This window comes from Microvirga sp. 2MCAF38 (assembly GCF_052115485.1).
Taxonomy (GTDB): domain Bacteria; phylum Pseudomonadota; class Alphaproteobacteria; order Rhizobiales; family Beijerinckiaceae; genus Microvirga.
The window spans coordinates 286,422-344,092 of record NZ_JBFRGU010000003.1 but is presented as its reverse complement, the minus strand read 5'-3'; the positions used below and the strand labels follow the sequence as shown (position 1 = coordinate 344,092).

The window sequence follows — 57,671 nt, the reverse complement described above, 5'->3', positions numbered from 1 at the left end:
GCCGACCATATACAAATGGGATCCGCAGACAGGGGAGTGTTTCGTCAACGGAGTCGGCCAGGGGAAACCGGGCGCAAATCGTGTGTTCATGACCGTTTGGGATGGCGGGGGGGCCGACACCTACGACTTTTCATCTTATGGCGATAATCTAACCATTGATCTTGCTCCAGGGAGCTGGTGTGTCCTGCCTCTTGCGCAAACGGCTTATCTTGGAAATGGCACCTATGCTCGTGGCAGCGTGTTCAATGCTCTTCAATATCACGGGCTTTCTCTCTCCCTGATTGAGAACGCAATAGGAGGTTCCGGCAACGATTTAATTGAGGGCAACTCCGGTTTTAATATTCTATCTGGCGGAGCCGGGGACGACACACTCTTCGGCGGTGGTGGCGTCGATACTCTCGATGGTGGAAGCGGGATCAACACTGCTCTCTTCTCCGGCGCGAAGAGCGATTATAAAATTTTCGAGAACTATGACGGCACGTTTACCGTAACCGATCAACGCTTCGATGGTGACGGCGCAGTCACCGTAAAAAATATAAAATTTGGGCAATTCAGGGATCAGACCTTTACTTTTGAGAGAAACAAAGCGCCTACATCCGTTTCTTTATCAAATAATACAATTTACAAAGATGCTCCCCCAGGCACAATTATAGGGACTATTGCTGGTATTGATCCAAACGGTGACGCGCTAACCTATAGCCTTATCGGAGACGCCCAAGGGCTCTTTCGAGTCGACGGTGATAAACTGGTTCTCGCAAAGTCGCTTGCCAACGAAATTGTGGCGTCTCATTTCATCGCGCTATGGGCGACCGATCCGTCGGGAGCTTGGACCTATAATTACGTCGCGATCCAGACTATTGCTGCGCCACCCCTTCCACCTACCCCCTCTCTGGTCCTGAGAGGAGGATCCGGTAGTGATCAACTGACCGGTGATGCCGGAGATGATACGATCTACGGCTATGGCGGGAACGATGTCCTTTACGGCGGCCCCGGTCATGACAAGCTCTATGGCGGCTCTGGAAAGGACACACTCGCAGGCGGGACCGAGCAAGACACTTTCGTTTTCAATACCAAGCTCGGTTCGAAGACGAATGTGGACAGGATTATCGATTTTTCCGTAAGGGATGATTCGATTTGGCTCGAAAATGCGATTTTCAGGGCGGTGGGGAAAGGCTCTTCGTCAAAACCCCTAGTGTTATCTAAGAGCGCTTTCTGTGTCGGAACAAAGGCTCATGACGACACGGACCGTATTATATACAATAATAAGAAAGGTTATTTGTACTATGATGCGGACGGTTCAGGGGAAGGCGCGGCAGTATTATTCGCAATACTACCAAAAAACTTGAAGCTGACGTATAAAGATTTTTACGTAATATAAGTTTATTCTTATAGTTGGGCGACAATCCGAGCCATGGCCCTATCACCACCCCGCTGATAGCCCTTTCGCGGACCTTGGGATGTTTCCTCAAGGATCTGAAGGCCACGGGTTTCATCAAGGCGTAAAAGCTTCCAACCGGCCCGTTCTCCGCTGACGCTACCGCCCCGGACCTGCCATACCCTCATTATGGCATTTCCATCGGCGGTGTATCCGCATGCGTGAACCTCGACGACGCGAAGATAACCATCATATCGGATTTCCAGGCAGCGCTTCGAGCTGAGCGCATCCACCGCAATTTGAATGTGCATCCGTGGTCCCCATATCGAGGCACAATCGAACCATCGCGGCGCCTAAAAGTCGAGCTTAGGCTTAGAGAAAACGGCAAGTACGGACGCCAAAGCCGAACCACGGTCAGAAATGGCTCACATCAACCACTTTCGCTATACCCCTTTTCGTTCTCACAACACTATTATATTTTATGGCCTTTACAAGGTTCGGTGGATCAACCACTCGGCCAATTCCCGGCCTATTTTGCGGACGTCGTCGAACAGGGTGACGATCTGGTACGAGAGTACGAAACTGGCGGCGTAGAAAAGTCCGGACTGGGCTTTCTCGAAGCGTAGTGCAGGCCCAGTCAGGAATCTCGCCACGACACCGCTCCGGCTGACGAAATAGGCCATCGCGATGCCGACCAGCGCCCCACCGACGGCATCGCTCGTGTAGTGCCAACCCGCGAAAACACGCGGCAGGCAGACGACGAGAACCGCCCATAGGAAGGCCACGACAGCCCAGCGCCGCGAAATAAAGAAAATCGCCGTCGCTATGGCAAAGGCTTGGGCAGCGTGATCACTCGGGAAAGAGCTCCAGTTTTCCATGATGTCGTGGTTGATTCCCAACGGCCAAACGAAGTCCAGCCCCGGAGAGTGGACCGGTCGCGGACGCGTCGGCACCACGTCCTGGATCAGGCGGGAAAAAGCGACAGCAGCCAGCATCGCAATGAAGGCCCCAATGACGCCGCCTCGGTCCTTTTCGTTGGCACCCTCTCTGAACCAGAGAAACCAGAGCAGTGTGATAAGGGGGAGAAATTTGACGGTGTTGAGATTGAGAAATCCGATGACGAACTTGTTCATGAAAGGGGAGATCTGCCCGGCGTCGCTGAAAAAGCGGACAACCGTCACGTCGAGCTGGCCGACATAGCCCAAGATCGTCTCGCCCATGGCGCGATTTCCCCAACCCAAACGGAAGAACTCGCACCGGACCGAGCGTCGCCACGACGATACCAGCCCTGATGGAAGATCTGTCCCCACTAAGTGTCTAATGCGAAACATGACGTTTCGTAAGATCACCTTGCGCCGATAGCGCAGTCTTCCCGCATGTTTCAGTCGACGAAGCTAACTTTTCTCAGCGCTCTACCACCTGTTTCACGAGTTCGACCAATTGGCGGAGGCTGAAAGGCTTGGGCAGGAAGTTGAACTCCTCGCCTTCGGGGAGATTCTTCTTGAAGGCGTCCTCCGCGTAGCCGGAGACGAAGATGACCTTCAGATCGGGATAGCGCTTCCGCAATTCGCCGAGCAGCGTCGGGCCGTCCATTTCCGGCATGACTACGTCGGACACGACGAGATCGACCGGGACACCACGCTCGTCCATAATCTGCAATGCCTCGACGCCAGAGGCGGCCTCCAGCACCGTGTAGCCTCGCGCGGACAGTGCCCGCGCATTCACGGCGCGCACGGGATCTTCGTCCTCCACGAGAAGGATGATGCCTTGGCCGGTCATGTCGGCCGCCGGCTTTTTCACGCTTTCCGGTTTTACCTCTTCGGCTGGCGCTTGAGCTTCGGGGATATGCCGCGGGAGGTAGATGCGGAACGTCGTGCCCTGCCCGATCTTGGAATCGACATCGATGAAGCCGCCCGATTGCTTGATGATGCCGAAGACGGTGGAGAGGCCGAGGCCGGTTCCCTTGCCGATTTCCTTGGTGGTGAAGAAGGGCTCGAAAACCTTCTCCAGAATGTCCGGCGTCATGCCCGTACCGCTGTCCGAGACTTCGACCAGCACGTAATCGGCCGGCGTCATGCCGCTGACCTTGAGGCGGGCCGCTTCATGCGCGGACACATTCGCCGTGCGGATCGCGAGTTTGCCGCCACCCGGCATGGCGTCGCGTGCATTGACCGCCATATTGACGATCACCTGCTCGAACTGGTTCACGTCAGCCTTCACGAACCACAATTCGCGACCGTGGTTGAGATCGAGCTGAACCCGCTCGCCGAGCAGGCGCTTCAGGAGCATGGACAGATCGTAGAGGCGGTCATTGAGGTTCAGCACCTCGGGCCGCAATGTCTGCCGACGGGAGAAGGCCAGCAGTTGACGCACCAGGCTCGCGGCCCGGTTCGCATTCTGCTTGATCTGCATGATGTCCTGGAAGGATGGATCGGTCGGCCTGTGGTTGCTCAGGAGGAGATCGCTGTAGCCGATGATGGCCTGAAGCACGTTGTTGAAATCGTGGGCCACGCCGCCGGCAAGCTGACCGACGGCGTTCATTTTCTGAGACTGCGCCAGTTGCTCCTCGACCCGGCGGAAATCGGTCGTGTCGAGAGCGTAGAGAACCGCGTTCTCGTCATCTGAATCCGCATCGCTGACGGGCGTAATCCAGATCCGCACCGATTTGTCGCCCTCGCCCGCCGCATGCAGTTCGAGCGGCTGGATCTCCCCCTGCCCCTCCGCAGCCGCTTTGAGCGCAGCAGCAACTTGGGCACCCTCGCCTTCGCGGAAGGCCGAGGCGATCAGCGGCCCATCCACGACCTCGCCTGTGCGAGGGAGCGTTCCGAAGAGTTTCGTGAACGGCACATTCGCCTGAACCAGGCGGCCTGACCGGTTCACGGTCGCGATGGCAATCGGCGTGTTGTTGAAGAAGCGGGCGAACCTTACCTCAGCCGCCCGTTGCCCCTCGTCCACATGCAGGCTGGGCGAGCGGTTGAGAACGAGCGTGCGCGACGCACCCATGCGCCCATCATGACCGAAGGCAATGCGGTGATAGAGGCGCACGGGCAGGAATTGACCGTTGCGGCGGCGCAAATCGAAATCGAAAGTCTCCGTCCGTACGCTACCGGGCTCGCCGGTAAACGAGGTCATCATGGCGACCACGTTACGCGGCACGATGTCGGACAGGTTCAGTCCTCCCGAGCCGACCTGCGCGAGATCATAATCGAGCCACGAGGCCAAAGTGGCGTTGAGATAGATGATCGCCCCATTCGGATCGATGGAGAGGAAACCAGCCGGAGCGTGATCGAGATAGTCGATGGCGTGCTGGAGCTCCTGAAAGACATTCTCCTGCCGTTCACGCTCGTGCGTGACATCGGCCACGGTCCACAGAGTCGCGGGTCGTCCATTGGGCCGCTCGAGCCGGCGAACGCGAATGCGATACCAGCCGAATTCGTGTGCCCGATCGAGAGAGGGCGAAAGTCTGACCTCCTCGCTCGCAGTGCGCTTCTCGCGTGCCGCGAGGGCCAAGCGATAGATTGCCTCGGAAACCTCCGGAGCGCCGGTGAAAAGCCGCTCCACCGGGCGTACTTCATCCGCGTCGGCACTTGCCGACAAGGCGAGATAGGCGTCGTTGACGTAGGTAATGCGGCCGTCGCTTTCCACCACGACCAGCCCCTCGCCCGATGTGTCGGCGATGACCTTGGTGATGTCCGGGCGAGCGGATCTGCCCGAGAACTGGATGACGCCGATAGCAACGGCGAACAGAAAAAACACTCCGGCCATGGCGAAGAAGGCGAGGAGCGCGAGGATAAGCGGCTGCGCCTGATCGTTGCCCAGGAAGCGTAGACCCAGGATCGCGGCCACCAGAAGAGCGGCAAGCAACAGAACCAGCCCGGTATGGCCGGGACGATCAGACCGATCGATCGGTGCGCCGGGTGACGTATCGCCGTCTTGTGCCATGAAGTTCCCACGTCCTTGACAGTTGAATGGTTATGCCGAACGACACCTTGGGCTGCAAGCGCGTGCGACTTCCCGCCCGGTCTATTGGCCCAACAGCGACAGGCTGATCACCCAGTCTCCGGGCATAATGCCGAAGCTTTAACATCTTCCTTCGCGATGTCCCTGGGGCGTGGAAGGCAACAAAGTTGTCAACATCCCGAGGCTCCGCCGAAGATCGGCTCAAAAAAGCCAAGAATTGCCTGTTCCAAGCCATATTCTTTCATATGGGTAACATCGAACCCAGTGTGTCAGGAAATAGCGTTAACCATTCATTTACCTCTTTTGCCCGTTTCGACAGGCAATGTGCTAAAAACCTCCGAACGGTCCTCTTTGGACCTCCACAACGCTTGAGAGTTCATCGTGTTGTCTCAGTTTGGCATTGAAGGATCACGGGCTGCCCAGTACGTCATCGCCTTTGCGATCATTCTGGCCCTGGTCCTGCTTTTTGCTTGGGTTTTACGCCGGTTGACCGGCGGTCGGCTTCTGTTGCCCGGCCAGGATCGTGGCCGCTCGCGCCAGCCGCGGCTCGGCGTCGTCGATGTCTACGATCTCGACCGCCAGCGCCAACTCATCCTTTTGCGCCGCGACAATGTCGAGCACTTGCTGCTCGTGGGCGGCCTCAACGACGTCGTGATCGAGACCAATATCGTCCGCGTCGCTGGTGCTCGTCCGAACGTCCCGAGCGAGCCCGTCATCGAGCGGCCCGAGCCGGTTCTGGAGCCCGCGCAACGTCCACAGATCGATCAGACGTCCCGTCCGAACATCGAGGCGCAGCTTGCAGCCCAACTCGGCGCCTTCATCCGCCGTCCATCGGAGGAATCTGATGCCGAGCAGGAATTGGCACCTGTCGCTTCCGTAAGCGCGCCTGTTACGTCGCAACCGATGCCCACCCATGTGGAGCCTGTCCTCAAGCCGACGCACGTGGAGCCGATATTGACCGCGAGCCGCGCCGAGTCGCTTTCGCGCCCCGTTCATCCGAGCTTCGAACCCAAGCTACCCGAACCTCCGGCGCCTCGACCTGAGCCGCGCGTCGTCGCACCGCCGCCTCCTCCTGCTCCACCGGTGTTTCGTGCGCCCCAACCGACCCCGCCGGTTCCTCCTGAGCCCGTTGCACTCGGTGGTCAGCGCGTCCCCGACGCCTTGATTCTGTCGGACATGGCAAAACAGCTTGAGGAAGCCCTGAAGCGTCCGGCGGCTCCTGTTTCTTCTGCTCCTCAACCTGCTCCCGTTTACGAGCCTGCGATCGAGGAAGTGGAGGAGGAGACCGTCGAAATCGAAATTGATCGAACGGAGATTTCCGAGACGCATGTGATCCCACGCCAGGAATGGCCGCTCGAAGAGCCTGCGATCGAGGAAGAAGTCGAACCTCAGATGCGTGAGGAAGAAGAAGCCCATCCTTCCCCGGCGCCAGTCGAGCAGCCCCGCGCTGCGGAGCAGCAGCCTGCACCCAAGGCGCCGACTGAAGCTCAACCAGCCCCCGCCCCCGCCGCGCCGCGGACGTCGGTCGACCCCTTCTCGGTCGAAGAAATCGAAGCTGAGTTCGCGCGCCTCCTCGGCCGCTCGACGGATACAGGCAGTAAGGGCTGATCCGGTATCGAAACATGCAAATAAAAAGGGCTCCGGTGACGGAGCCCTTTTCGTTTTTAAGATAGAGCATGATCAGAACAAAGTGAAAACCGGTTGTTCGCCCGGATCATACGGCATCATAAAGAATCGAGAGTTTGATCCTGTTTCAATCTGAACCGATCAAACTCTAGTACCGACTTTAATCGTCCCGGTGGACTCGCTCGTTGCGCTCGTGGCGCTCTTGAGCCTCCAAGGACAAAGTGGCAATCGGCCGGGCTTCCAGGCGTTTGAGGGAGATCGGTTCGCCCGTCTCCTCGCAATACCCGTAGGAACCATCGTCGATTCGGGCCATGGCCGCGTCGATCTTGGCGATCAGCTTGCGCTGGCGGTCCCGGGCGCGAAGTTCGATGGCGCGATCCGTCTCGGATGAAGCCCTGTCGGCTAGATCTGGATGGTTCTCGCTTTCGCTCTGAAGGGCAGCAAGGGTTTCCTGCGCTTCCCGCAGGATATCCCCTTTCCACCGGATCAACTTGCGCCGGAAATATTCCCGTTGCCGCTCATTCATGAAGGGCTCGTCATCGGTCGGACGATAACCCTCATCTATTACGGTGTTCGTCATATGGGCCGTTCAATCCCCGTGAACTGTGCGGCCCCTATATATGGCGGGAGGGCCGACGACAACGCGTTCCGTGTCACCCATTCAACCAATTCGATATGTTGTTTTGCTTATTTTCGGGGCAGAAACGGCTCAACTCCGACCAAAGAACGATTTGCCGCACCCAAATTCCTAGAGCCTGATCTCTAACGCAGGCGCTGTAGAGCCGCCGCCACATCCGCCTCGACCTTCTGGGCGATGGGCAGGCGATAATGGGTCAGGTCGAAATAGAGATTCGGATCCCTGTTCTCGTCCCGATCGACCCGCCAATCGATCACGGTCGACTTTGGATGCCCTTCGATGGCCGCCCGTAAAGCCGCTTTGCAGGCCTGATCGGTATAGGCCCTGATCGTTTTGGGCGGCGGCAGGTAATTCTTGTAGTTCGGCGGGAAGACAAGAACGACAGCGAGATCCGTCGACATGCCAGAGACGACCTCTTGTAGTTTGGTTGCCACCGGGAACGCCCTTTTTCCCTTCACCGGATCGGAGGGCAGCATGTCCTTGTCGACTTCGGGACGGTTCTCCAGCCGCTTCCGCAGAATGGGATCCGTCGCATAGCCGAGGTCGAGATAATTCGGCTCGTAATTCCAGTACCCATCCTGGCGGGCGCGTTCAGCCTTGGCGCCGAAGACGTATCCAAGACGACGGGGCACCTCTTCGAGAATGTCGTAGCGGACCAGGCCCTTGGCGTAGTCGAAGGCATTCGCGCTGAAGAGCCAGAACGGGAACGGCTTTGTGTTCGGCATCGCCGGATCCTGCCCGCACCAGCTCTCGTCCGCGCTGATCACGAGGGCTTTGGCGGGCTCCTGACGGTGCCGGAGAAACCAGTCGATGATGACGAACTGCTCCTTCGGCCCGGAGGCTGGAACGGACAGTTGAACGAAATCGAGACCCGTCGTCTCCTTCAGCCGCTCCGGCGAAAGAAGCTGGATATGGGAATTCCCGATGATCGCCGCGTCGAAGGCCTGGTCACGGCCTCGGCTTGGGGCGGCGGTGCGAGGGCCTTGCGGGCGCACGCCTGCTTTGGCGAACAGAGACGACCGCCCCGTATCGTACGGATCGACAGCGTAAGCGACGGCAACGATGCCGCAGAGAACCACAATGGCGGTGGCGACAAACGTGCGGACGAACCGCCGCCAATGTCCCGCGTCAGAACTGGAAATAGATGAATTCATAGTTTGCATCATCGCCAATTTTGAACAGGACGATCACGAAGAGGATCGCGAAAGAAACCGCGATCCAGCGCCTCGGTGGCAGTTTATGAATAAGCGCCCACGCTGTTGGCCCGATCGTCGCCACAGCCGCCGCTAGAGCGATCGCCCGCCATTTGAAGCTCGCACCGACCGCACCGAGGCCGAAAAGGCCCTCATAGATCCGCAGAGCTCCTTCGAAAGTCGTGGCGCGGAAGAGCACCCAGGTCAGCATGACGAACACGAAGGTCAGCGCCCAACCCACAAGGTTCGGCATCGACAGCCCGGCCTTGCGCCAGAGCACCCCGACGCAAAGGCCAAGACCATGCGCCGCGCCCCAGGCGACGAAGGTCAGCCCTGCCCCGTGCCACAAACCGCCCAAAGCCATGGTCGCAAAAAGTGCCGCAAGCTGAAGAACGAGACCACGCCGGTTTCCGCCAAGGGCGATGTAGAGATAGTCGCGCAGGAACCGCGACAGGGTCATGTGCCAGCGCCTCCAGAAATCCTGCAGCGAGACCGAGCGATACGGCACATCGAAGTTCTGCGGCAGCACGATGCCGAACAGGAGCGCGAGGCCGAGCGCCATGTCCGTATAGCCGGAAAAATCGAAATAGATCTGGAAGGTGAAGCCGAGGGTCGCCTGCCACGCCTCGATCATGGTCACGGCCTTGCCGGCATCGGCGGCCTGGAAGATCGGGTTGGCATACTCGGCAAGCTGATCGCCGATGAAAACCTTCTTCGCCAAACCCGCCACGAGGAGCAGCAGACCACGCGCAAACCGCTCGGCGGCGTCATGACGCTGATAGGGCCGCTCGTCGAGCTGGTGCATGATCTCGCTCCAGCGCACCAGAGGGCCGGCGAGAACCTGCGGAAAGAAGGCGATGTAGAGTGCGTAGCGGACGAGATCGTAGCGGGGCGCTTTCCCGGCCCGCAGATCCGTCAGGTACATGATGTGGTGGAAGGTGAAGAACGAGATGCCAAGCGGCAGGGCGATATCGTATTTCGGCGCGTGAAGGCCAGGGATCAGGCTCGCCAGATCGGCGAAGAAATTGAAGTATTTGAAAATCGCCAGAACGGCCAGATTGACCACGATGGCGATGGTCACCAGCCCTCCGCGCTTCGACTTCAAAAAAGCCTGCGCGATCAACCAGTTGACCAGAATCGAGGCCAGGAGAAGCGGCACGAAACGCCAATCCCAATAGCCGTAGAAGACGAAGGAAAGGCCGACCAGCAGCGGCAACCGCCATTCGGGGCGAAAACGCTCGACCAGCCAGTGCGTCAGAAGCGCGACCGGAAGGAAGGCGAAAAGGAAAATGAATGAGTTGAAAAGCATCGAGGCGGGAGCGTGATCGAGCGGCGAACGGCGCTCTCGTCCGCGCCTGACGGGCCGCTGTTGTGGGGTAAGGCGATGCTTACGTCAACCTTGGGGAGTAGCAGCCGCCTCGGCCCGGCTCACCAATTCGCCCGCCACATCCCCGATCCTGGGTGTGTCTTCGCGGATGAAAGGCAAAGGACGACAGACCGCGATAGCCGCGAGGCCGAACCGCGCGGTCATGAGCCCGTTCAAGACGCCCTCCCCCAGTTTCGCGGAAATGCGGGCCGCAAGCCCGAGGCCCAGAACCTGCTGCATGAGACTATCGCCGACCGCCATGCCGCCTGTGACGGCGAGGTGATTGAAGGCGGCCTTGGCGAGTCTCAGGAAGCCGAACAGGCCCGGCCGCCCGCCGTAAATGCGCGCAAGCGTCCGCAGAAGCCGCACGGCAGCGAAAATCACGAAAGCGACATCCACGATGGCCCGCGGACTGACCGCCGTAACGAGCGAAACCTGTTTCGCTGCCGCCGCAATGGCGCGTTTGGCCTGGGCATCAAGGGGGGAGAGAAGTTCGCGCTCGGCGATGGCGAGGCGGTCGTCGGCGTCGATAATCTCGTCGTCGAGATTCCTGAGCCTCGCCCTGCCCTGTGCGGCGCTCGCACGGGTATCGTAGAGAGCGACGAGGTCCGCGACGATGGTCTTAGCGGCCTGATGGTCCTTGACGGAGAGCGCATCCAGTGCCGCTTCCCGCAATCTTTCGATCTTCTTTTCGCGCCAGATCCCGGCGGCCTCTCTGCCGACGATGGCGAGGAAGGCGAGCGCGGCGAGCAGAGTCAGCCCAAGCGCGACCCACCCCAACCATGGCGCGATGACATAAAGATCGGCGATCAGCTTCTCGATCCCCAGGCCGAGACCGAGCATGAGCAGACCGGAAAGGGCCGAGACCAGAATGCCGACCCAAGGGGCCCGGCGTTTCTCGCCCATGGGGACGACGACTCCGTCCGCCGCTTCAATAGCGTCAAAAGGCTCGTCCACCACCTCGATGGAGCCGCTCGCCACATCCGGGGCGTCGAGACGGAAAGCGCGGGGTCGGCGGGTCATGTGAGGCGGTCCCCCAGCAGAAATTCGAGTGCACGGTCGAGGCGGATATGCGGCATCTTGGCCATGCGACCCGCCGCATCGACCGGCAGTTTCGGCGGTCTGAACCTTGGGAAGCGGAAGGAGCCGGGCGGAATTTCGCCCTGAAACACAGCCTCTGCCACCTCTGGCAATTCGCCCGGAAAGACCGCCGCTTCGGTTTCCCCGTCGAAAACCTCGCCATCGACGATCTCACTCGCCTCGGGCGTTCCTGCGACAGCCTTCAGGGCCTCCCGGCCTTCGCGGACAGTCGTCTCACGGGTGGCGCGAACGGAGGCCAGCGCTACCGTGCCGACCCGTGCGCCCGCCGCCTCGGTCCGCCGCGCTGCGCGGTTCACGAGAAGGCGCAGGATCGCCTCGAGCCGGTCATGATCGGTGTGGTGGATATGATCCGCCTTCGTGGCGGCAAAGAGCACCCGGTCGGCCCGGGGAGAAAACAGGCGGGACAGAAGGGTGTTCCGCCCTGTCCGAAACGCGATGAGCACCTGATCGAGCGCTTCTTCCAGTTCCGCGAGAGCGACGGGACCAGCATCGATGGCGGCGAGCACGTCCACGAGAACGATCTGGCGGTCGATGCGCTGAAAGTGGTTGCGGAAAAACGGCTTCACCACGTGAGTCTTATAAGCCTCATAGCGCCGCTCCATCAGCGCGGCGAAACTCCCCGGCGGGATGGCCCGACCGGCCGGCAGATCGAGGGGCGCGAAGGTCAGCGCGGGCGAACCTTCGAGATCACCGGGCATGAGGAAGCGTCCCGGCGGGGTCGTCGCCACCGATTCCGAGCCAGACCTCAGAATTGTCAGATACGCCTTGAAATCCTCGCTTGCCTTTGCGGCGAGGATTTCATCTGGCGGACCGAACGGATCGAGGTTCTTCAGGCTCGCATGCCAAGGGGCCGCAAGCTCGGCTCTCCCCGGTCTTCGACTTGCTTCCAGGGTGCGGTGCGACCATTCCGCATAAGAGGTCTCGATAAGCGCGAGATCAAGCAGCCACTCGCCGGGATAATCGACGATATCGAGAGCCAGCGACGCGGGACCCGAGCGCCAGCCCGCCTTGCGTTCGTATTCCAGATCGACCCGCAATTCGCTGATCCGGTTGGTGGAACGCGGCCATTGCCGGGCTATGGTCAGCGCCTCCAGGTGTTCCTCATAGGGAAAACGCGGCACGGCATCGTCGGGCTGGTGGGCCAAATAGGCGCGACGGAGACGCCCCTCGGCGGAGGCGCGGAAAGCGGGAAGGTTCGTGCCACGTGTCAGGTGGTGAACGAGTGAGGTCGTGAAGACCGTCTTGCCCGAGCGCGCGAGCCCCGTCACGCCGACGCGAATCGAGGGCTGGACGAGTTGACCGGAGGCCTCCCAAAGCGATTGCGCGGCCGATCCGGCACGGGAAGCGAGATTGGTGATGCGGGACACGGACGCGAACCTCTCAAGTCAAGCTTGAAGGTGGGGCGCCGGCGGCCCGGCTGCAAGGCGTGCCTCAATGGCCCTCTTCCTTCAACGATGCGCCGCGCAGTGCCGAAACCCTAGCCGTGGCACGCTCAATGGCGCCCCCGACAAGCTCGGGATCAGCCCGCAGCATGCCGAGTTCGAAGCCCGACATGGCAAGCATGACAGGCATCAGGTTCGGCAACGGAACACCCTCGGCTGTGAAAAGCTTCAGATCGTCGTTCGGGCCGAGACCAAGGCCCTCGACCATCTGCTGCGCATAGTTGCGAAGTCTCCCCTCATCCGGTGCGCAAGATGTCGCCGAGGCAACCTTCGCGGGCGCTGGGGCCGTTGGCTTGGCCTGCGCGACGACACTGCGCATGGGTGTCCGGGCGATTTGCTTCGACTTGGAGGGCTCCACGATGCCCACGCCGACAGCAATCGCCGGAACCCCATAGGCAGGACCCGAACGGGGAATAATTTTCACGCGGGGAATGACAATGGAGACCCGGCCCGCCGGCCGCCCGCCCTTCGGCCCTTCAGCGGTGAACTTCACCTGATGCGCGGCGAGATAACGTGCCCGCAGCGTGTTGCCGATGCCCCTGACCGCAAGCATCATGCCGCCAAAACCGGTCGCACCGCACTCCGGCGGTGCCCAGCGGCGCACGATATCGAGGGCGGATTTGCGGTTGAACTCGAGGTAATACCGGCGCAGCAGCATGGCGGCGGCGTCCGCGCCTCGTTCAGCGGAGACGAACCCCACATGGCCCTCCCCGTCCTTGCCGATCTCGCCGTCCCAGCGCGCGCTCTTGATGCACCAATAGTTATTGAGTTTGACGCAACGTGTAACGACGGGGCGTTCGACACCGAAAAAGGTGGCAAAAACGATCATCGGGCTCGGCCCCAACGCATCGACGGCCTGCGACCGCCAGTTGGAAACCTGCCGCGCATCGGCCTCGTAGCGCGCCTCGACAATCTCGGCTCTGACCTCGACAGGTCTACGTACGGATGCATGGGGCCCGAGCCCGCTGAGAGCGGCATTTCCGGCCATCACGAATGCCATCAGGGTCTCAGTCAACATCGGCCACTTTCCCACACACCCGCCGGAGAGGACGAGGCCATCTCGTCGAAAGATAGGCAGCCTAACTCTGATGGCTACATTGTGCGGTGTCGCACAATGCGCTGAATCACCTAGCACTCTAAGTCATTCGTGATCTGAAGCTTCTATCGATTGTAATTAAGGTCAGAGGGGATCGTTGGGTCCTCTCTGGCTTTGGAGCAGGCTGTTGGACGCTCCTATTTCCCTAGTCGTCTCCGTCGAAGCCAAGGTCCTGCGGGGTTACGAAACGGTCCAAAGTCCCGCCGCCAAAAGCGACTTCATCCCACGTCTCAATGTCGAAATCGATGACAGCCAACGCCGTCGTCGGGTATTTATGCCGCATTCGAATCTGGGCTTCCCTCTTGCCGTGCCCTGCCAGCAGGGTGGCAAGCTCCTCGCAACCCGGATTGTGACATACAACCATAAGGCTTGAATTCTCGGGCTCCGTCTGCTGCACGACCGCAAGAAGCTGCAAAGCGTAGGCAGCGTAAAGCCCTGGATGAAATTCAACCTCGACTTTGCCGAGCGCAGGTTGAACCAGATCCCACGTCTCGCGCGTTCGCAGCGACGGGGATACGAGGGCAAGATCGGGTATCAGACCTTCGCTCCGCAAGTAGACGCCCATCCGCGCCGCCGCTTCCCGACCCCGCTTTGCGAGCGGACGATCGATATCGAGGACGCCCTGGGGCGAAGACGCCTTGGCGTGACGAAGGAGAAGAAGTCTCAGCATGAATGACATCCTGCCACGGTCAAAGCCTCAGGTCACCCTCGGTTCGGCGCCCTTCGCGCCTTGCGATGAAGGCTGGCTTTTTCGAACAGAGCATCCTGCTCGTTCTTCAGGAGCGCTCTTCGCTCCCACGCGATCATTCTGTGAATGAGGCAGCCTATGCGCATGACACGCCTTGGGGCAATCGTCGCTCTCGTCTATGCTCTACCGAAAATTGAGGATCGAGGATTATGACGCAGGACCGCTACCACAAGGACCGCATCGGCAATCGCAAGCTGAAGCCGGAGACGTTGATGCTCGGCTACGGCTACGATCCGACCTTGTCGGAAGGTGCCGTGAAGCCGCCGGTCTTCCTCACCTCCACCTTCGTGTTCACCAGTGCCGAACACGGCAAAGAATTCTTCGATTACGTCGCCGGCCGCCGCGAACCGCCGAAGGGCGAAGCGGCGGGGCTGGTCTATTCCCGGTTCAATCACCCGAACGCCGAAATTGTCGAGGACCGGCTTGCAATCTTCGAAGAGGCGGAGGCCGGGCTCCTCTTTTCCTCCGGCATGTCAGCCATCGCGACGACGATTCTCGCCTTCGCCAAGCCCGGCGACGCGATCTTGCATTCTCAGCCGCTCTATGGCGGCACCGAGACATTGATTGCCAAGACGCTGGCGAATCTCGGCATCAAGGCAGCCGGCTTCGGCGATGGCGTCGACGAGGCAAGCGTTCGCGCCGCCGCGAAAGAGGCGATGGCCAAAGGCCGCGTCTCCGTGATCATGATCGAGTCGCCCTCCAATCCGCTGAATACGCTGGTGGATGTGGCGCTCATGAAGCGAGTCGCCGACGATATTGCGAAGGAGCAGGGTCACCGCCCGGTCATCGTCTGCGACAACACGCTTCTCGGCCCGCTCTATCAAAAGCCTCTGCGCAACGGCGCGGATATTTCCGTTTATTCGCTGACCAAGTATGTAGGCGGCCATTCGGATCTGATCGCGGGCGCCGCGCTCGGTTCGAAAGAGCAAATGAAAACCGTGCGCCTGCTGCGTTCGGCCATCGGCACGCAACTCGATCCGCATTCCTGCTGGATGATCGGCCGCTCGCTCGAAACTCTGGCGCTGCGTATGAAAGAGGCTAATCGCAACGCAGAGATCGTAGCGAAATTCCTGAGCGAGCACCCCAAGGTCACCAAGGTTCACCACCTCGCCTATCTGCCGAAGGACTCAGCCGCACAGAAAGTCTATGAGGCGCAGAGCGAAGCACCCGGCTCGACCTTCTCGTTCGACGTGAAGGGTGGAGAAGCGGAAGCGTTCAAGGTGCTGAATGCGCTCCAGGTGTTCAAGCTGGCGGTCAGCTTGGGCGGTACGGAATCGCTCACCTGCCATCCGGCCTCAACCACCCATTCCGGCGTGCCGAAGGAAACCCGCGACAGGCTGGGCGTCACCGACGCCACGATCCGTGTTTCCATTGGTATCGAACACCCAGACGATCTGGTGGCTGATCTGTCGCAGGCGTTGCAAACGCTCGGATAGAGCTACTTCGATAAGATCCTGATTGTCAGGCATGCGCCGCTTGCACGACATTCGTGCAAGCGATTGCGCGTAAGTGCTTGCGCTTGCATCCGGTTTCAAACCATCATGCGTGGAATCGGACAAATCAGATGGCAACCGCAGTCGACCTGTACTCTTATCAGGAGCCTATCCTTTTTCTCGCGACGGCGGCCATTGTCGTCCCTCTCTTTCATCGCTTGAAAATCAGCCCCGTACTCGGGTTTCTCGGCGCAGGCGCGTTGCTTGGCCCCTTCGGCCTCGGACAATGGGTGAAAGAACAACCTTGGCTCGACTGGATCACGCTGACCAATCCCGAGCGGGTTTCTCACATCGCCGAATTTGGTGTGGTCTTCCTACTTTTTACCATCGGTCTCGAACTGTCCTGGAAGCGTCTGCGTAACCTGCGCCGTCTCGTATTCGGGTTCGGCTTTCTGCAGGTTCTTCTGTGCACCGTCGCGCTTGGCGCATTGGCGTTCACGTCGTTTCATTCCGTTACGGCAGCTGTTCTTGTCGGGCTTGCGCTCGCGTTGTCCTCGACGGCCATCGTTCTCCCGGTTTTGACCGAACAAAAGAGACTGAATGCTCCGGCGGGACGTGTCAGCTTCTCGGCGCTGCTTTTTCAGGATCTCGCCGTTGCACCGATCCTCTTTGCAATCGCGACGTTGGATACGAGCCGCCCCGAAGTGACCATGTCGTCCTTCGCGATGCTGGTTCTCCAGGCCGCGTTGGCCCTGTTCCTTCTTGTCGGCCTCGGACGACTGGTGCTGCGCCCATTCTTCAAGCTCGTCACCGCTATGAAGAGCCCGGAATTCTTCATGGCCGCGTGTCTTCTGGTCGTGATGGTCACAAGCCTTGCCGCCGCCGCGACCGGGCTCTCCATGGCTCTGGGAGCATTCATTGCGGGACTGCTTCTGGCTGAGACCGAATACCGTCGCGCCATCGATGCGATGATCCAGCCCTTCAAAGGGCTCCTGCTCGGCGTGTTCTTCATGTCGGTCGGCATGAAGCTCGATCTCTCGCATCTGGATGCGATGCCCAAGCAAATCCTCGCGGCGGCCGCTTTGATCGTGCTGATCAAGGGGGCGATCATCATGGGCCTCGGGCGCCTCGCCTTCGGCTTCAGCACAGCCGTTGCCGCTGAGACGGGCTTTCTGCTGGGCCCCGGCGGCGAATTCGGCCTCGTCATCCTCGGAGAAGCCATCGCCGCCGGATTGCTGCCGAAGGATATGGGGCAAAATCTTCTGCTCATCACGACCCTGACGATGATTGTCGTTCCCGTCATGGCGCGTTTGGGCCGCAAGCTCAGTCGCTCCTTGGAAGATCCCCGCGCACTCAGTCCGGAAGCCAAGGTGCCACCGCCGGCCGACGAGATCGGTCGCGTTATCGTCGCCGGATATGGCCGTGTCGGCCAATTGGTAGGAGAGATGCTGGAGCGCCACAACGTGCCCTATCTCGCCCTCGACCTCGACCCATCGCGGGTCGCGGCTCAGCGAAAAGCCGGCAAACCGGTCTTTTTCGGAGACGGCTCCTATCCCGAATTTCTGCGTGCCTGCGGCATCGAAAACGCGCGGGCTCTCGTCGTCACGCTCGACACCCACGCCTCCATCGAGGCTGTGGTGGCCGCCGCGCGGCACGAACGGGAAGATCTCACCATCGTCGCTCGGGCGAAAGATGCACGACATGCGGCGGAACTCTACGAACACGGCGTCGACGATGCCGTGCCGGAGACCATCGAAGCCTCGCTCCAATTAACCGAAGCGGTTCTTGCCGATATCGGCGTGCCCATGGGCCTCGTCATCGCCTCGATCCATGAACGGCGGGATGAGTTCCGCAAGGAACTCAAGCAAAGCCATCGTCGGGGCGATCCGGAGCGCACGGAATTCCGCAGTCGCCGAACGGTCGGGAAATACGCTGAATCGAAGTCCTGATCTTCGGGACGCTCCGCCGGTACTGCGAGGTTCCAGCCTTCGCCGCGTTGCCGCAGCAAAAACTCCCCTGTCGCTTCGGGAATTCTGATGCGGCAGATCTTCGCAGAGCGAAATATCTCCTGGGTGGCCCGATGAGTCTTTCGACACGCTTTTCGCGAGGTTCAACCCGGTCTATGGATCTCGACCGGTCAAGGATCTGAGCTCAATGGATGCGCCCAAGCGGGAAACCGCCCTCACCTATACGCATAATCCGCGCCCCATCGGCTCGCCGGTCTCCTTCACATTGAAAGGAGACCGCCTGACCGTCGATTCAGGACGCAAGGTGCACGAGGTGCGCCTGGACGCCGTGGAGGCCGTGCGGATTTCCTACGAGCCAGGCCGGTTCGGGCAAAAGGCCTTCCGAACGACGGTGCGGATGGTCGACGGCAAGACATTCCGGTTTTCGTCGCTCAGTTGGAAAAGTCTCGTGGAAGCCGAGCAGCTCAACGACGGGTATCGGGCCTTTGTACGAGGCCTTTGCGAAGCGATATCCCGTGCAGCTCCCAAAGCGCGCTTTCTTGCGGGACGCCCATTCCTATTCTGGGCGGCCAACGCGGCGCTGGCAGGCTTATGTCTCTTGGCCATGGCTATGCTGATCTGGCGGGCTTTGCAAAACAACGCAATGAGTCTCGCCCTTGTCGGCGCGCTCTTTGCCGGAATTTGCGTCTGGCAATTGGAGCCGATCATCCGCCTCAACAGGCCCCGGCCGTTCCAGGCCGGAGCACTGCCACAGGAACTTTTACCTCCGGTCGCTTAGAGCATGATCAGAACAAGTGGAAACCGGTTGTTCGCCCGGATCATGCGGCATCAAAAGAATCGAGAGTTTGATCTCTGTTTCCATCTGAAACGATCAAACTCTAGTCCCGAACGACCAGCACCGAGCACTTGGCATGGCGGACGATGGTCGAGGCGTTCGAGCCCAAAAGGTAGGTTGCCATGGTCGGGCGGTGCGAACCGATGACGATCAGGTCCGCGCCGGTCTTCTCGGTTTCGTCCAACACCTCGTTATAAATGGAGCCGAGGCGGACGACGGCTGAAACGCGCTCGGATGGCAGCTTTACCTTGGCCGCAAGCTCCGCGAGCTTTCTCTCGGCCTCATCCTGCTGTTCTGTGTCGAATGTCGGTGGCATGAATTCCATGTAGGTGATCGGCACGAGTGAACGCACATAGATCAGGCGAACGCTTCCTTCCGAGGCATCAGCGAGAGCAACCGCCTTGTCGATGGCAGGCTTTGCCGCCTCGATCTCAGCCAGATCGACGGGGATCAGTAATGTCTTGAACATGATGTCAGCCTCTTCTCGGTTCAGCCTTGGCGGGTCGGAGTGTGGACGATCAGGCCGTCCAGCTCGGGCCGGACGCGGATCTGGCAGGAAAGACGGGAAGTCGGACGCACGTCATAGGCGAAGTCGAGCATATCCGCTTCCATGGATTGCGGCTCGCCGACCGCATCCATCCAAGCTTCGTCAACATAGACGTGACAAGTCGCACAGGAGCATGCGCCGCCGCATTCCGCGTCGATTCCCGGAATTCCGTTTCGAATGGCGTTTTCCATAACGGTCGAGCCTTCCTCGGCTTCGACTTCGCGCGCGGTGCCCTCCGCGTCGACATATGTAATCTTGATCATTCTAGCCCCTTCGGCGTCTGGCCCCTATCTAGAGCATGATCAGAACAAGTGGAAACCGGTTGTTCCCCGGATCATGCGGCAATGAGGAATCAAGAGCTTGGCGGAAAAGGAGTGCTTTGCACGAAGCGGATAGTTACGTTAGTCTTGAAATGCGTTGACCGACGTTTGGTAACTAAATCGTTAAGTCGTTAACGACGTTTAGAGGTGGTTGGGGACTTCGGGTTCCCCTCATCTCCCCCAGCGGCTAAAATTGTTTGATTGAATGGCGGGTTTTCCACTCGGAAACGCGGCGAGAGAACGATTTCAGGTACGGATCCATATTCCCGGTTCCTGGTTTTCCGACGAAGTCACCGAGGGGAAACCCACTACGAGTTGCGTCATCGAGGGCGGATCATGGCGATCGAAAAGAAGAAGATGAAAGACCCGGCTGAGGCGGCATTGTCTGCCGTCGAGCAAGCACTCAATCTGGACGAGGCATCCTTGGCGGGCGGCGCCGAGGGCTCGCCGATGGAGTTCGGGCCTCTTCCCGATCCGAAACTGCCGGATATCGACGATCACGATTTCACCCGCGGCCCGTTCCGCGATCTCGACGACGCCGAAGGCCTGAGGGTCTCCGAACCCCTGGTCGAGCCCGATATGACGGCGACCCGTTCCCCCTCATTCCTCGCCCCGGACCGCGCGGCCGTCGCCAATGACGATCGGCAGAATGTCGGCGTGATGCTGCAAGCGCTGCAGGTGCGCCCGTCCCGCCGGGCCTATAGCGTCGCCACCCTCGCCTCCCTCGTCTGGCTCGGCAGCGCCGCCGCGTTCGCCTATTCCCAGGGCATCACGACGCCGGAAGCCCTGCTCTCGACCTTCTCGCCGATTCAGATCGCCATTGCCGGTTTCGTGCTGCTGACGCCGGTCCTTCTGTTTTACGTCGCGGCCGTCATGGCCGTCCGCTCGAACGAGATGAAACTCGTTGCCCGGGCTGTCGGCGAAGTGGCCGTGCGTCTGGCTCAGCCCGAGAACTTCTCCACCGATGCGGTTCTGTCCGTCTCGCAGGCCGTTCGCCGCGAAGTTGCCGCAGTCGGCGACGGTGTGGAGCGTGCCCTTGCCCGCGCCGGTGAACTCGAGACCCTCGTTCGCAGCGAAATCTCGACGCTGGAGCGTGCATATTCCGACAACGAAATCCGCATTCGCTCGCTGATCGACGAACTTGTCACCCAGCGCGAAGCCATCGTGACAAATTCCGAGCGTGTCCGCTCGGCGATTACTGGCGCGGGCCAGAACCTGACCCAGGACCTCGACGCCACTGCCGAGCGCGTGGCTGCGTCCGTGCAGAAGGCAGGCGACCATGTGTCGGAATCGCTCGGACAGCGCGGTGAGCAGATCACCCAGGCACTCGGCCGCGCCGGTGAACGCGTCGTCGAGGAAATGTCGTCGCGCGGTGTCGAACTCGTGGAGCGCCTTTCGGGTGCGAGCGAGGACATCAAGTCCGGCGTGTCGGAAGTCGGAACCACGATTACGGCCGCGCTGGAAAGCAAGGCTCAGGACATTACCGGCGCCTTCGAGCGCACCGGTGAAGTGCTCACCCGTCACTTGCAGGACGGCGCGAGCCAGGTCACCCGCACTCTGGCCGAGACCGGCCGTGGCGTGATCGATTCCCTTGCCAAACAGGGCAACGATGTCCGCGAGGCGTTTGAAGAAACCGCACGCAGCCTCGAAGACAGCTTCGCCCTGCGCGGCGGCGAGATCACCGAGAAGCTCGCCGCGACCGGCAGCACCATCACCGACGATATCGCGACCCGCGCGACGCAACTGCGCGAGCAGCTGGCCGAAGCAGGTACTCAGGTCGGCGAAGACCTTGCGGCGCGCGGCTCCGTTCTGCGTGAGCAGATCGCGGCGACCGGCTCCTCGCTCGTGCAGCAACTCGTCACCAGCGGTGAAACGGTTCGCAGCGAGTTCGCCACGACGGCAACCTCGGTTCTCGACGAACTGACGACCCGTGGCGCAGGGCTGCAAGATCAGCTTTCCTCGACCGCCCGCGAAGTCGTCGACGAAATCGTGGTGCGCGGCAGTGAAGTGCGTGAGCGCCTCTCGGCCGTCAGCACAGACGTGGCTCAGGACATCTCGCGGCGTGGCAACGAGGTACGCGACAGCCTCTCTTCCGTCAGCACGGAAGTCGCGCAGGAAATCGCGCAGCGTGGCGCCGAAGTACGCGACCAGCTCCAGGACGCCGTGCGTCTGGCGGACGAAGCCATCGGCAACCGGGTCGAGAACCTGACTACACGTCTCGAAACCGCGAGCCAGCGCGTCAGCGAGACCGTTACCGTTCAGGGTCAGGCGCTCGAAAACAGCCTGTCTCAGATGGGCAGCAACATCACGACGCTGGTGGGCACCCAGGTCGAGCAGTTCCAGTCGGTCTTCGAGACTCGCGGCCGCGAATTTGCCGAGACGCTCTCGCATCACTCGGGCGAAGCTCACCATCGCCTCGCCTCCACCGGCAAGGACATTGTGCTCGCCATCGCGACACAGGGTGCACGTGTCAACGAAGCGCTCAACCGCACGGTCGAAACCCTGTCGGACACGGTCACGCAGCGCAGCCGCGAGATCGAGGAAAACCTCGGTTCCCGCCTCGGCGCTTTCGAGGACGTGGTGGCGCGCGGCAGCTCGGTCGCCGAGCGCATGTCGAACGAAATCGGCAACCTCACGGACACGGTCAACGGCCGCCTCGAGGAAATGGATCGTCTCATCACGGTTCAGGGCCGCACCGTCGCAGACACCCTCGCCGAGCGCACCCGCGAAGCAACCTCGGCCATCGAGGCGAAGCTCTTCGCTTTCGAGGAGCATGCGGGTCGCCGTACCTCGGAAGTCACCGCGAGCTTCGACAACATCGTCGAGCGCGTCGATCAGACCCTGAGCGCGCGTTCCACGGCGCTCAACGAGGCCCTGGTGGTGCGCACCGGCGAGATGGCGCGCGTCATGGCCGAAGGTGGCCGCGATGTGGCGAGCGCCCTTCAGACCCGCGTCGACGAGATCAGCCAGGCTATTGCCGCCAAGAGCACGTCGATCACCGACACGCTCGCCGCGAAGGCCGAGCAGATCAGCGAAGTGCTGGGCAATCAGGCTGATGAGATCAACCTCACCCTTGGTGGCCGCGCCGACCAGATCAACCAGATGCTCAGCCTGCGTGCCAACGAGATCAACCAGGTTCTCGGCGGCCGCGCCGACGAGATCGCCACGGCGCTCGACCAGCGCGTGCTCGCGTTCGAGGATCGTGTCGTCAATCGCCTCGAGCGCGTGACTGTGGCCCTCGACGAGAAGGGCACGGCCGTCACCGGTTCGCTGGGCAACCGCATTGCAGAAATCTCGGAGATCTTCGAGACGCAGGGCCAGTCTCTCGTGGCAACCCTGTCGGATCGCGGCGACGCGATCAGCCGCGAAGTTCTTTCGGTCAGCGAAGCCGCGGCCCGCACGATCGCGGAGCGCAGCACCATTCTCATCGATACGCTGCAAGACCGTAGCGACACTATGCTCTCCTCCCTGCAGGAGCGCACGCTGGAACTCACCTCGGTCTACACGCAATCGACCGAGTCCATGCGCGTTGCCATCGACGAAGGCACGACCCGCGCGGTTGCCACCCTTGTCGGTACCAACGAGCGTCTGCGCGGAGAATTGTCGGGCGTGCTCGATCGTCTGCAGGATGCGAACCGTCTGCTCCAGCAGATCGCCGGCAGCGCGACGACAGATCTCGGCGTCATCGGCGACAGCCTCTCGACCCGCGTCGAGCAGATCGAAGGCCTTCTGTCGGAAATCGCGAGCCAGACCGGCCGCGCGTCGGATCAGGTCGCCGAGCAGGTCGAAGCTCTGCGTACCGTGTCTTCGGGTGCGATCCAGCAAGCGACGGAACTCTCCTACAATCTCGACGAGCGCAGCCGCTCCCTGGCGGACAGCACGCGCGAGCAATTGGAGAACCTCACCGAAGCTGCGACCGCTCTGGAACGTGTCGAGGCTCGCATGAGCAACGCTCTTTCCAACCGTCAGGATGCCCTGAACAGCCTGCTTTCCCGCATCAACGAGCGCTCGGAAGATCTCGAATCCGTCACGCGCGCCTTCACGGGTCTCGTCGAAGGCTCTCTGCAGAACGCGGAAGCCAAGGCTCGTCAGATCGGCGCGGTTCTCGCCGACACGGCGGAAGCGACCACACACGCCATCGACGAGCAGTTCGAGCGCATCCGTTCGTCCAGCGGCGCTGAAAGCGAGCGCACGGCCGCGGTTCTCCGTAACGCCTACGAGCAAGCGGCCTCCGAGATGACTGAGGCGCTCGGTGGCGCGACCACGAAGTTCCGCGACACGATGGGCGAACTGCGCGGCATGACCGCTCAGATCCAGCGCGAACTCGAAACCACCCGCGCGGAACTGCGTCGCGGTGTCGTCGAGCTGCCGCAGGAAACGCAGGAGACAACCGCGAACATGCGTCGCGTCGTGGCCGACCAGATCAAGGCTCTCAACGAGCTCGCCTCGCTGGTCTCACGCTCCAACCGCGTGGTTGATGCGGCACCTGCCGTGCAGCAGCGCCGTGTCAATGAGACTCCCGCAACGACTGTCGCAGCCGTCGCGGCTGCTGTCGCCGAGGCTCGCCCGGCCGTCACGGTCCGGCCCGCGCCGCAGGCCTCTGCTCCAATCGCACGTTATGCCGAGACCTCGGCTGCGTCGGCGCAACCGGCTCCCGCACCGCGTCCGCAGAAGGTCGCGGAAGTGCGCCCTGTTCCGGCTCCGCCTCCGGCCCCTGCTCCGGCTCCGCGTCGTGAAGAAATCCCGGCGCCGCGCGACATGGGTGCCGGCGGCCGCAGCGGCTGGCTCTCGGACCTACTCAACCGCGCCTCGCGGGACGAGCAGCCGGAACCGGCTCGCCCGGCAGCAGGACGCTCCGACCGCACCCGCGTGAACAGCCTTGAATCGCTCGACTCGATCTCGGTCGATATCGCGCGGATGATCGATCACGATGCGGCTGTCGAATTATGGGATCGCTATAAGCGTGGTGAAAGCAACGTCTTTACGCGCCGCCTCTACACGATCCAGGGCCAGCAGACCTTCGACGAGATCCGCCGCAAGTATCGCCGCGACGATGAGTTCAAGCAGACCGTCGACCGTTACGTGGACGAGTTCGAGCGCCTGCTCGCGGAAGTCTCCCGCGACGACCGGGACTCGATGCTCGCGAAGACCTACCTGACGTCCGAGACGGGCAAGGTCTACACGATGCTCGCTCACGCCAGCGGCCGGTTCGACTGATCGGCACTGCAAGTGACGCAATAAAAACGCGGCCCGAAAGGCCCAGGCCCCTCTATAAAGGTGGTTGATACTAGGAGTGCCCCGAAAGGGGCGCTCCTTTGCGTTTGGTCGGCGGGTCTATGGCCCTTGCATTGAACGCTGGAGCCTTAGCATTATGCGCCTAAACTAGAAGTAGGCCCATTGCACCAACCAGACATAAAATCGGGGACTAGATGCATACTATCGGTTTCTTTGTCGGAGCTTTGTTAATCACGGCTCTAGTCACTCAGGTATTCCTATGGCTCTTGAGGCATTGGGACGCAAAAATCCCCCGGATTCTCGTGGCCAATGGTCTCACTCTTTTTATTTCAACAGTTCTAAGTGCTTTTGGGCATGCGGACGGCGCTGACCCCAATTTCCAGAATGCCTTTGCGGCATACGTTATTCCTCAAATCATCTGGCTGGTCATTGGCCTAGTTCGTGAAGGACGGCGGGCTGCACTCTCTCAAAACATAACCTCTGGCGCAGTCGCGACTTCAGAGCCGCAAACTACCATTGCGTTGGCGGAGAGGACCGATCTGGCAAGTTCTCAAGCTCACTCTTCTGAACAACTTTTTGAGGCTACGACGCCGGAATCAGCCTCTACGCAGGCGGCGGCGCGCAAGTCTTCTATTTCTGGAAGTAAGCAATTCAACAATTTTATCGCTCGCCACTGGCGAGGAGAATTTCCTCTTTGGGTGTCCTATTGGATTTTCGGTTTTGTCGCAAACATCGCATGTTTGGCATTTGCGACGCTCATTGGAGCCGCCCTTTCTCATGCTAATGGGTACAATCCGATCGGTATCTTGGCCACCATCGTATCTGTCTGGTTAGGACTAGCACTGATCTTGATTTGGCAGCTTGTTGGTATCTGGCGATCTGCCAATGGGCACATCAATCAAAAAAAATCTTCGATCTGGGCGGGGCTTGCAAAGTTTGCTGTGCTCGCGGGCATTGCGCGCGCAGCCATGGAATTCGGCCAATCTGGCTATCCGCAGATTGTAGAAGCAAGTCGGATGGCCTTTCTCGACGACCCCGATATTCCCGCTTATTCGTTCCGGATTATGAAAAACGGTACTGAGGTAGAGGTGTCCGGGGGATTCAAATACGGTCTTACTGATGATTTCATCCGCCTTCTCAAGGCTGCCCCTCAGGTAAACGTCGTTCATCTAAATAGCGATGGAGGGCGCTTGGGAGAAGCAGAAAGGCTTTATCGCGCTATCAGTAGCCGAGGTTTGATTACCTATAGCTCTTCTCGTTGCTTGTCGGCTTGTACTCTGGCTTTCGCAGCCGGGAGAGAGCGCTGGCTACATGCGAATGCCAAATTGGGCTTTCATGCACCCGCATTTCCCGGCATGTCCGACACCGATTTGAGCGACGCATCTCAAAGCCAACGGACTCTGATGGTTGCTTCCGGCATTATGTCTGATTTTGTGTCCAAAGCCCTTGCGACCCCCAACCGCACCATGTGGTATCCTACTCAAGATGAACTTCTTCGGGCTCGCGTGGTCACAGGAGTTGCGGATCAATATAAGTTTGCTGTTTCGGGGTGGGGAGCCAATCTCAATCGAGCGCAGATGGAGGAGCAATTTACTAAAAATATCCCTCTTTTTTCGACGCTGAAGGCCGTGCGTCCAAACGACTTCGCCAAATTGGTAGATGAATTCAACGCGGGCTACTTAAATGGCGAGACCGAGGGTAAGCTCATTGACTCAGCAAAGGCAAAAGTACTGCCAATTATTAGCTCCTACCGCCCGTTTGCCGACGATCAGACATTGATCGATCTGGGAAGGCTGATGGTAGATCAGTACAAATTTCTTGCCTTTACGGACAAGCAGCTTTGCTACGAGTACGCGTCGGGAGCCAATGCCACTAGGAACTACAGCGCCTATCTTTCGGCCCCCTTGCGCCAAAGAGAGCTTGAGATCAGTGAGCGCATTCTGAAGACAGCGGCATCGCGGCAAACTATATCTGAGAAAACTGTAGAGCCTTTTTGGCAGATCGTCGGTGTTCGGCTCGCGACGCGCTTTGGCAGCGACAAAATCCAGCTATTGACACAGACCGATCTCACCACCGCTCAGCGTGCTCAGTACTGCGATATGGCTATCGCTATGTACGAAGAGATATTGAATCTCAAAGATGGCAATGCGGCTATGGTTCTAAGGTCAAACTTTCAAATTCCGCAATGACGCGGGATGTCGTCACCTCATTCGTCTCAGCAGCTTAGCGGTCGTCGCGGCCATGCCGCGCACCCTCACCTCTCTTTGAGAGGCAAGGAAGCGGCGTGATTATGCGGGCGCCTTGTCCGTCGTCTGCTCTGCCGCCGGGCTCGGTTGCTCCCGCGTCGGGATGCGGCTTCCGCTCACCCAGCGCACGATGTCGATCATTACGATGGATAGAGCCTCATCGAGGCCGCGTGCTGCATTCGCCGCATCCACCCCCGCAACCGGTACGCTCGCCCGGAAAATGCGTCCGGCGACGATCCGTCCGCTCTGATCGTTGACGATCTTCACGGCCATCTCGACATAGGCCTCGCCATTGGGGGTGATAACGGAGAAGTTTCGGAGTTCGGAAATCACCTGCGCGTCAGCAACCGCGCCGCTGCTCGGGCGCGCGACGTTGCGAATATGCGAGGAGTTCTCGAAAGTGTTGATCAGGCGCGTCTGGACGAGGCGGGGAAGGTTGTCCGACCATTGGCCTCCCCCGAGGAACGTGATGGTGCCGGAGACATCCTTCACGATGATCTGCTGTCCCGAAAGCGGCTCGATCGCCACCGGTTCGTTTATCAAAATCTGACGATCGGAAGCGCCTCCGATCCGCGCCGTCGGCGCGGAGAGATCGAAGGTCGTCGGCGCGGGGCCTGATGAACAAGCGCCCGTCAGCGCCGCAAGGACCAGGACCGACGCCAGGGAGCGTGTCGGCCGGCTTGTTCGTTTCGATGTGGGAAGCGACACAGGGGACCAGCGCATTATGTCAACGTCGTCCATTGAACTCGGGGATCGATGGTTTGCCACCGAAAATGATCTGCTGCGGGTTGCGCTCCAGACTGCGAACCGCGCGGCTGATGTCGTTAAGGGTCCTGCGCGCGTCCACGGCCAGTGCCTCGTATTCGCGCAATCCTGATTCCGTGAAGCGATTCACGCCGGTCAAGACCGTGGTCGAACGCTTGTCGAGGTTGTCCGCGAGCTCGCGGATAGAAACAGCTGCCGCCTTGATTTCGTCGAATGCGCTCTTGCCCGCCTCGCCCGAAGCCGAGCCGAGGAACTTCTGCGCACTCTCGAGCACCGCGTCCACCCTGTCGGCAGAGTGATTGAGCTTGTCGGTCAGGGAGCGCGCATTGGCGATCACCTGATCCACATCGGGGCTCCGCTTGCTGAGCGTCTGGCTGAACGTGTCGATATTGTCCACGGTGCGCCCGATCTTGTCGGGGTCCACGGACTTCGTGAGGGTGCCGAGTTGCGTCACCGCTGAATCCAGCTTCGGTGCGGTCTCGTTCAAGGTTCGAATGAGTGACGCCGCGTCTTTGAGTGCCGTGCTGATCACCTCACGATTCTCGCCGAGCGACTGGGTGAAACTCTCCACATTCTGAACGATGTTGGTAACGCGCTGACGGTCCACCGCGCGAACGAGCTCGTCGACATTGGTTGCAAGCGTCTCGAGTTTCTCGGCCAGAGGGCCGACCTTCTCCGCAGCCTGGCCAACCTGGCTCAGGAAGCGGTCGATACCTTCCGAATTCTCGCCGAGTGCTTCGGAGAACTTCTCGACATTCTGAATGGTGCGGTTGATGGCCCCTTCGTTGTCGGCCACGACGCGCCCAACGCGCTCCAGCACATCGTCCGCCCTCCGCGCGATGTTGCGCGCGGTCTCGATGAGGTCCTGAAAGTCCGAACGATCCGCGAAAATCGTCGGCATGGGCTGGCCGGGGCCGGCCACCAGCGGCGGGGCATTGGGTTCGCCGCCCGACAGCGCGATCTGCGCCACGCCGGTCAGACCCTGGTATTCAAGCCGTGCGCGGGTATCGGAACGGATGGGGGTGCTCTTGTCCACCTGGACGATGGAGACGACCCGGCGTGGATCCTCCGGCAACAGGCTGATTTCCGTCACCTCGCCGACGCGCAGGCCGTTGAAGAGCGCCACCGACCCCTTTGAGAGCCCGGATACCGAACCTGAAAAGACGATGCGAATGGATTGCTTGGCCTGCCCTCGGTCGCCGCCGCTGAACCAATAGACGAACCCGAATGCCGCCGCGATCACCGCGAGGGTGAACACTCCGATCAGGGCGTAATTTGCACGCGTTTCCATCGCAAACCTTAAGCGTCACCGGCCGCGATGGCCCGTGCCCGCTTTCCATGAAAATAGGAACGAAGCCAGGGATTGTCCGATTCCAGCATCGTCTCGATTGGCCCCTCCGCCAGGATTTTTCCCTCTCCGAGCGCCGCGATTCGGTCGCAGACCGTGTAAAGGCTATCCAGATCATGGGTTACCATGAATACGGTGAGCCCCAAAGTCCGCTGCAAAGTGCCGATTAGCTCGTCGAATTCGCCGGCCCCGATGGGGTCGAGACCCGATGTCGGCTCGTCGAGGAAAACGATGTCCGGATCAAGCGAGAGCGCCCGCGCGAGGGCCGCCCGCTTGATCATGCCGCCGGAGAGCTCCGACGGGAGTTTGTCGGCGGCGTCGGGTTTCAACCCCACCATTTCGATCTTGAGCATGGCGAGTTCGTCCAGAAGTCGTTCCGACAGGGAGAGATATTCCCGCATCGGAACCTGAACGTTCTGCTTGACAGTCAATGCCGAGAAGAGCGCCCCTTGTTGGAACAGGACGCCCCAATGCCGTTCGATTTCACGCCGAGCGCCTGGAGACAGTTCGTCGACGTTTTCGCCTAAGACCTCGATGGTGCCCGCCCGCTTTGGGACAAGCCCGAGAATCGTGCGCATCAGCACCGACTTGCCTTGGCCGGAGGCACCGACGAAGCCGAGGATTTCGCCCCGATAAACGTCGAGATCGAGATCCTTCATGATCGTGCGCTCGCCAAAGCCGACCTCGAGCCCGCGCACGCGAATGATCACCTCTCGGTCGCGATCGGATGGGCGGTGGCGGGTGTCGATCATGGCTTCAATACTTGATCGCGGCGAAGAACATGGCGAACAGGCCGTCGAGAACGATGACCATGAAGATCGCTTTCACCACTGACGAGGTCACGTGGCGGCCAAGCGATTCCGCCGATCCTTCGACGGCAAGGCCTTCAAGGGTCGCGATGATGCCGATCACGAGCGCCATGAAGGGCGCCTTGATCATGCCCACCAGAAAGGTGTTGATCCCAACGGCCGCGCGCAACCGCGACAGATATACCTCGTAACTAACGTCACCATAAAGAAACGCAGTGATTCCGCCCCCGATCAGCGCCGCGATGGACGAGATGAATGTCAGAAGCGGCAAGGCGAGAACGAGCGCCAGGATGCGTGGGACGATCAGAACCTCGATCGGGTCCAACCCCATGACCCGCAAGGCATCGATCTCCTCGCGCATCTTCATGGAGCCAATCTCGGCGGTGAAGGCCGAACCGGAGCGACCCGCGACCATGATGGAGGTCAGAAGCACGGCGAGTTCGCGCAAGATCAGGATACCGATAAGATCGACCACGAACGGCGTCGCGCCGAACCGGACCAACTGAAAGATACCCTGCTGGGCGATGATACAGCCGACCAGAAAAGAGATCAGAACGATGATCGGCACGCCGCGATAGGCGATCTGCTCCAGTTGGTTCACGACTGCGGCCATACGGAAGTGCTGCGGCTGCACGATCAGGCGCAGGAGCGCGGCGACAATCTCGCCGAGGAACGCGACGCCTTGAAGCAGATCCTTCCCGGCTTCGCTGACTGCCTTTCCCATATCGGCCAGGAACTCGACGACCTTGGAACGGCGGACCTGAGGCGTTTCCTGAAACCCGCGATAGGCAATCTCGTTCAAGAGAATCTGCTGCTCGGAGTTTACGTTCACGAAATCGGCGGAAACCTGGTGGGCACCGAGTTCATGGCGCGTGCGGTCGAGCACCCAGGCACCGAGCGTATCGAGGCGTTTGATGTCGCCAAGATCGATCATGACCCGATGTTGGCCCGCCTCGGCAATCAGGTCCGCCGCAAGCGCTTCGACGCGCGTCGCGTGCTCCGCCGTCCAAAATCCGCCAAGCTTCGCCGTCGTCCGGTCGCCCGTACGCTCGAACTTCCCTTGCGGCTCTTGAGTGAGGCTGCTCCGAGTCACGTCCCCATCGCCCTTTCGGCGTTGATTCCGCTTGGTGATACCTTGTCGCAGCGGCATAAGTCGAGCCGAAGTTCAGGACGAAACTCACGGAACGCATCAAATGGCTCGTAAATTGACCGTCTCAATCGAGAAATTCCCGATTGCAGGCAAATTCACCATCGCTCGCGGCTCCCGCACGGAAGCCGTCGTGGTGACAGCAACGATTCGCGAAGACAGCGTCATAGGTCATGGTGAATGTGTTCCCTACCCCCGTTACGGCGAGACCGTGGAGGGTGTCGCTGCTGCCATCGAGGCCATAGCACCGCAAATTGAAGCCGGTATGACGCGTGAGGTCCTTCAATCAGCCATGCCGCCGGGAGCGGCACGCAACGCGGTCGATTGCGCCCTCTGGGACCTCGACGCCAAGCGCTCAGGCATCCGGGCCCATGTGACGGCGGGCGTTGCTCGCTGGCCCGCCGCGACAACGGCCTACACGATCAGCCTCGACACGCCCGAAGCCATGGCCGAGGCGACCGCGAAGGCGAAGGACCGCGCCATTCTCAAGATCAAGCTTGGAGCCCCGGACGGCGACATCACGCGTATCCGGGCAGTTCGCCGGGCTGCCCCCGATGCGACCCTGATCGCCGACGCCAACGAGGGCTGGCGCGAAGACAATCTCGCGGCCCATTTCGCTGCCTGCGCCGATGCGGGTTTTGCTCTCGTCGAGCAGCCTTTACCCGCGAAAGAGGATAGTTTCCTGGCGAAGATCAAGCGGCCCGTTCCGATCTGCGCGGATGAGAGCGTGCACGACCGCGCCACTCTCGACAGGCTCGTCGGCCTTTACGACGCTATCAATATCAAGCTCGACAAGACGGGCGGCCTCACTGAAGCCCTCGCCATGGCCGAAGCGGCCGAGGCGCGAAATCTCGCGATCATGATCGGCTGCATGGTCGGCTCGTCGCTCGCCATGGCTCCGGCCATGGTCATCGCGCCACGCGCCCGGTTCGTGGATCTCGATGGCCCGCTTCTTCTCGCGAAGGATCGAGAGCCCGGCCTACGTTACGAGGGAAGCCTCGTCTATCCGCCCGAGCCCACACTCTGGGGCTGAACCATCCGGGACTGTGTTCTCTGCAGGTGCAAGCCGATCAGGATCAGGATTGCGCCTGCAAATGCCAGCGGCACCATCGCGGCAAAAACCAGCGAGCCGCCAACGCGATAAATCTCGCCACTCGCGACGGTCGTGGCGACCGTCGCGAAGGCCGCAGCCGAACCGTAGATGCCCTGCGCCCGCCCTCTCGCGCCCTGCGGCGCGAGAGCCGCGAAGCAGGAAATGACACCGAGATGCGAGGCGCCGAAGGACAGTCCATGCATCGCCTGCAGCACGAAGCCCGCAGCGAGGCCAGGGTGTAGAGACATGCTCGTGAACCGCAGCACGGCGGCCACCGCTCCGATCAGGAGCAGGATCAGGCCCGCCTTTGCCCGCCCGACAAGGCGGCCGAGGACGAGGAAAACGATGATTTCTCCGAGAACGCCAGTCGCCCAGTAATACCCGATCGTCGCATCCGAAAAGCCCGCCGATTGCCAGTAAATGCTGCCGAAGGCATTCAGGGCTCCGTGGCTGCTTTGCGTCAGCGCACCGCCGAACATGGCGCAATACAGAATAAGCGGCAGTCTCTGAGAGCTGGTCGCACTGAAGGCGGAAGCTTCGCTTCCTCGTTGCCCGCGAGGCACATCGGGCGGCAGTGTCTGGGCGACGACCGCGATACCCAGAATGGGGAAGACCGTAATGGCCACGATCACGACATCGGTCCCCAGCAGACCCAGCAGATTTCCGGCGCATATGCTCGCCAGCAGAAAGGCGATCGATCCGGCTCCGCGGATCAGCCCGTAATTCAAGCCGGGATGACGCTGCACCTCGTTTGTCGTCACGAGGTCGTTCGCCGGGATCATGGATGCCTGTGCCACCGAAACCACCGCCACGATGGCCATGATGGCAAACCCGCTCTCCGCCAGCCAGAGCAGTGGAAATCCGACGGCTTGAACGATGTTGAACACGATCAGCAGGCGTCGTGCACCCAACCCCTTGTCGGACAAGGTCAGGAGAGGCGCGACGACAAAAACGCGGATAACGGTCGGGATCGCAACGATCAGGCCGATGGTAGCCGGGTTCAGGCCCTTGCTTTGCAACCAGACGGGAAAGAACGGGACGTAGAAGCCGGAGCTCAGAAAGAAAATCGCATGCAGCGCCGAAAGACGGAGCCCAAGCGCCCTCAAAGCCGTCATGATAGGAGAAACTTTCTGGCGGAAATGCCCAGAGAACAGTCAAGGAATCACAGGAAAACTTATCAGAGCTCTTGAGGGCGTTCCAGATCGCATGCCACTTAACCTTGGGTAAAGAATCAAGCATCGTGCAAAGAAGGACTGTCATGGCCCACGAGCAGACAATCCTCGCCATCAAACACTCGGATTACGACGCCATCGAAGCTGCCGTCATGGAGACGGAACGGGGTCGCTGGTTCCTGAAGGAATACGCCCGCCGCAATCGCAATGCCGATACCGATGCGGTTTTGAGGGCAATCGACAATCTCGGGGGCTCGTTCAAGTCGAATTTGGTTTCGCGAGAGAACCTGTCGGATATGGCCGTTGCCATCGCTCGAACGAAAAGCGCGCTGACCCCTTCATCATCCCCGGCGAGCGAGGAAGATGAGCTCGATCATATTTCGCGAGCGCTCAAGGACAGCGCCGCGGATATCCGCGAAGCCACGACACAGCTTGAAAGCCCGGCAACCGACGGCGATCATATCCGCTTTCAGACCACGCGGATTGCTGCTGCAAGCGATGTGCAGGACGGAGCCATCCGCCGAATCGATCGCATCATCGAGACATTGCGCTACCTGGAGACCCGCATCAATGCGATGATTTCCACCGAGGAAACCCAGGAACTGCAGGACCCAACTTGCGGCAACGATGTTACCGCTCAGCACCACACCTTCCCCCGTTTCGGTTCGGCCGGCCTGCCTCACTAATGTGCAGAAGGTGCATGCAATACATGCAGAGCTTTCATCGGACAGATGATCTTCCCGGAATCAATCTGGCGTGATTGTGTGCGCTGCCTGTGTTGCTTGGCTTCTTTTCGTGAAACCTGTTCTCGGAATCATCCTTAAAGTCCTATCCGCTCTTGCCTTCACGATGATGTCGGCGGGGTTGAAGATCGTCAGCGATCGCTATCCAACGGGGCAGATGGTCTTTTTTCGCTCGGCCTTCGCGATGATCCCTCTCATCGTCTGGCTGGGCTGGCAGGGCGATCTGATCAACGCGGTGCGAACGAAAAATGTGACAGGCCATTTTCTGCGCGGCTTTATTGGCACCTGCGGCATGGGTCTAGGCTTTGCCGCGCTCGCCTATCTGCCTCTGCACGATTCCATCGCCATCGGCTATGCATCACCGCTTCTCGCGGTGGTCCTCGCCGCGATCATCCTGAAGGAGACAGTTCGCGGTCATCGCTGGACGGCGGTCGCTATCGGTTTCGTCGGCGTTCTCATCATGCTCTCGCCCTATCTCAACCCCAAGATTTTTACGGGCGCCATGGGGGTAGGCCCTACCCTTGGCGCTGCCCTCGCCTTGCTCGGCGCTTTGTGCTCGGCCGCTGCCACGATCCAAGTGCGCCGGCTGACCAAGACCGAGAAGACGGGGGCCATCGTCTTCTATTTCTTTCTTCTCTCGTCCGGACTCGGTCTTTGCACCATCGTCTTCGGCTGGAACATGCCGCCGCTGCAGGATTTTCTTCTGTTCGTTCTCATCGGCATTCTCGGTGGCATCGGCCAAATCCTTCTGACCCAGAGCTACCGCCACGCCGACACGGCCATCATCGCCCCTTTCGAATATACGACAATGATCTGGGCCGTCATTTTCAGCTGGTTCATGTTCGGCGATCTGCCCGAACAAACCGTCGTGATCGGCGGCATTATCGTGGCCGGAGCAGGCCTTTTCGTCGTCTGGCGGGAGCATCATCTGGGATTGATGCGTTCGGCTGAACTGGCAGCTGGCTCGCGGCGTCCGGGGGGCGGCTGAGCGAGAGGCGGCACTCTCCGGCTTCTTGCCGCATCAGCGACCCTTGACCGGACCCCGCTTCTCCCCCAAAACCGTTTTATGAAACGAACGTTCGGAATTTCGGACGAAGGTGAATTGCATCATGGGCGTCGAAGGCAAAGAGCGAAACCGCGACCTGGATATGGGTGCGCAGGTCATCTCCGGTCACATGGGCAAGACGATCCAACGTCTGCGCAAGGCCTATAACCTCTCCCTCTCGGAACTCGCCGAACAATCGGGCGTCGCCAAGTCGATCATCAGCCAGATCGAGCGAAACGAGACGAACCCGACGCTCGCCACCATTTGGCGCCTGAGCCAGGCGTTGGACGTATCCATCGAGCGCGTGCTCGCGACCAGCGACGAAGAGCCCTTCATCGAAAAATCCTCCAAGGCCGACACTCCGATCCTCGTCTCGGACGACGGCAAGATGCGTCTCGCCATCGTGGGCTGGATCAAGACCATCGAATGGCTGCAATGGTACGACGTCCAATCGGAACCCGGCGGCGAGCTCGATTCCGACGGACATCAGCGCGGCTCGGTGGAATGCCTTTCCGTCCTGGAAGGTGAGTTCGAGGTTCAGATAGGCGATGTGACCCATCAGGCGAAGGCCGGTGAGACCCTGCGTTATCGCTGCGACCGGCGGCATATCGTGCGCTGCGTCGGCAACATGCCCGGGCGCGCAACGATGGTCTGTATCCTCAAAGCCGCCGTGATGGATTGATCGGCACAACTCGCTCCTGTCTCATCCCATGCTTGATCTTGGCGAAGACCTGTTCGATGGGATTGAGGTCGGGCGATAGGGCGGCAGGAACCAGAGCCTTGCACCAGCGGCTTCGATGGCTTCACGGAGGCGGCCGACTTGTGACTGCGAGATTGTCCATGATGACGATGTCGCCCTCCTTCAGAACCGGCACCAGTTGCTGCTGGACATAGGTGAGGAAGCCCTGGCCGTTGTTGATGGACCCGTCAAACACGCATGCGCAGTAAGTTGGTCGCAGCGTAGCGCGCCGGGGAAGATCATGGTGCGCCAATGAGTGGGGCGCAAAGCCGCGCAGCCGCTGACCCTTGCGGCCCGCGCAGCCCCGCAGCTGGGGCCATGTTGGTCTTGATCCAGGTCTCGTCGATGAATACCAGCCGTGCGGGATCCAGGCGAGACTGCCAGCTCTTCCAGCGCTTGCGCCGGCGGGCGATATCGGCCCTCGCCTACTCAAGAGCGAACAGTGTTTTTTGAAACTGAGCCCCCTTCCGCCGGAAAAACTCCCCAGATCGCATTATGCGAGACTTTGACGCCAAGCCCGGCCATCGTCCTTAAGCCTATGCAAGCTCAGATGCGGGACCTGCTCGATCCGCTCGACGATAAAGGCCCGATGAGGCTCAAGCACCCGGCGCCGATGCCCGCCCATCTTGTCCGGGGGACACGCTCCCCACCGCCTGATACCTCTGGTACCACTTGACCACCGACGACACAGCGACCTCAAACCGCGACGCAACAACACGACAGCCCTCGCCACCCTCAAGCGCTCTGACAGCCCGTTGACGAAGATCATTCGAATACGGTCGGACCATGCATGCTGGCCTTCAGCCAGCACACATCTTGAATCACGCTTCAAAATCCCCGTGAATTCCCAGTGCGATTTAATCAACAGAGAAAACGATCTAGCCGCATCGACCAAGATCCCGAAGTGGCCGCTTTCGTCCGCGAACGCCTGAAGGCAAATGCCTATAATCAGACGATTGCGCAGGAGTGCTTGGAAAATTCGGGAAAGGACTGTGCGCCTTCAAAATCCGCCGTCCATCGCTTCAGTATGCGCGAGCGGGAGCGCCTGATCTTTGATCCTCCATCCTCAAGCCCCGCCTGATATCAGCCCGGACCTCGCCCGCCTGGCCAATATCGCAAGATTCCATCTAATCCCGAAAATCAATGATTCAGATTACACCGCTGCCCGCGCAGTGCCCTGCCGTAGCGCCGGGTCTTGTTGGCGGCAGTCCCGGTCTCGTCCAGGAAGACAAAGCGGTTCGCGTCTATGAAGCGCTGCCACACGCGAAAGCGCCGACGCGCCCGAGCGACATCCGGCCTGTCCTGCTCAGCCGCCCGGAGTGCCTTTTTTGTGCGTCAGGTCCATGCGCTTGAGCATCAGGTGAATGGTCGAGAGGGCGCACCTTGATCCCACGGGTGCGCAGTTCGGCTTGGATCTCGGAGAGCGCAATGCTGGACTTGGCCTCCACCAGGGATCGGAGCAGATCCTGATGCGACTCGAGCACCGGGCGACAATGGCCACCAATCCGATCCGGCCTGACCGAGCCGGTCTCGCGTAGACGCCGCATGAGCTTCACGGCGGTTGAGGGGCTGACCTCGTAACGAGCGGCAGCGTGACGGATCAGCTGCCCTTCTCAACAGCACGGACGATGCGCCGGCGCAGGTCCTGGGACAACGGTGCGGTCATGGCGAGCCTCTGTGCTCACGCCCCTGACCGCCATCGAGTCCGATCTTCCCGATCCCGTTCAACCCCAAACCGCTATAGAAGGCATCGCATGGCTCTCACGAGGCATTTCCGGCGACGGGGATCCGGTTCGTCATGAAAGTAAGAGCGAGCGAAGAAAAGAGCTGATTTCACTTGCGTGAGAACAATTTTCGATCACCTCCTTCGTCCATTTGCGTAATGCCATGGACGAGTCTTTTGGCTGTATGCACTCCGAGCGCACCAAGCCACGGGATGACTTACTTCCTTGAGATATATCCCAAGCCGATTACCGGTTGTCGGAACAACGAAATAACCCCGACAGGTTTTCCTGCCGGGGTTACCATCAAAGCCGAGCGACTCGTTAGATGATCCAGATGTCGGCGGCTTTCAGCCCCTTGATCTTCACGATCTCGACCTCACCGCCTTTACCGGAACCATTGGCGTCGTAGTAAAGCACGCCACCCTTGTAAACCAGGTAGTCGTTCTTGTCCTTGGCCTTGTTCGTCGTGAACATGGTGGCATCAAGCTTCACAGGTGCATCGAACGTACCGGTCGTTCCAAGCTTCTTGAACACAGCATTGTCGAGGAAAAGCTTATCCTGACCTGACTTGAAGTCAAAGATCTGGTCGAAATTCGTATCCTTGTTGGTCTTTTTATTGAAGACGAAGGTGTCGTTCCCCGCGCCGCCATAGAGCTTGTCGTTGCCGGCATCGCCGTACAGAACATCGTCGCCGGCATCGCCCTTCAGGAAATCGTTGCCAGCGCCGCCATAGAGCTTGTCGTTGCCGAGGCCGCCATACATCTTGTCGTCGCCGGCATCGCCGTACAAAACGTCGTCGTCGGCATCGCCCTTCAGGAGATCGTTGCCAGCGCCGCCATAGAGGACGTCGTTGCCGAGGCCGCCATACATCTTGTCGTCGCCAGCCTCGCCCTTCAGGAGATCCTTTCCGGCCTCGCCTTTCAGGGTGTCGTTGCCCTTGCCGCCATACAGGCTGTCGATGCCGTCGCCGCCCAAGATCGAGTCGTTGCCGCCCTCGCCATAGAGCTTATCGTCGCCGGCCAACCCCTTGATGACGTCCTTGACGTTGCCAGGACCGCCCTTGAGGATGTCGTCGAAGGTGGAGCCGCTCATCTTGTCGAGCTTCTTCGTGCCGCGCTTGTTCAGGGTGAGCTGATCGCCGACGCCGATGGTGAAGACCTGATCGATCACGCCACCGTGGCCGTCGCTGACCTGCACCTTGATCTGGTGAGACGCGGCTTCTTCGAAGTTGACGCCGGGTCCCGCCAGTACGAGCTTGTTGCCCGTGATGGCGAAACGACCGCCCGCATTGTCGAGGAGCGAGTAGGTGAGAGCATCATTGTTCGCGTCAGTTGCGTTGAATGTGCCGATCTCCGCACCCGGCAGAGTGTACTCCAGGACGGAAGCATTGCTCAGCGACAGGCCGGTCGGAGCATTGTTGGGGACAACCGTCGGAGTTGATTCCACCTTAATGTTGGAGCTCGTCACTGTTGCGTTCTGCTCGTCCTTCACCGTTATGGTGAAGGTCGTCGTTTCGCTGACGGTTGTTCCTGCGCGATCACGCGGATTGTACCGAAGCGCCTGAATGGCAGCCTGGGCAGCAACCGCGTTTCCGGTAAACGTATACCAATGGTTGTTCGTGTCATAGGTGAAGCCGCTCAGGTTCGACAGGACACCCTTGGCGTCATCATCAAGGGTGATCGTCAACGTCACGTCATCGTTGGCATTCGTTTCCGTAATACCGACTGCGCTGAACGGATTCACCAACGTGACGTTCTGGTCATGCGCAATGGTCTTCGTGACAGCATCGGCGACGAGCACGGGAGCACGATTTGCCGCCGTAGCCTTCACGATGATGTTGGAGTTCACGGTTGCTAGTTGTCCATCCGACACGGAGATCGTGAAGGTCGTCGATTGCTCGGCTCCCACAGCCGCGTTCGGGCGAGCCTGCGGCGTGAAGACGAGGCTCTGAATGGCAGCCTGTGCATTGGTAGGAGAACCGACGAACTTATAGGCATTCAGAGCATTGTCCCAGGCAAAGCCCGTGCCCGCGAGCGCACCTTCCGACGGATCATCCAGCCATACCAGGACCGTCACGGAAGCACTGTCATCAGTGATCGTGACAGTCTCAAACGGTTTGGTTGTCTGAAGATCCGTGATGGTGGTGACCGTTGTCGGGCCTGCAGGAACATTGCCAAGAACAGGTGCGTCGTTGTCGACGACGTTGTTCTTGACTACCACGTCGACGGTGCGCGTTCCCGTAGCGCCCCCGTTGTCGGTTGCCGTGATCGTCAGGGTGAAGGGCCTGTCGGCCGTAGTGTTGCCCAGAGCCGCCGTGTTCACCGACACCGTGCCGTTCGCATCAATCGAGAACGCGCCGGCCGGATACGTGCCCGAGATTGCATAGCTCGCGATGGTGCCATCAGTGTCCGTCGCGTCCACGTCGAAGATCTGCACCGCTCCGGCATCCTCGTTGAACACGATCTTGCCCGCATCCGCGCCCGTGCCGTTCGAGCCCGAGCCCACGATCGTCGGAGCCAAGATCGTCGGAGGATTGTTGGTCGCCGTCACCGTGAAGGGCGTTCCCGACACCGCCGTCGTGTGCTGGCCCGCCGCCGTGTGCTGGTCCACAACCGTGTACGAGAACGTCTTCGTCCCCGCAGCCGTCGCCGTGAAGGTCACGTTGTCCAGGAACGCCGTCACCAGCGCGGCCTTGCCCACGAACGTGATCGAACCCGTCCCCGAGTTGTTGGTCACCGTCACGCCGCCGGTGCTCGTCAGGCCRCCCCACGTGCCGCCGCCCGCCGCAAACGTCACCGTCAGCGTGATGTCGTCGTTCTCCTCGTCAGTCAGCGCAATGCCGTCGAACGGATTGATCGCCGAACCCACCGACACCGCCTGATCAACTTCGCCCGCCGTGATCGCCGCGTTGTCGTTGATGTCCGCCGCAACCGTGATCGCCGTGCTCGTCGCAGACCACGCCGACGCGCCCTGCGGCTTCACCGTCACCGTGAAGTTGGTGTTCTGACCCGTCCCCGTATACGAGTCCGTCGGGTTGAACTGCAGACCCGCAAGCCAGGTGTTCACCGCGCTCTTCGTACCCGTGAACGTGTAGAGGCGCGAGCCGCCGCTGCCCACGTCCGTTCCGTTCTGCATCGCACCGTTCGCCGTCGCAAACGTCACCTCAACCGTCAACTGATCCGTGTCGTTGCCGTAGCTCACCGACAGATTGCCGTTGAACGGCGTCGCATACGTCGTACCAGTCGATTCCGCAGGAACCGTCGTCGTCGTCGCTGTAAACGAAGGAGGTGTGGTCTGGACTGCCGAGATCGTGATATCCTTCTGCACAACGGTCCTGACAGTCGTGTCAGGAACTCCGTTGTTGATCACATAGGTGACGACCTGAAGGCTTCTGATCCCGGCTACTTCAGCCGTGGCGAAGTTAGCATTTGTTGTGATCTGGCCGTTGGCATCGATAGAGAAGCCTCCATCCGTGGTGACCACGTTACCGTTGCTCAGAAGGAAGCCATAGCCGTTGGTCCGGAAATTGGTCGGAGTATCAGGATCGCCCGCCCATGTGGCCTTGATCACATTTGGATCAGTTGGAGCCTGCCCCGCGGTGATGGTTGCTTGAGCTCCAAAATTGATGGTGGTCGGAGCCTCATTGAGGTTCCGCATGGTGACGGTGTAGTTGCCTTCGCCAATCAGACCGCCCGAGCCGTCGAGGGCATCGATCCAGATCGTATGGTTTCGCGTTCCTTCATAGTTGAAGTTGGCGCTGGCCGCGCCGCCCATCCCTCCCGTTACAACAAGGTACCAGTGCTTGACCCCACCGCCGTCGATTTGGCTGATAATGGAGTAACGTCCCCCCATATTCTGCAGAACGCCGGACGAATTCGTATGGAAAGTCACATTGCTTGGCGTGGAGTCAAAGCCGGTGATTTCGCCAATGACTGTGGCATCGCCGATGTTCTCGTCAAACAGCACCAAGTACGGCCCGTTCGTACCCGTTCCCTGTGCACCATTAGGACCTGCCGCGATTGTGAGAGCATAGCTCATTTTGAACTCCTGATCCTTATTAAATATTGTAATGTTACGTTAAGTTAGCATGGCGGCCTTGCATACCCGAACGTTTCGCCCGCCCATCACCAGCAACCGTCGAGCTGTTCCCTTTACAAATCCATCGCCTTGCTCACTGTCGCGAGATAGGAAAGATGCATTGCAATAATACAATGTATCTTTCCTTAATCAACCATTGTGTTCCGTTTCTTACCAGAGTGCCTCGACCACACTGATGTGACTGGCCAAGAGATGGGGTTTGAAGCCTGGATTGGTCGGATCATCCAGAAGCGTGGCGATCCTGATCGACTCGAAGTCACTGCCCGATCCGTCGATGTCGTAGAACAGATCGCCCGTTTCCGTATCGTAGATGATGCGGCTGTTCTCGTTCATCGTGGCCAAAGATCCCGAATGGAAGCTCAAGTCGGTGAGCGCCCCAAGATCCAAGGTGTCGAAGGCCGACTGCCAGAGATCGATATGATCGTGATTCACGTCGAAATCGGTGATGTATCTGACATTATCGACGTCCGAGAAGTGATCGAACGTCACCTGATCGAAGACAAAGGTGTCGTCCCCGTCTCCGCCTGTGAGCTGATCGTCTCCCAGACCACTGATGAGTGTGTCGTTGCCGCCCCAGCCATTCAGTTGGTCAGAATCATTCCCGGACACGATCATGTTGCCTCGATCGTCTCCATCCACCACTTCCAGGTCGAGGTTGCGAGCAGTGATGAGGAAGTCCTGCTCGAAAGTGCCGTGCAAGCTGCTCGTCACGAGCATCTTCACATGGAACTCGCGGCCTTGCTCGAAGTCGATCCGCAACCCATCCTTGACACGCAGGACACTCCCTACGAGCTCGAAGCGTCCGTCGGCATCCTGGCCCGCCATCATGGCATAGCTGAACGTCTCCCCCGTGGAGCTCAGGGTCATCAGACGACCCACAGCTGACCCATCCTGGGCATGTTCCACGACCGTCCGGTTGTCCAACAGCTGGGCCGGGAGAGGGCCTGGATCGGTATCATCCGGCAGCACCGTCACGGTCTGCTCCGCCGACTGCACGAAGTGCGCCTCGTCGCCTGCCATGTACGTCACAACCTTGAAGGTATGCGTACCCTCCGCCGCCACGTCCGCCTTCAGCTTCACGTTGCCGAACGCATCGATCGTGAAGAAGTGATCCTCACTCTCGTCGCTTAGCGTGCCATTCGACAATAGGAACTTGAACACGTTGTTCTGGTAGGTTGGGTTCGTATCCTGGTCGACCGCACTGACCGTGGTCACCAGGTCGCCCAGGTGCGCTCCGACGCGAACCGTTGCCAGGGTGCCCACGTTTACCGCCGTCGGCGCCTCGTTCACGTCGTGCAGGTCGATCGTGATGTTCACATGCGTGGATTCAAGCCCGTTCGCCTGACCGTTGCGATCCTTCGCCCACACGGTCACGGTCCAGCTATGGTCCGCCAGCGTCTCGTAGTCGACGCCATCGCGCAGCGTGATCTGGCCCGTATCCTGGTCGATGTCGAACAGGTGGCTCGGATCGTTCATGAAGTATACGAGATCGTTCGGGTTGCCGTCGTCGCGCGCCACGATCTGCGCCACGAAACCGCCGGCTTGCAGCGACTCGTCGAAGCTGATCGTTGTAACCGCCGGCCCGGTACCAAGATTGACGCCATCCACTTCAGGTGCAGCATTCTCTCCGGTGATCGCGATGTGGATCGTGCTGTCGGTGAAGGCGCCATGGCTGTCCACCGCCCGCACCAGGTAGGGCAGATCGGGAATGTCGTCGTCGACCGCGGCGTTGAGCACTTTCACCACGCCGCTGTCGATCCAGAACCGGTTGTCCTGGCTCACCGCATGCAAGGCGTTCTCGTACCAGAACCCGACCACGACAGCGTCCCCATCAGGGTCCTGGACATTCAGGTTGCCCACCGGCGAGCCGACGGCAGCCGTCTCGTCAATGGTCTTCAGGGCGGAGCTGTCGTCCCATGTAGGCGCCGCCGGAGCATGGTTCACATCGCCCGTCGAGCCGCCATCCGTGGTGTTCACCGTGGCCGAGGTGATGAACGGATCGTGATACACATCCTGGACCGAGATCGTGAAGACAGTCGCACCGATCGCGTCTTGGGCAGGATCGTAGCTGAGAGCCTGCAGGACACCATCGAGCACATCCGCCGTGCCGGTGAAGGTGAGCGTGATGATGGCGCCCGACGTCGTCACGTGGACCTGGGTCGGATCGTAGCCCGTCAGGCTGCCTAGCCTGCCGTCGAAGGTGATCTTGACCGTCAGGTTGTCGCCGTCGGCATCCGTCAGATCGAGGCCGCGGAACGGCAGCACTGCAAGACCGTCGTCGGTGGCGGCCGTGACCTGCGTTCCTTCCATGAACGTCGCGGTCGGTTGGGCGTTGCCCGCGCCGTCCGTCCCGTGGGTCGTGTGCACCGTCACCTGGGCCGGAACCGGCGGGTTCGTGGTGTCCTGAACCGAGATCTCGAAGATCGTATCCAGGCTATTCACGTCCTGCGCCAGCGGGTTCGGATCGAAGAACAGACCGTGCAGGAACGCGTCCAGATTATCGGCCGTATCCATGACGATGTAGGTGCGGATGCCGTCCACCAGCGACGTGATGATTTGCCGCGAGCCGAAGCCGGAGAGCTGACCAGCCGCATCGCTGAACCGGATGGTCAGGATCAGCTGGTCATCCTCATTGTCGGAGATATCGACGCCGCGGAACAGGTAGACGGCGGAGCCATTATCCGTGGCTGGTGTCGTCTCCGTGCCCGGTGCGAACTCGATCGTGGGCTCGTCATTCGTAAGGCCGTTCCCGCCTTCGGCCGTTTGGACGATCACCTGGCGGGTCACCGGACCATGGGTCGAGTCCTGAACCGAGATCGTGAAGCGCGTCTCATTCGGCGCGTCATTGCGCGGGTCGAAGGCCAGGCGACGCAGAATTGCATCCAGATCGTCGGCCCTGCCGGTCAGCACGTAGGTCCGGATCCCACCCATTTCGGTCCACGTGGTAGGCAAACCCGCCCCGCTCAGAGTGCCTTCGTTTACCTCGAACGAGATCGTCAGAGTCAGGAGGTCGTCGTCCTCGTCCGAGATATCGACGCCCCGGAACGGGAACACCGCAGGACCGTTGCTCCACGCAGGCGTGGTCTCCGTGCCTGGGAAGATGTCGATCACGGGCTCCATGTTGTTGCTGTCGTCGCCATCCTGCGTGTGCACGATCACCTGGTCGGACACGGGCACGTGCAAGGCATCGCTCAACTGGATCTTGAAGACCGTGTCGACCGCACCAGCGTCGGCCGAGCCGTTCTGCGGATTGAAGGTCAGCTGATGCAAGACCGCATCCAGAGAAACTGCTTTGCCTACAAACCGGAAGGTGACTGTGCCGTCCGGATTTGACGTGCCGGTGACGGCACCAGTTCCCTGAAGCTGATCCGCCGTTCCTAGGAACGTGATCGTCAGCACCAGATCGTCATCCTCGGCATCCGAGATGTCCACGCCGCGGAACGGGTAGACGGCCAGGCCGTCGTCCGTCGCATTGGTCGTTCTCGTATCATTATCGATGAACAGAACCGGGCGTCCATTGGTGCTCGATTCCGTCACAACCGTGACGGATTCCGTCGGGATTACCACTGCATGGAGGTTATCCGTCAGAGCAAAGGTGAACGTCGTCGTGACCAGCCCGCCGGCGGCGGAGTCGTTGAACGCGTCGAAGGTGACCGCGGCCAGGAAGGCTGCGAGAGCCGCCTTCGTCCCAACGAAGGTATATGTGACGTCGCCCTGGGCATCGGGATCGCCGTGGGAGACCGCGACGAAGTTGGGAATCGAGTCGACGTTCCCCAAGGATCCATTCGCGGCGTGGAACTTCACCTGAAGGGTCAGTTCATCGTTTTCGTTGTCGCCCAGCTCAAGTCCGGTGAAGGGGTTCACCACACCGGCAGAACCCTGGCCGTTGTCCTGGATGACAAAGTGCTCCTGGTTATCCTGGATTGTCAGCGTCGGCGCCTGGTTGTTCGGCGTATCGATGACGGTGACCATCTGCGGCTGAGAGGTCGCCCCATGAACGTCGGTCACCTGCACGGAGAAATCGGTCGTCCGGTCAGCCGAGCCTTCGAACTGGTCGTTCGGATTGAAGGTCAAATGCTGGACGATCTGGTTCACCAGAAGGATCGATCCCGTGACTATGAACTTGTTGGGATTCACCGGATCGTAGAAATAATCCCGCCCCGCCTGTCCCAAGACACTGGTGAGGGTGCCGTGGCTGCGGTCGAACGTGATGGTGACTGTGATGTCGTCACCCGTCCCGGCGTCGTCATCCTCGAAGGCGAGATTCTGGAACGGTTGTTCCGTCGCGGTGTCGGGAATGGTCCAATCGGTATCACCATTGACGATGATTTCAGGCGCGATGTTCCCCTCTCCGACGGTGAAGGTAACCTGCTGAACGATGGTGTTGGCATCAGCACCGGTGCTGTCCGTGATCTTGACGTAGAGCGTCTTCGATCCGGTAGTCAGCGCCCCGTCCACGACAATGTTGCCATTCTCGTCGACCCTGAAGTCGGTACCTGTGTACACGGTATTGCCCGAGAGATCGGTCACGAGCTGGTAGTGGAAATCACGGAATTCCTGACGCACGTCGGGATCGTTGATCATGATGTTCGCAACGACCGTATCGGGCAGCGTACCGACGACGATTCCATCGACAGGGGTATAGGTCGCCGTCGGCGCCTCGTTCTTGTCCGTGACGAAGACGAGGAACTCCTGCTCGACCGCCGGATTGGCGCCATCGCTGACGAGCACCTTCAGGCGGTAGAAGCGGTTGCCGGCCCCATCGTCCTCAAGACCAGTACCAGGCATGGTCACGACCTGATCCTCGTAGTTGAGGGCGGCCATCACCTTGATCTGGTTCGTGGTGTGATCGATCTCGAAGTGACCTGCCCCATCCCAGCCAGTGACGAAGTTATAGGTCAGGAGGTCCGGCCTTTCGTCGGTGGCCGACAGGGTGCCCACCACGTCGCCCGGGTCCGAACCCTCAGGCACCGTGATGTTATCCAGCATGATATCATGCGGAGGCAGGTTGCCCTGATCGTTGAGGATCGTGACGGTGAAGGTGATCGTATCGACCATAGAGTCCGGACCGCCGTTCTTGTCCCTAACCGTCAGGGTCAGCGTGAAGGTCTCGTTCTGATCGATTTCAAGCTTGTCCTTGTCAGCCACGACGATCTTCAGGCGTGTCGGATCCGATGCATCCACTCGGAAGGCGCCCATCGCCCAGTCGAGGGAATATGTGAGATCGAACAAGAAGTGCTCGTTCGCATCCGGGTCCGCGACCGTGAACGCCGTTAGAACATCATCGTTCTGTGAGAATTCGCCGATCGACACCGTGGTATTCGGAGCCGACAGAGTCGGAGCGTCGTTCGCATCCGTGACGTAGATGCGCACTTCCGTCGCGGTCGACGCGTTGCCGGCCGGATCCTTGGCAACGACCAGCACGCTGTAATACGTGCCGGTGCTATCGGTGTTCAAGCCCTCCGCCTCGTAGTTCAGCGACTTGCCCGCGGCCAGGGTGATCTTGCCATCGTTCGAGATCGCGAACAGACCGTCAGGATTGCCGGCGGCGGCGAAGGCGTAACTCACGCCCTGGCCTTCCGGATCGACCGCGCCAGAGAGCTGCACCAGGACATCCGTCGTTTCCACATTCTCAGCCAGCGTCGGCGTGCCGCTGTAGCTCGGCTGCGACGGAGGCTGGTTGCCGGGAACGTCACTGATATCGATCGTAATGCTGCCCGGCGATGACATGCCGTGCTGGTCATGAATGACGATCTGGTATTGCGGGCTTGCAGTGCCGGAGAGGACTTGGATCGCCGACTCGTCGTTCACGACGATCTTGTCGCCCACGATGCGGAATGCACCATCGGAACTGATCAGCGTGCCGTTTGCGAAGGTGTACGAGACGGCAAGACCGTCTTCAGGATCGTACCCGAGCAGCGTCCCGACTTCCTGGCCGGCGTGATAGGTCTCGGTGATCTGGCCGCCCGTCATTCTTTGGAAGACGGGAACCTCGTTCTGGTCCGTGACGTAGATCCTCACCTCGGTAGGCGTGGAGCTGAGGGAGCCATCGGTCGCCACCACCATGAGCTTGTAGTACTTCCGGGGCACCGGTCCGGAATTGTCGGTGTCCAGGCCGAGGCCCTCGTAGTCGAGCGTCTCGCCGCCGATCAGCGAGATGTCTCCGTTGGCCGAGATCGCGAACTTGCCAGTCGGATTGCCGCCCGTGGCAAAGACATAGCTCGGCGTCGTGCCGTCCGGATCGCTCGAGCCGCTCACCGTGAGCAGCAGCGTGCCGCCGCTTGCACCGGTGGTGTTCTCGGCCAGTTCCACATTCGCCGGCGTCGGAACCGTCGGCGCCTCGTTCACGTTCGTGACGAAGATCTTCACCCACGTCACAGTGGAGACGTTGCTGCCGTCGGTGGCCACCACCTTCACGTAGTAGAACTTCCGGAAGTTGACCCCCGTGCCTTCCGTGTTCAGATCCGTAGCCTCGTAGTCCAGCCTTACGCCGGCAGCCAGGCTGATCGTGCCGTCCGTGCCCACTACGAAGCGGTTGCCCGGATTGGCGTCAGCCGCAGTTGACAGCGCGTAGGTGACCCCTGCGCCTTCCGGATCGGTCGAGCCGCTCACCGTCACGATCGTGCCCACCGTGGCGGCGTCCAGGTTCTCGGCCACCGTCGGCTCGCCCGTATAGATCGGAGCGTTCGGCGCCTCGTCCTCGTTGGTGATGTAGATCCTCACCTCGGAAGGGTCGGAGCTGAGGGAGCCGTCGGTCGCCACCACCAGGAGCTTGTAGTACTTCCGGGGCACCGGTCCGGTGTTGTCCGTCTCCAGGCGGATGTCCTCGTAGTCGAGCGTCTCGCCGTCGATCAGCGCGATCTCACCATTGGCCGCGATTGAGAACTTGCCTGTCGGATTGCCGCCCGTGGCAAAGGCATAGCTCGGCGTCGTGCCGTCCGGATCGGTCGAACCGCTCACCGTGAGAAGCAGCGCATCGCCGTTTCCAGCGGTGATGTTCTCGGCCAGCGTCAAAGTCGCCGGCGTCGGGGCGGTGGGCCGCTCGTTCACGTCCGTGACGTAGACCTTGATCGCCTGCACGATTGGGGCGTTTACGCCGTCGCTAGCTTGCACCTTGAGAAGGTAGAACTTGCCGCCCGAATCCTGCTGGAGGCCGAGCCTGGGGTCCGTGACGACCGGGTCCTCGAAGTTGAGGGCGGTCTTCACCTTGACCTGATGTGTAGCAGGGTCGATCTCGAAGTGGCCAGCTCCGTCGAAGCCACCGACGAAGGTGAAGGTCAACCCGGCCGGGTTCTCGTCCTGCGCCGACAGTGTGCCCACCACGCCGCGTACGCCCAGATCCTCAGCCGCCCAACCGGTGATGCCGCCGTCCAGCTGAATCATCGACGGAGGCAGATCGCCCTGATCATTCATGATCGTGACGAAGAAGTTAAGCTCGTCGGTCCGATGGCCCGGGCCGCCGTTGTGGTCCTTGACCGTCAGGGTCAAGACCATGGACGTGAAGTCCGAAACAGCCAGCTTGGTTCGGTCGAGAACCACGATTTTCAGATTGGACGGATCGGAGGAATCAACCCCGAATGCGCCCTCCATGCCGGGCAGAAGGCCGGAGATCTCGTATACGAAATGCTCGTTCGCATCCTGGTCTGTCAGCGTGAAGGTCGCCACCACATCGCCGTTCCGGGCGAATTCGTTGACGGACACCGTGTTTTCGGGGGTCGACAGAACCGGAGCGTCGTTAGCATCCGTGACGTGGATGCGCACGGTTGCCGGCAATGAGGGCTGCCCATTGCCTTGCTCCCTGGCGACGATATGTAACTCGTAATAGGTCTGACCGTTTTCGCGGATGATCACACCGTCCTGAGCTTCATAGTCGAGGGTCGTGCGCACACTGATTGCGCCCGAGCCGGCGTCAAGGATGAAGAGGTCCTTGATACGCTGCGAAACGTCGCTCGCCCATTCAAAAGTGATCGGGAATCCTTCAGGATCCTCGGCTTCAATAAAGGCGTAGGTATTTCCAGACTGGTTCTCAGCGATAATACCATCGTCAACCATGGTCACGATGGGTGCGTCGTCGGTGGCATCCCTTACATAAATCGTGAGCCGCTGGACCTGGCTCTGTCCGTCGGTATCCGTGGCCTGGACGTAGAGTTCGATGATCGGGGTCTGTTGAGCGATAAGGGAAAACCCTGGCTTCGCGGTGACCTGACCCGTCCTCGAGTCGATGTCGAAATAATTATTGTAGCTTCCTGCGTGAGCGACAAAGGCATAACGAACATCCTGTTGCTGACCGTCAGGATCCGTCGCCTTGATCAGGTATGGGAGCGCGACCGTTCCTTCATCAACGGTAATCAAAGTGGAAGTTACGTTGTTGCCGAGGTCCCATTTCGGCGCCAGCGGCACATCGCGCCCATCCGTCGCGAAGATCGTCAGCTCGCGAACCTCGCTGTACGAATTCGGCTGGCCCGTGCCGTCATTCGCTTGGATATAGACCTTATATCCGCCCACGGGCATGGTTTCGAAATCCAAGCGCACATTCGGATCCGCAAGGACGAGTTTTCCACTCGCATCAATCGCGAATAATCCATTCCAATTTGCATTGGGATTGTTTGGATCGAACCGGAAGGTCATCGAGTTCGGAGGACGATCCTCGTCCTTAGCGGTCAGCTGCACGGAGAACGTCTGGTTCTCAGGCGTGCTGAAGCTGATGGCTGCTCCGTTGAAGAGAGGAGCGTCCGGCCGATCGTTGGTGTCCGTGACATGGATGGTCAATACCCGGGTCGCGCCATATCGTGCACCGTCATAAGCGCGCACGTAGATCTTGATTTCATGGTTGTCCAGGGATTCGTAATCCAGCGGCGAATTCCGGTCTGCGAGCACCACGCGCCCGTGCGAATCGATGGCAAACTTGCCATTGCCGTCAGCCGCCAAGCCATAGGAATAATCGAAGAAATATTTCAGATTCGATGAAGGCGTGTCGACATCGTCGGCGAAGAGCTGCGCCGCGAAGGTCGTGTTTTCGGGAAGGTAAATGCTAGGGCCGCTGTTAAAGACAGGGGCGCTCGGCGCAGTATCGTCGATATTGCGGATCTCGATCTCGATAGTGCCGACATTCGTGGAAACCAAGCCGCCATCGGCTACATCTTGTTCCTCAGCGTGAATGGTGAGAACATAGTATTTCTTGCCAGTCGTAGCATCGACACGGATATAGGAGCCCGTATTGTCAGGTTGCGACGCCACCATGGCCTCGAAATCGGCAGGCCTTGTTATCCAGATCTGGGCATACCGATTGGGGGACACATAATCCGCAGAACTGGGCCCTTTGTTCGGGGCATTCACGCCCTGGCCGACATGGCGGATCTCAAATAGGCCGCCGAAAATATTTCCGAGATAGTAGTTGAGCTGCCCGCCATTACCATCGTCGGCCGCCCAAATGGCGGCAACCGCACTGGCCGTCTGAGCTCCTTCGTTAACCCAACCGAGAGCTCCTATGCTCGATCCTATGATTGTATCCTGCTCCGGCGCGAGGGCGATATAGTTGAGGCTTCCGTCCGTTCCTGCCACTGGCGCCCAGTTCTCGATATTGTCAAGCTTGCGGGCATCGTAATTCTTTACGCCGATCCAGGCGAAGTCGTTGGTGCCCTCATTAGCCAGCTCAATGGTGAAGTCGCCGAGGCTGTCGACATAGAAGATGTCGTTCCCCTCGCCACCCACCATGGTGTCCGCGCCCGTGCCGCCATCGAGGATATCGTTGCCGTCCTCGCCGTAGAGACGGTCATGGTTAGCCCCACCATAAAGCTTGTCGTCGCCGGTTCCCTGCCCAGTCGCGGTACCGGCGCCGCCGTATAGCACGTCATTGCCATCCATACCGTAGATCTGATCGTTGCCGCCTGCGCCCTTGAGGATGTTGCGGCCGCTGTCTCCTTCCAGGCGATCGATATAGTTGGTCCCGGTGACATTCTGGATATTGGCAAGCGTGTCGGTTCCATTGCTACCCTTCTGGGCAGAACCGCCGCCGGCGCCGTTCAGCTTGAGAACGATGCCCGCAGAAAGTAGTTCGTAAGTGATCTCCGCACCGTCGACCCCACCATCAACGATGTCATTGCCCGTCGAGCCGATAATCGTGTCGTAGTCTTTCCCGCCGTCGATGACGTCGTTTCCGTCATCACCACTAATTTTGTCTAGCCCATCACCGCCATAAATGTAGTCATTGCCTCCGGCCCCGGCCATGACATCGTTGCCGTTATTGCCGTAGAGAGTATTCGATAAATCGGAGCCATAGATGTAGTCGTTGGTATCCGTGCCGAAGGCGTTCCAAATGTTAATGAGAGTATCTTGCCCCCCCGACGCCTTCCAGACGTGCTGTAGCCTTAGATCGATTGTGACTCCGCCACTGATTAGAGCTTGATAATTGACGGCGGCCCCTTCGGTCGCGCCGTTCACTCCGCCATCGATACGATCGGACCCCTCTGAGCCAATGAACAGATCGTAACCGGCACCGCCATCGAGCGTATCGTTGCCCGCGCTGCCTCTGATCGTATCGCTGTTCCTGCTGCCGAGGACATAATATTGGCTAAAAGAGCCGGCAAAGGTATCGACTTCCTGCCCATCGGCCCGGGTGGCCCGACGCGTCTGGAGATCGATGTTCCAGGCATAATCGTTTTCGTATGTATCGCCATAGATGAAGCGCTGGGCATAAATCCAGTCGTTGCCCTTTCCGCCGACGGCTATATCGTCAAAATCACCTGCATAAATGGTATCATCACCTTCGCCGCCGTAGAGTTGGTCGACGTTGCTGTCAGTGTGGTTTGCAAAATTGTTGCTATAAAGCTTGTCGTTTCCTTTGCCACCGCGGATAAAATCGGAGCCGTTCCCTCCGACGAGGGTATCGTCCCCCGAACCGCCATAGAAATCGTCGTCTCCGTCAAGTCCTTCGAATTGGTAGCTGTCGAGAGCATTATCGGCATGGAAAACATCCGAGTACCTCGTCCCCTTTACCGCCTCAATACCAGAGAGAAAATCACGATCTCCGAACCGACCGACGACACCACCCCAGCCGGATAAGGGCCTCGCCACCGTGCCATTCCAGGTTATCCATAGGTCTTGCGTACTCAGGTTGATGAAGACACCCCCCAAAGTCCCAACACGACCCTCCTCTACCGAATAATCGACGGTATCGAAACCATTGCCTCCATAGAACCAGTCGTCACCGTTGAAGCCCGCGAAGTAATCATGTCCCTCACCGCCCTCAAAGGTATCGTCGTTTCTACTTCCATAAGCCGTATCGTTTCCGCCTAAAAGCGTGAACCTGAAGCGATACTCCGTGAGCTCACGCATATCGAAGAAGTCGCCCACCGTATCGGAATCGGAACCGGGGACTACACTTACCGGGAAAGTGGCAAGGGGAGTGATCATCGAGCCTGTAACGGCCGTCTCAGTCCCCATCGTGCTGGTATCGGCACCGAATGAGGATGGCGCAAATGACTGCTTAGAAGAATCAGATACTGAGGAACCAGCCCCGGAAACCATGGAAGGAGAAGCATCCGCCACGACCGTCTTGGAGACCTCTTCGACCGCGGATGGAGACAACTTGCTCGCCGGTACATCGGAAGCCGGGACTTGATCGGAAGATGCCGCGGCTGCATCGACCACGACCGAGCGCCGTCCGTCCAACTCGTTCTTCACATCGGAAACAGGGGCGTATTCGGAGGATGTCGACGCAGCATCTGTCGCGATGATGGACCGTCGCCCATCTAGCTCGTCCGCCAGAAAGTCGAGGGCCGACTTCGCCGCCTCAGCCCGCTCCGTATCGCCCGGAAGCGTCTCGTCGATCATGTCGAGGACCGACTTCGCCGTCTCTGCCCGCTTCGAATCGCCCGGAAGCGTCTCGACGATCATATCGCCGACATTGATGGCCTCGCCGGTAACCTTGTCGAAAACGGGCTTATTCATGGTGAAGTCCCCTTTGGTATCCGCTTGTCAGACGCCTGGCCCTAGGGAACTCAGGCGAATGTTACGCTGTATAATGACATTAAGGACAAACCGGCTCAGCTGACAGCTCTCCATTCAGGGAGGTGATGCTGGGGAATATCGCGTTCGGGATTATTTTCTGAAGCTAAAGGCCAGCGTGGTTCTACAGCGAGACCTTGTTATTCCCCTAAGGAATTTAAGCATGCGCAGGGGCATTCCGGCGCTATCGGGGTCTCTTTCTAAAGAAATGTGAGACTGTCCCGTTAACTATCCCGCGAAGCGGCCGCGAAAACTGACTCGCACTCAACCAATACTTTAGGTTGCAGGGGGTCCATATCAACTAAAACGTGTATTATCTTGCGTAAGCGCATTTTACCATCGCGATCATGCAAGGAGCCACATTGTTGCATCCTAGTTCCGGGATGATCAACATGATCTCATGGTTATGATCGACAGGGCAAAAGCTTCACAGCCTGTGGTTTTGAAAACACCTTTCGTGCAGATGTGCAAACCTAGCCCATAGTGCCTCCTTCCATGCTACTGAAAAGATCGCACCATCAAAACTTGAGATCAAACAGCTAGCGGCAGGAAAGATTAGGGCCGCTTCACACTCGCGCGCGGTACGAGCGTCAGGAGATATTCCGCCATGGCCTCGCGGTCCGCATCGGACAGGTGCGCGGTATTGCGAACGACGGGCGCCATCGCTCCTCCAACCGTATCGAAGCTCGGAGTCTCGCCTGTCTTGAACAGAGTCGTCAGTTCGTCCTTCGTCCAGCCACCGATTCCCTTGGGATCGGGCGTGATGTTCGGAACGGTGCCTCGACCGCCCTCCGGATCGGGACCGCCCGCGAACCGCCGGTCTTCGACGATCGCGCCGACGAAGTTGCGCTCACTGTGACACTCCGCGCAATGGCCGGGGCCATTGATCAGATAGGCCCCGCGATTCCAGGCCGGCGATTTTGCGGCATCCGGCATGAAGGGACGTCCATCGAGGAACGCCAGCTTCCAAAGCCCGAGGCCCCGGCGGATGTTGAACGGGAACGGCAGCTCGTGATCGGGTGCGCGCCCTTGGACGGCCGGTAATGTCTGGAGGAACCCGAAAAGATCGGCCAGATCGCCGACGCTCATCCGCTGATAAGAGGCGTAGGGGAAGGCAGGATAGTAATGTCGCCCGTCCGGAGACACACCCTCCCGCATGGCGCGGATGAAATCAGCCGTGCTCCAGGAGCCGATGCCGTCGTTCCTGTCTGGGGAAATGTTCGGAACGTGGAACGTCCCGAACGGCGACTTGAGGGCGAGCCCCCCGCCGAGTCGCGTCTTGTCGTCCTGATCGGGAACGGCATGGCAGGATGAGCAGCCGCCAGCATAGAAGAGTGTTCGACCATTCTCGAGGTTGATCGCATGGCCTGCGGCGGGAACGATCTCCGACATCCCACTGTCACCGCGCAGGAATGCCCAAGCCGCCGGGGCCGTCAGCAGGAAAAATCCCACGACACCAAGCACCGCCAGGACCAGCAACGCTGCCAGCGCTTTTCTCATACTCGCACTCTCAAAAGATGAATCGGGCGGCTCGCGCCGCCCGAAGAACCTTACGCTCAGCTTTTGCGGAACGTCTTGTGGCAGGTCCCGCAATTCTGCAGGACCTTCGGAAACTCAGCCTTGAAGCTCGTTTCATCCTTGATGGACGCGAGAGCGGTCTGGGCATCCTTATCGAACTGCGAAAAATTCGATTCGAAGGCAGACTTGTTTTCCCAGATGACCGGGAGAGCCTCGGTCTTTTCGCCGGTTTTCGACGAATCGGGGAACAAGGCGGGGGCCTGCTTCGCACTCTTGGAGAACGTCTCGAGAGCGGCCTGAACCTGTGCCAAATCGAAAGGTGCCTGCCCCTTCAGCATGGCCGACGTGGTTTTAACATGAGAGCCGAATTGCTTCATGAGGCCCTGGCGTTGCTCGATCGGATTGCTTTGCGCAATCGCTGCGGAAATACCAAGCGTGACGAGGCCGGCGACAAGGAAACTGCGCTTCATCTATTTTCTTCCTCTGGACAGGGATCGCGGATTTTACACCGCCATGGACCTAGGCCGTATCTTACACACCTCACCGGCCCTGACAGCCCACCTTAGAACAAATCTATGTGATTGAAGCGACCCCTTACCGTTCCACGGGTTCGCCCGACATGATCCAGTCCTTGAAACCGCCCTTATAGTGCTCACGGACATCCAGCCCGAACGCCTGCGCAAAGGCGAGCGCGCGGAGAGAGCGGACGCCGGCCGCGCAGGAAAACACGATCCGCTGGTCTTTCGGCAGGAGCGACGGATCGAAGGCCGAGAGCGGATTCGAAATCGCGCCGGGGATATGCCCGGCCGCGTATTCGTCCGGCTCGCGGACATCGACAACGAGAATTGAGCCGTCATGCAGACCTTGCTTGACGGCTTCGCGGTCGAGATCGACGACGGCGCGAATTTCACTCATGACACTTCTCCCGAATGGCGAGGGACCATACCGGCGCCGGCGGGGAAGCGGCAACCCGTCAAACCAGGGCGGGAATGCGCAGAACCCAGCCGGGCTGAATCATGTCAGGGTTTTTCACCGGCGGCGAATTGGCCTTCACGATCTCCGTATACTTGGTCCCCTGCCCTTTGCCGTAATGCTTCTCGGCAATCGCCCAAAGCGTATCGCCTTTGACGACCGTGTACATGACAGCCTCGGCGGCCGGTTTTTGAACCTGAAGACCCGCTGTATCGACCTCGGCCACGCCATAGGTGTTGCCGAGGGACAGGATGATTTTCTCGGCTTCCTCCTGGGTCAGGGCCTGGCCGGAAAGTTTCACCTTGTCGCCATCGACCTGAATATTGAGCTTCGTCGCATCGAAGCCGTTCTTTTCAACCTCTTTCTGGAGGTGATCGGCTGTGGCCGCCTCGGCGCTGCCACCAAACAGTTTCGCGCCGGCATCCTTGATGAACTTGAACAGACCCATGATTGCCTCTCCTCGTTTCAGGCTTAACCGGCAGAGCGGTAAAGCTTGGGGAAGACGCCGGAGAGAGGTGTCAGGTTCCCGTTCCTAGAGCCTAAAGGTCGTGTGGAAATCGCTTAGCGCTTTTTCACCGTCATTCCGCGGCGCCGCAGGCGAACCCGGAACCCAGAACCGTCAGCGGCTCCGGATGAAATGCAATTCATCCGTTTCTTCCTATTCTGAAACGCTTGCGGTTATGGGTTCCGGGCTCCGCTGACGCGGCCCCGGAATGACGAAAGAAACCACTAGTTCTGATCAGCCTCTATCCAATAGACGAGAAGATATCGGCCAGCGACGGCAGGCGATCCTTCAGGCGCAGAAGCGCGATCAGTTCGATCTGGACGATCGCGGTCTCGAATTCGTACTCCTCGTCGTGTTTCACCCGCTCTTCAAAGGCGGAGAGGATCTCGCCCTTCGAGCGCCCCTTCACAGCCATGATGAAGGGAAAACCGAATTTCTGCTTGTAGGCGTCGTTCAAAGCGAGAAAACGATCCCGCTCTTCCGCAGACAGGCTATCGAGCCCCGCCGATGCCTGCTCGCGTTGGGAATCGTCTGTGAGCTCGGCGAGCTTCAATCGCCCCGCAAGATCAGGGTGAGCGCGGATCAGCGCCAGCTTCTGGCTTTTCGTCGCCTCCGACAGCACGTGGACCATCGCGGCGTGAAGCCCCTCGGCGGTATCCTGCCCCGTCGTCAATCCGGCATCATAGACGCGCTCCGCAATCCAGGCCGAATGCTCGAAGATGTCGCCGAACGCTTCGACGAAAAGGGCCTTGGTCATCGTGCTGGGCTTAAGATCGGCGGGCTTGTGGTTCCTGATCCAGTGCCGGGCGATATCGATGCGTTTGGCGACCCATACATCGTCATGGGAAGCGACGTAGTCG

Annotated in this window: 35 protein-coding genes and 1 pseudogene (2 of these 36 cut by a window edge); 11 read left to right on the top strand and 25 right to left on the bottom strand. The window is 59.8% G+C overall.

The window, feature by feature from the left end:
* Window positions 1-1,378 carry the 3' portion of a M10 family metallopeptidase C-terminal domain-containing protein gene (locus AB4072_RS08390; RefSeq protein WP_441967047.1) on the top strand. Its footprint begins 695 nt before the window's first position, so the window shows 1,378 of its 2,073 coding nt (coding positions 696-2,073); its start codon lies beyond the left edge, outside the window; it ends in the stop codon at window positions 1,376-1,378.
* A 485-nt stretch (window positions 1,379-1,863) separates the two neighbouring features.
* On the opposite strand, the gene AB4072_RS08385 is transcribed toward AB4072_RS08390, so the two are convergent.
* Complete coding sequence (locus AB4072_RS08385; RefSeq protein WP_441967045.1) at window positions 1,864-2,595, bottom strand: phosphatase PAP2 family protein; 732 nt, start codon at window positions 2,593-2,595, stop codon at window positions 1,864-1,866.
* A 184-nt stretch (window positions 2,596-2,779) separates the two neighbouring features.
* Window positions 2,780-5,317 carry a cell cycle histidine kinase CckA gene (gene cckA, locus AB4072_RS08380; protein ID WP_441967043.1) on the bottom strand — a complete coding sequence of 846 codons (2,538 nt, stop codon included), beginning with the start codon at window positions 5,315-5,317 and terminating at the stop codon, window positions 2,780-2,782.
* Window positions 5,318-5,716: 399 nt separating this feature from the next.
* Between cckA and AB4072_RS08375 the strand changes: the two genes are divergently transcribed.
* Window positions 5,717-6,943 (top strand): hypothetical protein, encoded by a 1,227-nt coding sequence (locus AB4072_RS08375; protein ID WP_441967041.1) that lies wholly within the window; start codon window positions 5,717-5,719, stop codon window positions 6,941-6,943.
* A 178-nt stretch (window positions 6,944-7,121) separates the two neighbouring features.
* On the opposite strand, the gene dksA is transcribed toward AB4072_RS08375, so the two are convergent.
* The 7 genes from dksA to AB4072_RS08340 all read right to left on the bottom strand — a co-directional run bounded on the left by dksA (window position 7,122) and on the right by AB4072_RS08340 (window position 14,466).
* On the bottom strand, window positions 7,122-7,541 hold the full coding sequence (gene dksA, locus AB4072_RS08370) for an RNA polymerase-binding protein DksA (protein ID WP_441967039.1): 420 nt from the start codon (window positions 7,539-7,541) through the stop codon (window positions 7,122-7,124).
* A 182-nt stretch (window positions 7,542-7,723) separates the two neighbouring features.
* Window positions 7,724-8,752, bottom strand: a complete 1,029-nt coding sequence (locus tag AB4072_RS08365) for a hypothetical protein (RefSeq protein ID WP_441967037.1) — start codon at window positions 8,750-8,752, stop codon at window positions 7,724-7,726.
* Entirely contained in the window at window positions 8,727-10,100 is a 1,374-nt protein-coding gene (locus AB4072_RS08360; RefSeq protein ID WP_441967036.1) for an MBOAT family O-acyltransferase, read from the bottom strand. The genes AB4072_RS08365 and AB4072_RS08360 overlap by 26 nt, the downstream gene beginning before the upstream one ends.
* A gap of 84 nt (window positions 10,101-10,184) precedes the next feature.
* Window positions 10,185-11,180 (bottom strand): YcjF family protein, encoded by a 996-nt coding sequence (locus AB4072_RS08355; protein WP_441967034.1) that lies wholly within the window; start codon window positions 11,178-11,180, stop codon window positions 10,185-10,187.
* Complete coding sequence (locus tag AB4072_RS08350) at window positions 11,177-12,625, bottom strand: YcjX family protein (RefSeq protein ID WP_441967033.1); 1,449 nt, start codon at window positions 12,623-12,625, stop codon at window positions 11,177-11,179. Before AB4072_RS08350 ends, AB4072_RS08355 begins: the two co-directional genes overlap by 4 nt.
* A gap of 64 nt (window positions 12,626-12,689) precedes the next feature.
* On the bottom strand, window positions 12,690-13,718 hold the full coding sequence (locus AB4072_RS08345) for a hypothetical protein (RefSeq protein ID WP_441967031.1): 1,029 nt from the start codon (window positions 13,716-13,718) through the stop codon (window positions 12,690-12,692).
* Window positions 13,719-13,941: 223 nt separating this feature from the next.
* Entirely contained in the window at window positions 13,942-14,466 is a 525-nt protein-coding gene (locus AB4072_RS08340) for a SixA phosphatase family protein (RefSeq protein WP_441967030.1), read from the bottom strand.
* A 227-nt stretch (window positions 14,467-14,693) separates the two neighbouring features.
* Between AB4072_RS08340 and AB4072_RS08335 the strand changes: the two genes are divergently transcribed.
* The 3 genes from AB4072_RS08335 (at window position 14,694) to AB4072_RS08325 (ending at window position 18,722) form a co-directional block, all read left to right on the top strand.
* Window positions 14,694-15,980, top strand: coding sequence for a cystathionine gamma-synthase family protein (locus AB4072_RS08335; protein WP_441967029.1), 1,287 nt, complete (start codon window positions 14,694-14,696; stop codon window positions 15,978-15,980).
* Between the two features lie 128 nt (window positions 15,981-16,108).
* Entirely contained in the window at window positions 16,109-17,926 is a 1,818-nt protein-coding gene (locus tag AB4072_RS08330) for a cation:proton antiporter domain-containing protein (RefSeq protein ID WP_441967027.1), read from the top strand.
* Window positions 17,927-18,131: 205 nt separating this feature from the next.
* The gene (locus AB4072_RS08325) at window positions 18,132-18,722 is read left to right on the top strand and encodes a hypothetical protein (RefSeq protein WP_441967025.1); all 591 of its coding nucleotides are present in this window, start codon (window positions 18,132-18,134) and stop codon (window positions 18,720-18,722) included.
* A 100-nt stretch (window positions 18,723-18,822) separates the two neighbouring features.
* Here AB4072_RS08325 and AB4072_RS08320 read toward each other — a convergent pair whose 3' ends face one another.
* Both AB4072_RS08320 and AB4072_RS08315 read right to left on the bottom strand, forming a co-directional pair.
* Window positions 18,823-19,248: a universal stress protein gene (locus AB4072_RS08320; protein ID WP_441967023.1), complete on the bottom strand. Its 426-nt coding sequence runs from the start codon at window positions 19,246-19,248 to the stop codon at window positions 18,823-18,825.
* A gap of 20 nt (window positions 19,249-19,268) precedes the next feature.
* Entirely contained in the window at window positions 19,269-19,589 is a 321-nt protein-coding gene (locus tag AB4072_RS08315; RefSeq protein ID WP_441967021.1) for a 2Fe-2S iron-sulfur cluster-binding protein, read from the bottom strand.
* Window positions 19,590-19,982: 393 nt separating this feature from the next.
* Between AB4072_RS08315 and AB4072_RS08310 the strand changes: the two genes are divergently transcribed.
* Both AB4072_RS08310 and AB4072_RS08305 read left to right on the top strand, forming a co-directional pair.
* Window positions 19,983-24,863: a hypothetical protein gene (locus AB4072_RS08310; protein WP_441967019.1), complete on the top strand. Its 4,881-nt coding sequence runs from the start codon at window positions 19,983-19,985 to the stop codon at window positions 24,861-24,863.
* Between the two features lie 320 nt (window positions 24,864-25,183).
* Window positions 25,184-27,070 (top strand): hypothetical protein, encoded by a 1,887-nt coding sequence (locus AB4072_RS08305; RefSeq protein WP_441967017.1) that lies wholly within the window; start codon window positions 25,184-25,186, stop codon window positions 27,068-27,070.
* Window positions 27,071-27,169: 99 nt separating this feature from the next.
* On the opposite strand, the gene AB4072_RS08300 is transcribed toward AB4072_RS08305, so the two are convergent.
* Genes AB4072_RS08300 through AB4072_RS08285 form a run of 4 tightly spaced genes read right to left on the bottom strand, consistent with a single transcriptional unit; the run spans window position 27,170 to window position 31,142 of the window.
* The gene (locus tag AB4072_RS08300; protein ID WP_441967015.1) at window positions 27,170-27,850 is read right to left on the bottom strand and encodes an ABC-type transport auxiliary lipoprotein family protein; all 681 of its coding nucleotides are present in this window, start codon (window positions 27,848-27,850) and stop codon (window positions 27,170-27,172) included.
* A gap of 4 nt (window positions 27,851-27,854) precedes the next feature.
* On the bottom strand, window positions 27,855-29,183 hold the full coding sequence (locus AB4072_RS08295) for an MlaD family protein (protein WP_441967014.1): 1,329 nt from the start codon (window positions 29,181-29,183) through the stop codon (window positions 27,855-27,857).
* An 8-nt stretch (window positions 29,184-29,191) separates the two neighbouring features.
* Window positions 29,192-29,992, bottom strand: coding sequence for an ABC transporter ATP-binding protein (locus tag AB4072_RS08290; protein ID WP_441967012.1), 801 nt, complete (start codon window positions 29,990-29,992; stop codon window positions 29,192-29,194).
* A gap of 4 nt (window positions 29,993-29,996) precedes the next feature.
* The gene (locus AB4072_RS08285) at window positions 29,997-31,142 is read right to left on the bottom strand and encodes an ABC transporter permease (protein WP_441967010.1); all 1,146 of its coding nucleotides are present in this window, start codon (window positions 31,140-31,142) and stop codon (window positions 29,997-29,999) included.
* Between the two features lie 100 nt (window positions 31,143-31,242).
* Between AB4072_RS08285 and dgcA the strand changes: the two genes are divergently transcribed.
* A complete protein-coding gene (gene dgcA, locus AB4072_RS08280) occupies window positions 31,243-32,229 on the top strand; it encodes an N-acetyl-D-Glu racemase DgcA (protein WP_441967008.1) in 987 nt (328 codons plus the stop codon).
* Here the strand turns inward: dgcA and AB4072_RS08275 are convergent.
* Window positions 32,199-33,404 carry an MFS transporter gene (locus AB4072_RS08275; protein WP_441967007.1) on the bottom strand — a complete coding sequence of 402 codons (1,206 nt, stop codon included), beginning with the start codon at window positions 33,402-33,404 and terminating at the stop codon, window positions 32,199-32,201. The genes dgcA and AB4072_RS08275 overlap by 31 nt on opposite strands.
* A gap of 143 nt (window positions 33,405-33,547) precedes the next feature.
* Between AB4072_RS08275 and AB4072_RS08270 the strand changes: the two genes are divergently transcribed.
* From AB4072_RS08270 to AB4072_RS08260, 3 genes are all read left to right on the top strand, one after another.
* Complete coding sequence (locus tag AB4072_RS08270; RefSeq protein ID WP_441967005.1) at window positions 33,548-34,147, top strand: hypothetical protein; 600 nt, start codon at window positions 33,548-33,550, stop codon at window positions 34,145-34,147.
* Window positions 34,148-34,256: 109 nt separating this feature from the next.
* Window positions 34,257-35,192 carry a DMT family transporter gene (locus AB4072_RS08265; protein WP_441967004.1) on the top strand — a complete coding sequence of 312 codons (936 nt, stop codon included), beginning with the start codon at window positions 34,257-34,259 and terminating at the stop codon, window positions 35,190-35,192.
* Window positions 35,193-35,313: 121 nt separating this feature from the next.
* Complete coding sequence (locus tag AB4072_RS08260) at window positions 35,314-35,931, top strand: helix-turn-helix domain-containing protein (RefSeq protein WP_441967002.1); 618 nt, start codon at window positions 35,314-35,316, stop codon at window positions 35,929-35,931.
* 16 nt (window positions 35,932-35,947) lie between these two features.
* Here AB4072_RS08260 and AB4072_RS08255 read toward each other — a convergent pair.
* The 9 genes and pseudogenes from AB4072_RS08255 to puuE all read right to left on the bottom strand — a co-directional run.
* Window positions 35,948-36,776 (bottom strand): annotated as a pseudogene (locus tag AB4072_RS08255) (IS630 family transposase); the annotation flags it as partial.
* A 1,257-nt stretch (window positions 36,777-38,033) separates the two neighbouring features.
* Window positions 38,034-41,750 carry a hypothetical protein gene (locus AB4072_RS08250; protein WP_441967000.1) on the bottom strand — a complete coding sequence of 1,239 codons (3,717 nt, stop codon included), beginning with the start codon at window positions 41,748-41,750 and terminating at the stop codon, window positions 38,034-38,036.
* Window positions 41,751-41,960: 210 nt separating this feature from the next.
* Window positions 41,961-53,759 carry a cadherin domain-containing protein gene (locus AB4072_RS08245; protein ID WP_441966999.1) on the bottom strand — a complete coding sequence of 3,933 codons (11,799 nt, stop codon included), beginning with the start codon at window positions 53,757-53,759 and terminating at the stop codon, window positions 41,961-41,963.
* A gap of 612 nt (window positions 53,760-54,371) precedes the next feature.
* Complete coding sequence (locus AB4072_RS08240) at window positions 54,372-55,316, bottom strand: c-type cytochrome (RefSeq protein WP_441966997.1); 945 nt, start codon at window positions 55,314-55,316, stop codon at window positions 54,372-54,374.
* A gap of 56 nt (window positions 55,317-55,372) precedes the next feature.
* Window positions 55,373-55,804, bottom strand: a complete 432-nt coding sequence (locus tag AB4072_RS08235; protein WP_441966995.1) for a c-type cytochrome — start codon at window positions 55,802-55,804, stop codon at window positions 55,373-55,375.
* Window positions 55,805-55,928: 124 nt separating this feature from the next.
* On the bottom strand, window positions 55,929-56,249 hold the full coding sequence (locus AB4072_RS08230) for a rhodanese-like domain-containing protein (RefSeq protein WP_441966993.1): 321 nt from the start codon (window positions 56,247-56,249) through the stop codon (window positions 55,929-55,931).
* A 58-nt stretch (window positions 56,250-56,307) separates the two neighbouring features.
* Window positions 56,308-56,754 carry a peptidoglycan-binding protein LysM gene (gene lysM, locus AB4072_RS08225; RefSeq protein ID WP_441966991.1) on the bottom strand — a complete coding sequence of 149 codons (447 nt, stop codon included), beginning with the start codon at window positions 56,752-56,754 and terminating at the stop codon, window positions 56,308-56,310.
* A 130-nt stretch (window positions 56,755-56,884) separates the two neighbouring features.
* Window positions 56,885-56,950 (bottom strand): PEP-CTERM sorting domain-containing protein, encoded by a 66-nt coding sequence (locus AB4072_RS08220; protein WP_441967274.1) that lies wholly within the window; start codon window positions 56,948-56,950, stop codon window positions 56,885-56,887.
* Window positions 56,951-57,052: 102 nt separating this feature from the next.
* Window positions 57,053-57,671, bottom strand: partial view of an allantoinase PuuE gene (gene puuE, locus AB4072_RS08215; protein WP_441966990.1) — the 3' end only. 824 nt of this gene lie beyond the right edge of the window; the window shows 619 of its 1,443 coding nt (coding positions 825-1,443); its start codon lies beyond the right edge, outside the window — the gene reads right to left on this strand; the stop codon is at window positions 57,053-57,055.

Bases quoted from the DNA above. Each gene is read 5' to 3' on its own strand.
- AB4072_RS08335 (WP_441967029.1), top strand. From the start codon at position 14,694: ATGACGCAGGACCGCTACCACAAGGACCGCATCGGCAATCGCAAGCTG.
- AB4072_RS08240 (WP_441966997.1), bottom strand. From the start codon at position 55,316: ATGAGAAAAGCGCTGGCAGCGTTGCTGGTCCTGGCGGTGCTTGGTGTC.
- AB4072_RS08235 (WP_441966995.1), bottom strand. From the start codon at position 55,804: ATGAAGCGCAGTTTCCTTGTCGCCGGCCTCGTCACGCTTGGTATTTCC.
- AB4072_RS08290 (WP_441967012.1), bottom strand. From the start codon at position 29,992: ATGATCGACACCCGCCACCGCCCATCCGATCGCGACCGAGAGGTGATC.
- AB4072_RS08385 (WP_441967045.1), bottom strand. From the start codon at position 2,595: ATGGGCGAGACGATCTTGGGCTATGTCGGCCAGCTCGACGTGACGGTT.
- AB4072_RS08275 (WP_441967007.1), bottom strand. From the start codon at position 33,404: ATGACGGCTTTGAGGGCGCTTGGGCTCCGTCTTTCGGCGCTGCATGCG.
- AB4072_RS08320 (WP_441967023.1), bottom strand. From the start codon at position 19,248: ATGTTCAAGACATTACTGATCCCCGTCGATCTGGCTGAGATCGAGGCG.
- AB4072_RS08365 (WP_441967037.1), bottom strand. From the start codon at position 8,752: ATGAATTCATCTATTTCCAGTTCTGACGCGGGACATTGGCGGCGGTTC.
- cckA (WP_441967043.1), bottom strand. From the start codon at position 5,317: ATGGCACAAGACGGCGATACGTCACCCGGCGCACCGATCGATCGGTCT.
- AB4072_RS08345 (WP_441967031.1), bottom strand. From the start codon at position 13,718: ATGTTGACTGAGACCCTGATGGCATTCGTGATGGCCGGAAATGCCGCT.
- AB4072_RS08270 (WP_441967005.1), top strand. From the start codon at position 33,548: ATGGCCCACGAGCAGACAATCCTCGCCATCAAACACTCGGATTACGAC.
- AB4072_RS08260 (WP_441967002.1), top strand. From the start codon at position 35,314: ATGGGCGTCGAAGGCAAAGAGCGAAACCGCGACCTGGATATGGGTGCG.
- AB4072_RS08300 (WP_441967015.1), bottom strand. From the start codon at position 27,850: ATGCGCTGGTCCCCTGTGTCGCTTCCCACATCGAAACGAACAAGCCGG.
- AB4072_RS08315 (WP_441967021.1), bottom strand. From the start codon at position 19,589: ATGATCAAGATTACATATGTCGACGCGGAGGGCACCGCGCGCGAAGTC.
- dgcA (WP_441967008.1), top strand. From the start codon at position 31,243: ATGGCTCGTAAATTGACCGTCTCAATCGAGAAATTCCCGATTGCAGGC.
- lysM (WP_441966991.1), bottom strand. From the start codon at position 56,754: ATGGGTCTGTTCAAGTTCATCAAGGATGCCGGCGCGAAACTGTTTGGT.
- AB4072_RS08310 (WP_441967019.1), top strand. From the start codon at position 19,983: ATGGCGATCGAAAAGAAGAAGATGAAAGACCCGGCTGAGGCGGCATTG.
- AB4072_RS08230 (WP_441966993.1), bottom strand. From the start codon at position 56,249: ATGAGTGAAATTCGCGCCGTCGTCGATCTCGACCGCGAAGCCGTCAAG.
- AB4072_RS08295 (WP_441967014.1), bottom strand. From the start codon at position 29,183: ATGGAAACGCGTGCAAATTACGCCCTGATCGGAGTGTTCACCCTCGCG.
- AB4072_RS08330 (WP_441967027.1), top strand. From the start codon at position 16,109: ATGGCAACCGCAGTCGACCTGTACTCTTATCAGGAGCCTATCCTTTTT.
- AB4072_RS08245 (WP_441966999.1), bottom strand. From the start codon at position 53,759: ATGAATAAGCCCGTTTTCGACAAGGTTACCGGCGAGGCCATCAATGTC.
- AB4072_RS08325 (WP_441967025.1), top strand. From the start codon at position 18,132: ATGGATGCGCCCAAGCGGGAAACCGCCCTCACCTATACGCATAATCCG.
- dksA (WP_441967039.1), bottom strand. From the start codon at position 7,541: ATGACGAACACCGTAATAGATGAGGGTTATCGTCCGACCGATGACGAG.
- AB4072_RS08340 (WP_441967030.1), bottom strand. From the start codon at position 14,466: ATGCTGAGACTTCTTCTCCTTCGTCACGCCAAGGCGTCTTCGCCCCAG.
- AB4072_RS08355 (WP_441967034.1), bottom strand. From the start codon at position 11,180: ATGACCCGCCGACCCCGCGCTTTCCGTCTCGACGCCCCGGATGTGGCG.
- AB4072_RS08360 (WP_441967036.1), bottom strand. From the start codon at position 10,100: ATGCTTTTCAACTCATTCATTTTCCTTTTCGCCTTCCTTCCGGTCGCG.